The organism is Bradyrhizobium sp. 190, assembly GCF_023073415.1.
Taxonomy (GTDB): domain Bacteria; phylum Pseudomonadota; class Alphaproteobacteria; order Rhizobiales; family Xanthobacteraceae; genus Bradyrhizobium.
Genome location: NZ_JADPJL010000005.1, coordinates 56,721 through 114,255, shown reverse-complemented (window position 1 = coordinate 114,255; position 57,535 = coordinate 56,721). Strand labels below are relative to the sequence as shown.

The 57,535-nt window shown below is 62.2% G+C and carries 50 protein-coding genes and 1 tRNA gene (2 of these 51 only partly in view); 11 read left to right on the top strand and 40 right to left on the bottom strand.

Annotated features, from left to right (window positions below; genetic code table 11):
* From IVB22_RS01705 to rplJ, 7 genes are all read right to left on the bottom strand, one after another.
* A protein-coding gene (locus tag IVB22_RS01705; protein WP_247515595.1) for an ABC transporter ATP-binding protein crosses the window boundary here: on the bottom strand, nt 1-1,564 show its 5' portion. 467 nt of this gene lie to the left of the window's left edge; only the first 1,564 of its 2,031 coding nucleotides appear in the window; it begins with the start codon at nt 1,562-1,564; the stop codon falls past the left edge of the window.
* 166 nt (nt 1,565-1,730) lie between these two features.
* Nucleotides 1,731-3,785 (bottom strand): FAD-dependent oxidoreductase, encoded by a 2,055-nt coding sequence (locus IVB22_RS01700; protein ID WP_247515594.1) that lies wholly within the window; start codon nt 3,783-3,785, stop codon nt 1,731-1,733.
* A 246-nt stretch (nt 3,786-4,031) separates the two neighbouring features.
* Nucleotides 4,032-5,075 (bottom strand): helix-turn-helix transcriptional regulator, encoded by a 1,044-nt coding sequence (locus tag IVB22_RS01695; protein WP_247515593.1) that lies wholly within the window; start codon nt 5,073-5,075, stop codon nt 4,032-4,034.
* A gap of 204 nt (nt 5,076-5,279) precedes the next feature.
* A complete protein-coding gene (gene rpoC / locus IVB22_RS01690; protein ID WP_247515592.1) occupies nt 5,280-9,479 on the bottom strand; it encodes a DNA-directed RNA polymerase subunit beta' in 4,200 nt (1,399 codons plus the stop codon).
* 149 nt (nt 9,480-9,628) lie between these two features.
* Complete coding sequence (gene rpoB, locus IVB22_RS01685; RefSeq protein ID WP_247515591.1) at nt 9,629-13,747, bottom strand: DNA-directed RNA polymerase subunit beta; 4,119 nt, start codon at nt 13,745-13,747, stop codon at nt 9,629-9,631.
* Nucleotides 13,748-14,222: 475 nt separating this feature from the next.
* Nucleotides 14,223-14,594 carry a 50S ribosomal protein L7/L12 gene (gene rplL, locus IVB22_RS01680; RefSeq protein ID WP_108518057.1) on the bottom strand — a complete coding sequence of 124 codons (372 nt, stop codon included), beginning with the start codon at nt 14,592-14,594 and terminating at the stop codon, nt 14,223-14,225.
* Nucleotides 14,595-14,646: 52 nt separating this feature from the next.
* Nucleotides 14,647-15,165 (bottom strand): 50S ribosomal protein L10, encoded by a 519-nt coding sequence (gene rplJ, locus IVB22_RS01675; RefSeq protein WP_108518055.1) that lies wholly within the window; start codon nt 15,163-15,165, stop codon nt 14,647-14,649.
* Nucleotides 15,166-15,809: 644 nt separating this feature from the next.
* On the opposite strand from rplJ, the gene IVB22_RS01670 reads away from it, so the two are divergent.
* The 3 genes from IVB22_RS01670 to sigJ are packed head-to-tail and all read left to right on the top strand — an operon-like array spanning nt 15,810 to nt 17,593.
* Complete coding sequence (locus IVB22_RS01670; protein WP_247515590.1) at nt 15,810-16,187, top strand: hypothetical protein; 378 nt, start codon at nt 15,810-15,812, stop codon at nt 16,185-16,187.
* Nucleotides 16,180-16,728, top strand: a complete 549-nt coding sequence (locus IVB22_RS01665) for a hypothetical protein (RefSeq protein WP_247515589.1) — start codon at nt 16,180-16,182, stop codon at nt 16,726-16,728. Before IVB22_RS01670 ends, IVB22_RS01665 begins: the two co-directional genes overlap by 8 nt.
* Nucleotides 16,706-17,593 (top strand): RNA polymerase sigma factor SigJ, encoded by an 888-nt coding sequence (sigJ, locus tag IVB22_RS01660; RefSeq protein WP_247515588.1) that lies wholly within the window; start codon nt 16,706-16,708, stop codon nt 17,591-17,593. Before IVB22_RS01665 ends, sigJ begins: the two co-directional genes overlap by 23 nt.
* Before the next feature lie 5 nt (nt 17,594-17,598).
* Here the strand turns inward: sigJ and IVB22_RS01655 are convergent, their stop codons facing one another.
* From IVB22_RS01655 to secE, 5 genes are all read right to left on the bottom strand, one after another.
* Complete coding sequence (locus tag IVB22_RS01655; protein ID WP_247515587.1) at nt 17,599-18,552, bottom strand: 2-hydroxyacid dehydrogenase; 954 nt, start codon at nt 18,550-18,552, stop codon at nt 17,599-17,601.
* Nucleotides 18,553-18,670: 118 nt separating this feature from the next.
* Nucleotides 18,671-19,363: a 50S ribosomal protein L1 gene (rplA, locus tag IVB22_RS01650; RefSeq protein ID WP_214491118.1), complete on the bottom strand. Its 693-nt coding sequence runs from the start codon at nt 19,361-19,363 to the stop codon at nt 18,671-18,673.
* Between the two features lie 6 nt (nt 19,364-19,369).
* On the bottom strand, nt 19,370-19,798 hold the full coding sequence (gene rplK, locus IVB22_RS01645; RefSeq protein WP_025588714.1) for a 50S ribosomal protein L11: 429 nt from the start codon (nt 19,796-19,798) through the stop codon (nt 19,370-19,372).
* Between the two features lie 131 nt (nt 19,799-19,929).
* Nucleotides 19,930-20,460, bottom strand: a complete 531-nt coding sequence (gene nusG / locus IVB22_RS01640) for a transcription termination/antitermination protein NusG (RefSeq protein ID WP_247515950.1) — start codon at nt 20,458-20,460, stop codon at nt 19,930-19,932.
* A 20-nt stretch (nt 20,461-20,480) separates the two neighbouring features.
* Complete coding sequence (gene secE / locus IVB22_RS01635; RefSeq protein WP_247515586.1) at nt 20,481-20,672, bottom strand: preprotein translocase subunit SecE; 192 nt, start codon at nt 20,670-20,672, stop codon at nt 20,481-20,483.
* 380 nt (nt 20,673-21,052) lie between these two features.
* Between secE and IVB22_RS01630 the strand changes: the two genes are divergently transcribed.
* Nucleotides 21,053-21,238 carry a hypothetical protein gene (locus tag IVB22_RS01630; RefSeq protein ID WP_247515585.1) on the top strand — a complete coding sequence of 62 codons (186 nt, stop codon included), beginning with the start codon at nt 21,053-21,055 and terminating at the stop codon, nt 21,236-21,238.
* A 64-nt stretch (nt 21,239-21,302) separates the two neighbouring features.
* Here the strand turns inward: IVB22_RS01630 and IVB22_RS01625 are convergent, their stop codons facing one another.
* From IVB22_RS01625 to IVB22_RS01600, 7 genes are all read right to left on the bottom strand, one after another.
* Nucleotides 21,303-22,040, bottom strand: a complete 738-nt coding sequence (locus tag IVB22_RS01625; RefSeq protein WP_247515584.1) for a hypothetical protein — start codon at nt 22,038-22,040, stop codon at nt 21,303-21,305.
* Complete coding sequence (locus IVB22_RS01620) at nt 22,037-22,432, bottom strand: phage holin family protein (RefSeq protein WP_247515583.1); 396 nt, start codon at nt 22,430-22,432, stop codon at nt 22,037-22,039. The genes IVB22_RS01625 and IVB22_RS01620 overlap by 4 nt, the downstream gene beginning before the upstream one ends.
* Complete coding sequence (locus tag IVB22_RS01615) at nt 22,429-23,028, bottom strand: hypothetical protein (RefSeq protein WP_247515582.1); 600 nt, start codon at nt 23,026-23,028, stop codon at nt 22,429-22,431. Before IVB22_RS01615 ends, IVB22_RS01620 begins: the two co-directional genes overlap by 4 nt.
* A gap of 12 nt (nt 23,029-23,040) precedes the next feature.
* Nucleotides 23,041-24,069 (bottom strand): DUF3618 domain-containing protein, encoded by a 1,029-nt coding sequence (locus IVB22_RS01610; protein WP_247515581.1) that lies wholly within the window; start codon nt 24,067-24,069, stop codon nt 23,041-23,043.
* Between the two features lie 61 nt (nt 24,070-24,130).
* Nucleotides 24,131-24,526, bottom strand: a complete 396-nt coding sequence (locus IVB22_RS41815; protein WP_374207430.1) for a YihY/virulence factor BrkB family protein — start codon at nt 24,524-24,526, stop codon at nt 24,131-24,133.
* Nucleotides 24,520-24,960 carry a YihY/virulence factor BrkB family protein gene (locus IVB22_RS41810; protein ID WP_374207429.1) on the bottom strand — a complete coding sequence of 147 codons (441 nt, stop codon included), beginning with the start codon at nt 24,958-24,960 and terminating at the stop codon, nt 24,520-24,522. The genes IVB22_RS41815 and IVB22_RS41810 overlap by 7 nt, the downstream gene beginning before the upstream one ends.
* 346 nt (nt 24,961-25,306) lie before the next feature.
* Nucleotides 25,307-25,382, bottom strand: a tRNA-Trp gene (locus IVB22_RS01600).
* 153 nt (nt 25,383-25,535) lie between these two features.
* Here IVB22_RS01600 and IVB22_RS01595 point away from each other — a divergent pair.
* Entirely contained in the window at nt 25,536-26,759 is a 1,224-nt protein-coding gene (locus IVB22_RS01595) for a serine hydrolase (RefSeq protein WP_247515580.1), read from the top strand.
* A gap of 134 nt (nt 26,760-26,893) precedes the next feature.
* Here the strand turns inward: IVB22_RS01595 and IVB22_RS01590 are convergent, their stop codons facing one another.
* Together IVB22_RS01590 and IVB22_RS01585 are read right to left on the bottom strand one after the other, a co-directional pair.
* On the bottom strand, nt 26,894-27,661 hold the full coding sequence (locus IVB22_RS01590; protein ID WP_247515579.1) for an SDR family NAD(P)-dependent oxidoreductase: 768 nt from the start codon (nt 27,659-27,661) through the stop codon (nt 26,894-26,896).
* Nucleotides 27,662-27,750: 89 nt separating this feature from the next.
* Nucleotides 27,751-28,461, bottom strand: coding sequence for a histidine phosphatase family protein (locus IVB22_RS01585; RefSeq protein ID WP_247515949.1), 711 nt, complete (start codon nt 28,459-28,461; stop codon nt 27,751-27,753).
* Between the two features lie 156 nt (nt 28,462-28,617).
* Between IVB22_RS01585 and IVB22_RS01580 the strand changes: the two genes are divergently transcribed.
* Complete coding sequence (locus tag IVB22_RS01580) at nt 28,618-29,403, top strand: SDR family NAD(P)-dependent oxidoreductase (protein ID WP_247515578.1); 786 nt, start codon at nt 28,618-28,620, stop codon at nt 29,401-29,403.
* Nucleotides 29,404-29,545: 142 nt separating this feature from the next.
* Here the strand turns inward: IVB22_RS01580 and IVB22_RS01575 are convergent, their stop codons facing one another.
* Genes IVB22_RS01575 through IVB22_RS01560 form a run of 4 tightly spaced genes read right to left on the bottom strand, consistent with a single transcriptional unit; the run spans nt 29,546 to nt 33,224 of the window.
* Nucleotides 29,546-29,908, bottom strand: coding sequence for an NIPSNAP family protein (locus IVB22_RS01575; RefSeq protein WP_247515948.1), 363 nt, complete (start codon nt 29,906-29,908; stop codon nt 29,546-29,548).
* Between the two features lie 39 nt (nt 29,909-29,947).
* Entirely contained in the window at nt 29,948-30,859 is a 912-nt protein-coding gene (locus tag IVB22_RS01570) for a DMT family transporter (RefSeq protein ID WP_247515577.1), read from the bottom strand.
* An 18-nt stretch (nt 30,860-30,877) separates the two neighbouring features.
* On the bottom strand, nt 30,878-31,936 hold the full coding sequence (locus IVB22_RS01565; protein ID WP_247515576.1) for a phosphotransferase family protein: 1,059 nt from the start codon (nt 31,934-31,936) through the stop codon (nt 30,878-30,880).
* A 55-nt stretch (nt 31,937-31,991) separates the two neighbouring features.
* A complete protein-coding gene (locus tag IVB22_RS01560) occupies nt 31,992-33,224 on the bottom strand; it encodes an acyl-CoA dehydrogenase family protein (protein ID WP_247515575.1) in 1,233 nt (410 codons plus the stop codon).
* Nucleotides 33,225-33,401: 177 nt separating this feature from the next.
* On the opposite strand from IVB22_RS01560, the gene IVB22_RS01555 reads away from it, so the two are divergent.
* Nucleotides 33,402-34,094: a TetR/AcrR family transcriptional regulator gene (locus IVB22_RS01555; RefSeq protein ID WP_247515574.1), complete on the top strand. Its 693-nt coding sequence runs from the start codon at nt 33,402-33,404 to the stop codon at nt 34,092-34,094.
* A 784-nt stretch (nt 34,095-34,878) separates the two neighbouring features.
* On the opposite strand, the gene IVB22_RS01550 is transcribed toward IVB22_RS01555, so the two are convergent.
* A complete protein-coding gene (locus tag IVB22_RS01550) occupies nt 34,879-35,271 on the bottom strand; it encodes a RidA family protein (RefSeq protein ID WP_247515573.1) in 393 nt (130 codons plus the stop codon).
* Between the two features lie 211 nt (nt 35,272-35,482).
* On the opposite strand from IVB22_RS01550, the gene IVB22_RS01545 reads away from it, so the two are divergent.
* Nucleotides 35,483-35,809 (top strand): antibiotic biosynthesis monooxygenase, encoded by a 327-nt coding sequence (locus tag IVB22_RS01545; RefSeq protein WP_247515572.1) that lies wholly within the window; start codon nt 35,483-35,485, stop codon nt 35,807-35,809.
* A gap of 69 nt (nt 35,810-35,878) precedes the next feature.
* Here IVB22_RS01545 and IVB22_RS01540 read toward each other — a convergent pair whose 3' ends face one another.
* The 12 genes from IVB22_RS01540 to IVB22_RS01485 all read right to left on the bottom strand — a co-directional run bounded on the left by IVB22_RS01540 (nt 35,879) and on the right by IVB22_RS01485 (nt 52,724).
* Nucleotides 35,879-37,105 carry a CaiB/BaiF CoA-transferase family protein gene (locus IVB22_RS01540; RefSeq protein ID WP_247515571.1) on the bottom strand — a complete coding sequence of 409 codons (1,227 nt, stop codon included), beginning with the start codon at nt 37,103-37,105 and terminating at the stop codon, nt 35,879-35,881.
* Nucleotides 37,106-37,397: 292 nt separating this feature from the next.
* Nucleotides 37,398-39,764, bottom strand: coding sequence for an ABC transporter substrate-binding protein (locus IVB22_RS01535; protein ID WP_308200342.1), 2,367 nt, complete (start codon nt 39,762-39,764; stop codon nt 37,398-37,400).
* Between the two features lie 333 nt (nt 39,765-40,097).
* The gene (locus IVB22_RS01530) at nt 40,098-42,344 is read right to left on the bottom strand and encodes an ABC transporter substrate-binding protein (protein WP_374207453.1); all 2,247 of its coding nucleotides are present in this window, start codon (nt 42,342-42,344) and stop codon (nt 40,098-40,100) included.
* A gap of 404 nt (nt 42,345-42,748) precedes the next feature.
* On the bottom strand, nt 42,749-44,098 hold the full coding sequence (locus IVB22_RS01525; RefSeq protein WP_247515570.1) for an MBL fold metallo-hydrolase: 1,350 nt from the start codon (nt 44,096-44,098) through the stop codon (nt 42,749-42,751).
* A complete protein-coding gene (locus IVB22_RS01520; protein ID WP_247515569.1) occupies nt 44,095-46,095 on the bottom strand; it encodes a S8 family serine peptidase in 2,001 nt (666 codons plus the stop codon). The genes IVB22_RS01525 and IVB22_RS01520 overlap by 4 nt, the downstream gene beginning before the upstream one ends.
* A 400-nt stretch (nt 46,096-46,495) precedes the next feature.
* The gene (locus tag IVB22_RS01515; RefSeq protein WP_247515568.1) at nt 46,496-47,959 is read right to left on the bottom strand and encodes a GntP family permease; all 1,464 of its coding nucleotides are present in this window, start codon (nt 47,957-47,959) and stop codon (nt 46,496-46,498) included.
* Nucleotides 47,960-47,962: 3 nt separating this feature from the next.
* Entirely contained in the window at nt 47,963-48,991 is a 1,029-nt protein-coding gene (locus IVB22_RS01510) for a patatin-like phospholipase family protein (protein WP_247515567.1), read from the bottom strand.
* A 39-nt stretch (nt 48,992-49,030) separates the two neighbouring features.
* Nucleotides 49,031-49,264: a hypothetical protein gene (locus IVB22_RS01505; protein ID WP_247515566.1), complete on the bottom strand. Its 234-nt coding sequence runs from the start codon at nt 49,262-49,264 to the stop codon at nt 49,031-49,033.
* Nucleotides 49,265-49,322: 58 nt separating this feature from the next.
* The gene (locus IVB22_RS01500; RefSeq protein ID WP_247515565.1) at nt 49,323-49,898 is read right to left on the bottom strand and encodes an HdeD family acid-resistance protein; all 576 of its coding nucleotides are present in this window, start codon (nt 49,896-49,898) and stop codon (nt 49,323-49,325) included.
* A 279-nt stretch (nt 49,899-50,177) separates the two neighbouring features.
* Complete coding sequence (locus IVB22_RS01495) at nt 50,178-51,371, bottom strand: M20/M25/M40 family metallo-hydrolase (RefSeq protein WP_247515564.1); 1,194 nt, start codon at nt 51,369-51,371, stop codon at nt 50,178-50,180.
* A 128-nt stretch (nt 51,372-51,499) separates the two neighbouring features.
* On the bottom strand, nt 51,500-51,877 hold the full coding sequence (locus IVB22_RS01490; protein WP_247515563.1) for a YbaN family protein: 378 nt from the start codon (nt 51,875-51,877) through the stop codon (nt 51,500-51,502).
* Nucleotides 51,878-52,292: 415 nt separating this feature from the next.
* Nucleotides 52,293-52,724: a hypothetical protein gene (locus IVB22_RS01485; RefSeq protein ID WP_247515562.1), complete on the bottom strand. Its 432-nt coding sequence runs from the start codon at nt 52,722-52,724 to the stop codon at nt 52,293-52,295.
* A gap of 277 nt (nt 52,725-53,001) precedes the next feature.
* Between IVB22_RS01485 and IVB22_RS01480 the strand changes: the two genes are divergently transcribed.
* From IVB22_RS01480 to IVB22_RS01470, 3 genes are all read left to right on the top strand, one after another.
* A complete protein-coding gene (locus tag IVB22_RS01480; protein WP_247515561.1) occupies nt 53,002-53,730 on the top strand; it encodes a DUF4908 domain-containing protein in 729 nt (242 codons plus the stop codon).
* Nucleotides 53,731-53,886: 156 nt separating this feature from the next.
* Nucleotides 53,887-54,321, top strand: a complete 435-nt coding sequence (locus IVB22_RS01475) for a hypothetical protein (RefSeq protein ID WP_247515560.1) — start codon at nt 53,887-53,889, stop codon at nt 54,319-54,321.
* Between the two features lie 416 nt (nt 54,322-54,737).
* Entirely contained in the window at nt 54,738-56,369 is a 1,632-nt protein-coding gene (locus tag IVB22_RS01470) for a caspase family protein (protein WP_247515559.1), read from the top strand.
* Nucleotides 56,370-56,718: 349 nt separating this feature from the next.
* Here IVB22_RS01470 and IVB22_RS01465 read toward each other — a convergent pair whose 3' ends face one another.
* Nucleotides 56,719-57,075 (bottom strand): hypothetical protein, encoded by a 357-nt coding sequence (locus IVB22_RS01465; RefSeq protein ID WP_247515558.1) that lies wholly within the window; start codon nt 57,073-57,075, stop codon nt 56,719-56,721.
* A gap of 181 nt (nt 57,076-57,256) precedes the next feature.
* Nucleotides 57,257-57,535 carry the end of an anti-sigma factor gene (locus IVB22_RS01460; protein ID WP_247515557.1) on the bottom strand. Its footprint extends 522 nt past the window's final position, so 279 of the gene's 801 nt are visible here — the last part of the coding sequence; its start codon lies off the right edge, out of view — the gene reads right to left on this strand; it ends in the stop codon at nt 57,257-57,259.

The window sequence follows — 57,535 nt, the reverse complement described above, 5'->3', positions numbered from 1 at the left end:
CCTCGACCTCCTCGTCGCTGGCGCCTTCCTTGCCGAGCCGGATGTTTTCACGGAGCGACATGTTGAACAGCATGTTCTCCTGGAACACGACCGCCATGCCGCCGCGCAGGGATTCGCGGGTCACGCGGCGGATATCGACGCCGTCGATGGCCACCCGCCCCTCGTCCGGCGTGTAAAGGCGCAGGATCAGATTGAGCAGCGTGCTCTTGCCCGAGCCGCTGGGACCGACGATCGCGATACGCTTGCCGACATTGAGCTTGAGGCTGAAATTGTCGAGCACCGGCGTCTCGCTGCCTTCGTAGGCGAAGGTGACGCGGTCGAAGCTGATGTCGTTGGTGATCCGCGGTAAATCGGGCGCGCCCGGGCGATCGGCGCCGCGCGTCGGCTCATCCAGCAGCTCCTGCATATGCCGCACCGCCGCCGCCGACTGGATCGACACCGGAATGAAATGCATCAGATGGGCGATGTTGTAGGACACCTCCCAGAACGCGCTCTCGAAGGTGACGAAAGTACCGATGGTGATCTGGCCCTTGGTGGCGAGATAGGCGCCGATCGCCAGCACCACGAGGTGCAGCAGCAATACTGAAATGGTGACGGTGCGCTCCACCATCGTGGAAAGGAAGACAGCCGATGCCGTCTTGATCCGCACCTCCTGGTTGCGCATGGTGAACCAGCCGAGCGTGCGGCGCTGCAGGCTGAACGCCTTGATCACCGCTTGGGCAGCCACGTTTTCCTGCACCGTGCCGAGCAGCGCCGATTCGTTGAGCTTCTGCTCGTAATTCGCCTGCACCGCCTTCGGCGTCAGGATCCGCGGCCCGATCAGCGTGATCGGGAATATCAGCAAGGCAACCGCCGCAAGCTGCCAGTTCAAAAACAGCATCAGGATGATGCCGGCGATCAGTTCCAGGAACGGCAGCGCCGCGCTGTTGGCGAAGGTCTTGACCGAGCTTTCATAGGCCGCGAGATCGATCGAGAATCGCGAGAGAATCTCGCCGCGCTTGGTCCGGGCGAAATACGACGCCGGCAGGTTCTGGACGTGCTCGAACAGCCGCGTCCGCACGTCGGCGATGACGCCCGCGGCCAGCCGCGCGTCCCATTTCTCGTACCAGACCGCAATGATCGACGTGATGATGCCGGCGACCGCGAGCACGCCGAGGATCTTGTACAGCGCCTGGAAATCCTCCTCGCCGAGCGCGTCGTCGATCAGGAATTTCAGGCTGAGCGGCATGATGACGTTGAACAGCGTCTCGACCAGGACGCCGAAGGTCACGAAGGCCAGCAGTTTTCTGTAATTGCCGAGATACGGCTTGGTGAAGCCGTAGATCGTCGCCATCGCGCCGGCGGCTTCCTTGGCGGTGAAAACGACGAGATCCTCGTCGTCATCATCGTCGTCGTGGTCCAGCTCCCCGTCCTTATCGTCCTTGTCGGCGTCACCAGCAGGTGCACCGGCGGCCTTGCCACCGGTCAGCGGCGCAACCGCCTCCAGCACAAGCTTCTTGGTCAGCTCAGGATCGTCCGCTGGCGCGGGATTCTGATCATCCGAGGAAGGAGGCTTGGGCGCCATGAAACCAACCGATGCTGCACGGCCGGCCTGACCGCAATCGAACGCGGCAGCGGCGAGCGCTACCCGCCAAGGATTCTATGCGATCGGGATGAATTCGGCAAACATTTGGCGCGACGGACTCTGATCCATCAGTCCCCGTCGCGCCTCAATACAACCGGTCGGACCTTCAATCGTCCGCTTCGACCTTGTCGAAGAACGAATAGCGCAGGCTGTCGGCGTCGGCGTACCACTGCCCCGGCCCCTTATTGGCAGCCAGCGTCGCCGCCCACACCGCATCGGTGCAGTCGCGGCGGTGCATCGAGAGGTCGAATCCGTTGCCGAAGAACCATTCAGACCATTCCCACCAGGTGCCGAGCTTCTTCACGCCGCGCAACAGGTCGTAACGGTCGATCAGTGCGGGAGCCATGTCCGACGTCACAGACCCGAACACCAGTCCGGTCTTCACGACGCGGTTGAGTTCGCGCACCGCCCGCAGGACCTGCTTTTCGGCGACATGACACAGGCTCGTCTCGAACACGAAATCGAATTCGTCGTCCTTGAACGGCATATCGGCGATGGAGCCGAGCTTGTTGTACTTTTTCAGCGCCTTCGGCGTTTTGGCGTGGATCGCCTTGTTGTTTTCGATACCCCAGGCATCGATGCCGCGCTCGCGCAGCGCGCCGACCAGTTCGCCGCTGGCGGAGCCGGCGACGAGCAGCTTGTAGCCCCTGGCCCTGTTCCAGACGATCTTGATCAGGTCCATCAGATAGGTCGGATCGGTAAACCGGCTCCAAGCCTCGCTGTAGGGCCCGACGCCACGGTAATTCTCGAAATAGCTGCGGTCGATCTTGTCGGACGATACCGTGCCCTGTTGTGCACGGGCGCGGCGCAGCCGCATCATCTCGGTCAGAATGATATCGGTGGCGGCGTCGGAGGAATCGAGCAGACCGTTCAGCGTCGAATCGAACAGATAGTCGCCGACCACGACGATCCCCGGATGCTGCTTCGGCTCCGGCCGGTGGTTGGTCATGACGTCACGCACCGGCAGGCCGCCTGGCAGCGCATTCACCGATGACAGCCAGCGGTGGATCTTGCCTTCCAGGAAATGATCGCGGGCGTTGCCGAGCGAAGCCGGCAGCGACTTGAGCGCGGCGTCGATCAGTTCCTGATCGCTAAGATTGGCAAACGCCAGCGCGTCCGAGCCGGCGATCAGCCAGTTGAGCACGCCGTGCTTGCCGACGTCGTGGCGGGCGCCCTCGTTGTAAACGCAGCAGCCGCCGAACGCTTCCGACATGAACCAGGCACCGGAGATCTTCTCGCCCCAGAACGGCTCGTCGAACAGGATCGAAACCCGAAGATAATGCGCCGGACGGTCGAAATAGGCGACGTGCTTGACCATCGACTTGCGCAGTTCTTCGCCATCCCAGCGCATGGTGCCGAGCCAGGAATGCGGCAGGCACATCAGCACCAGATCGAAATCCCGTGTCTCCGGCCCCTTTCCGTTCATCATATTGAGCTGATAGCGGCCAGAGTCGGTCTTGCCGACCTTGAGCACGCGATGGCTGAGCTGGATGTCGGCATCGACTTCCGAGCGCAGGCACTCGATCAACTGTTCGTTGCCGTTCTGGATCGAGTACAGGCCGATATAGCCGTCGACGTCCATCACGAAGTTCTTCAGCGCATTCAGGCCATTGGTACTGTGGCTTTCGGTCGCGATATCAGAGCGCGCCATCACCTTGAAAAAGCGCTTGGCGATGGGATCGTCGACTTCCTCGTCGAGCACTTCCTCGCAGGTCATGTAGGCCCAGGGGTGCTCGTTATCGTGGGCGCCGACGCCTTCGTAATATTCGATCGGCGACACCAGGTCGGAACAACGCTTGCGGAACGCTTCGATCGCGGCGGCGGTCTTCTCACCATACCTGCGGCGCATGCCCGGCACGTCGTTGAGCAGTTCACCGTCGAGGTGCACCTGCTCGGCATCCATCGGTATCGTCTGCAGGCCGAAATGCTGGATCAGTTCCCGCAGCGGATCCGGGCCGGTCATCGAATAATCGTAGATTTCGGCGACGCCTGCCTCGTACATCGCCGGCGCGGAATCGAATTTGCGCGAGACGATCTTGCCCCCGACTCTGTCGGATGCCTCGTAGATCGTGACGCGGCAGAGATCGCCGAGCTTTTTCTTCAAATACCAGGCGCTCATCAGCCCGCCCGGGCCGCCGCCTACGATTGCCAGATCCAACATGTCTTTTCCGTCGCCCTCCGGCCCCCCTGCCTTCTGGAAGCAGCCGGTCTAAACCGCAAGCAAAAGCGCTTTTCACCCTGAAGGGAAGATGAACAAAGCAAGTCCTCGCAACGCAGCAATGAAAGAAAGCAGCAAAATGGCCGGCTTGTGCCGGCCATTTGTCTTCGCACCGTATTCTTGCGGAAGCCCTATTCCGCCGGCAAGTAGGCCCAGAGAGTCCGCCTCCGCAACCGTGGGCGCGGTTGTCTAATCGCGATGGAACGCCTTGCCGGCGAGCAGGCTGACCAGCTCCTGCTGGCGTGAAAGGCCGGTCTTGGACAGCACGGCCTTGAGCTGGCTGCGCACCGTCTCTCGATTGACGCCTGTCGCGTCGGCAAGCGTATCAACGGTTTCGGCCTGGCCGATGCCCCGCGCCACGCGCGCTTCCGCCGGTGTCAGGTCGAACAGGCCTTGCAGGACCTCCGCGGTCGGCACCGCGGCGCGATCGACCGGCGTCACCACCAGCAGCGCGGTGGCCTGCGTGAAGATATCGCGCGCGGAACCGCGTACGGGGATGACATGCAGCACCATCGGCACGTGGCCGACCGTCGCGGCGACCGGTATGGATTTCACGATCCGGCTACCGGCAAGAGGCAGCGCGCCGAGCGCTTCGGCGAGCAGCGCATCCGCCGCAACGTCCGTCATCATCACGCGCTGGGCGCGATCCTGAAACAGCGAAGGCATCAGCGCATCGAACAGGCCGTTTGTCGCGAACACCTGGCCGGGCCCGCGCAGCACCGCGCCCGGCAGACCCAGCGCCTGCAATGCATCCACCTGGGCAAGTGCGCGCTCGAAGCCAAGGCGGTTTGCCGCAAGGGAGGCCCGGGCCAGATGCGGCCGCAGTCCATCCAGCAGATTGACGACCTCTTGCGGCACCGGGCCGTGATCCTGATGCCGTGGCAGGACGATTGCGATTGAATCGCCGATCGGCATCGGGATGAGCGTTCCGGCCCGGTAGCCGATGCCGTGCTTGCGGTAAAAATTGCAATAGACTTCGTTGGTCGCAATCTCCTCCTCCGAGAGGAGGTCGTGGTCGGTGACGAAGCCTGCACGATTCAGGGCGATGGCGCGCGGCAGATTTGGATCGCGTTCGCTCCATCCGTCTCTCAAGAAAACAGGCATCAGCTGGTCATATTCGACAGAATTGACCGCGCTTACGTAGCCGTCCCGCACACCGAACAGAAAGCCGCCGTTGCCGCCGACCGCTGCACCGAGTTCACCAAGCAGAGCTGGCCAAAGCGAAGGGACCAAGCCAGCTTCATAAATGCGGTCGATCAGACGTTCTGAATCAATTGATGCGTTCATGTGAATCGAGGGGACCGCCAACATAGACATCACGTCGTGACTGGGTAGCACGTATCACCCTTATGGGTGAAGCAGGGGGCACGCCGTTGAAAAAAAGCAAAAGCCGGCTTCACAGCCGGCTTTCTTATTGGTCGGGACCTGACGGAACCCTTACTCCGCCGGCGGCAATGCCAGCGGTTCCGCTTCCGGGGCCGTCGGCACGATCGTCGCCTGCTTCTCGCGCTCGTCGAGGATCAGCTTGTCGCGCTTGACCGCGACTTCGCGGATCTTGGCCATTGAAGCGCCGGTGCCCGCCGGGATCAGCCGGCCGACAATGACGTTCTCCTTGAGGCCTTCCAGCGGATCCACCTTGCCGTTGACGGCGGCTTCGGTGAGCACGCGGGTGGTCTCCTGGAACGAGGCCGCCGAGAAGAACGAGCGGGTCTGCAGGCTCGCCTTGGTGATGCCGAGCAGAACCGGCGTTCCCGTGGCGGGCTTCTTGCCCTCTTCCTTGGCCTTGACGTTGAGCGCGTCGAACTCGATCTTGTCGACCTGCTCGCCCGAGATCATGTCGGTGTCGCCCTGGTCAGTGACCTCGACCTTCTGCAGCATCTGACGGACAATCACCTCGATGTGCTTGTCGTTGATGAGCACGCCCTGCAGCCGGTAGACTTCCTGGATTTCGTTGACCAGATAGGCAGCGAGTTCCTCGATGCCCTTGATCGCCAGGATGTCGTGCGGCGCCGGATTGCCTTCGACGATGAAATCGCCCTTTTCGACGATGTCGCCGTCCTGCAGATGGATGTGCTTGCCCTTCGGGATCAGGTACTCTCTGGTCTCCTCGGTCTTGTCCATCGGCTCGATCGAGATGCGGCGCTTGTTCTTGTAGTCGCGGCCGAAACGGATCGTGCCCGCGATTTCCGCGATGATCGCCGCGTCCTTTGGCTTGCGGGCCTCGAACAGTTCGGCCACCCGCGGCAGACCGCCGGTGATGTCGCGCGTCTTGGCGCTTTCGGTGGAGATACGCGCCAGGATGTCGCCGGCCTTGACCTTGGCACCGACGTCGACCGACAGAATGCCGTCGACCGACAGCATGTAGCGGGCATCGCCGCCACGTGCGAGCTTCAGCACCTTGCCGTCCTTGCCCTTGACGACGATGGCCGGGCGCAGATCCGCCCCGCCCCGCGACGCACGCCAGTCGATGACGACGCGCTTGGCGATACCGGTGGATTCGTCCAGCGTTTCCGAGATCGACTGGCCTTCGACCAGATCCTCGAACCCGATGGTGCCTTCGACTTCGGTGAGAACCGGCCGCGAGTACGGATCCCACTCCGCGATGCGCTGGCCGCGCTTGACCATATCGCCTTCATCGACGTGCACGCGCGCGCCGTACTGAATGCGGTGGGTCGCACGCTCGGTGCCGTCGGCATCGGTGATCGCAAACACCATGTTGCGAACCATCGCGACCAAATGACCTTCGCTGTTCCTGGCGATGGCCTTGTTCTTGATGGTCACCTTGCCGTCGAAGTTCGACTCCACGAACGACTGCTCGTTGATCTGCGCCGCGCCGCCGATGTGGAACGTGCGCATCGTCAGCTGCGTGCCGGGTTCACCGATCGACTGCGCGGCGATGACGCCGACCGCTTCGCCGTGGTTGACCGGCGTGCCGCGGGCCAAGTCGCGGCCGTAGCACTTGCCGCAGATGCCGTTGACCAGTTCGCAGGTCAGCGCCGAACGGATCTTCACTTCCTGGATGCCGGCCTGCTGGATGGCGTCGACATGCGTCTCTTCCATCAGCGTGCCGCGCTTGACCACGACCTTGTTGGTTGCGGGATCGCGCAGGTCCTCGCCCGTGGTGCGGCCGAGGATACGCGACGCCAGCGAAGCGACGACCGTTCCGGCATCGACGATGGCGCGCATCTTGATGCCGAGCTTGGTGCCGCAATCGTCCTGCGTGATGATGCAGTCCTGCGCCACGTCGACCAGACGGCGGGTCAGGTAACCGGAGTTCGCGGTCTTCAACGCGGTGTCCGCGAGGCCCTTGCGGGCGCCGTGGGTCGAGTTGAAGTATTCGAGCACCGACAGACCTTCCTTGAAGTTGGAAATGATCGGCGTCTCGATGATTTCACCCGACGGCTTCGCCATCAGGCCGCGCATACCGGCGAGCTGACGCATCTGGGCCGGCGAACCGCGCGCGCCCGAATGCGCCATCATGTAGATCGAGTTGATGTCGGCGTCGGCGCCCTTCGGCGTCTTCTTGGTCGAGGAGATTTCCTTCATCATCTCCTTGGCGATTTCTTCGGTCGCCTTCGACCAGGCGTCGACCACCTTGTTGTACTTCTCGCCATGGGTGATCAGGCCGTCATTGTACTGCTGCTCGAAGTCCTTCGCCAGCGTACGGGTGGTGTCGACGATCTTCCACTTTGAGTGCGGCACGACCATGTCGTCCTTGCCGAACGAGATGCCGGCCTTGAACGCGTTGTAGAAGCCGAGCGCCATGATGCGGTCGCAGAAGATCACCGTCTCCTTCTGACCGCAGTGACGGTAGACCTGGTCGATCACGCCGGAGATTTCGCGCTTGGTCATCAGCTTGTTGATGATGTCGTACGAGATCTTCTGGTTCTTCGGCAGCAAGGTGCCGAGCATGACGCGGCCCGCGGTGGTTTCGATCCAGCGCCTGGTGGTCTTGCCGGTTTCGTCGGTGCCCTCCCACCGGTACTTGATCTTGGTGTGGAGGTGGATGACCTTCGAATGCAGCGCGTGCTCGAGTTCGGCCATGTCGCCGAAGATCTTGCCCTCGCCGGGCAGGCCCTCGCGCATGATCGACACGTAGTAGAGGCCGAGCACGATGTCCTGCGACGGCACGATGATCGGCTGGCCGTTCGCCGGATGCAGGATGTTGTTGGTCGACATCATCAGGACGCGCGCTTCAAGCTGCGCTTCCAGCGACAGCGGAACGTGCACGGCCATCTGGTCGCCGTCGAAGTCAGCGTTGAACGCGGCGCAAACCAGCGGATGGAGCTGGATCGCCTTGCCTTCGATCAGGACCGGCTCGAACGCCTGAATGCCGAGGCGATGCAGCGTCGGCGCGCGGTTCAAGAGCACCGGATGCTCGCGGATCACCTCGTCCAGGATATCCCAGACCTCGGGACGCTCCTTTTCGACGAGCTTCTTCGCCTGCTTCACGGTGGTGGACAGACCCTTGGCGTCGAGCCGCGAATAGATGAACGGCTTGAACAGTTCGAGCGCCATCTTCTTCGGCAGGCCGCACTGATGCAGCCGCAGCTCGGGACCGACCACGATCACGGAGCGGCCCGAATAGTCGACGCGCTTGCCGAGCAGGTTCTGCCGGAAGCGGCCCTGCTTGCCCTTGAGCATGTCGGCCAGCGACTTCAGCGGACGCTTGTTGGCGCCGGTGATGACGCGGCCGCGGCGGCCGTTGTCGAACAGCGCGTCGACGGCCTCCTGCAGCATGCGCTTTTCGTTGCGGATGATGATGTCGGGCGCGCGCAGCTCCATCAGCCGCTTCAGGCGGTTGTTGCGGTTGATGACGCGGCGGTAGAGGTCGTTGAGGTCGGACGTCGCAAAGCGGCCGCCGTCGAGCGGCACCAGCGGACGCAGGTCCGGCGGAATCACCGGCACCACGGTCAGGATCATCCACTCCGGCTTGTTGCCGGAATAGCGGAAGGCCTCGACGATCTTCAGCCGCTTGGCGAGCTTCTTGTGCTTGATGTCGGATTCGGTCTCGTGCATTTCCGCGCGCAGGGACTGCTCGAGCTTTTCGAGCTCAAGCCCCTTCAACAGCTCGCGGATCGCTTCGGCGCCGATCATGGCGGTGAAGGAATCCTGGCCGTATTCGTCTTGCGCCTTCAGGTACTCGTCTTCCGAGAGCAACTGACGGTCCTTGAGCGCGGTCAGGCCGGGCTCGAGCACGACGTAATATTCGAAGTACAGGATCCGCTCGAGATCCTTCAGCGTCATGTCGAGCAGAAGGCCGATGCGGGACGGCAGCGACTTCAGGAACCAGATGTGCGCAACGGGCGCTGCCAGTTCGATATGGCCCATGCGCTCGCGCCGGACGCGCGACAGCGTCACTTCGACCGAGCACTTTTCGCAGATGATGCCCTTGTACTTCATCCGCTTGTACTTGCCGCACAAGCATTCGTAGTCCTTGATCGGCCCGAAGATGCGGGCGCAGAACAGGCCGTCGCGCTCCGGCTTGAAGGTCCGGTAGTTGATGGTCTCCGGCTTTTTGATCTCGCCGTAGGACCAGGACAGAATCTTCTCCGGGGACGCAATCGAGATCCGGATCTGGTCGAAGACCTGGGCCGGGGTCGTCGGATTGAAGAGATTCATAATTTCTTGGTTCATCGTCTTCTCCTCGCGTGCCGATCGTCACCGGCAGCAAATTCGAAATTCTTCTTTGGCCCGCGCCCGCTCAACGTCCGAGCGGAGCGCGAATGTCCGGCCCATCTGCGAAGTTGCCTTCGCGCTTTGGGTCGGACATGGAATCTTTGCCGTTACTCGGCCGCCTCGGACGTCGGCGCCGGTCCCACCTTGGAATTGTGCAGGTCGACGTTGAGGCCGAGCGAGCGCATTTCCTTGACCAGCACGTTGAACGATTCCGGAATACCTGCCTCGAACGTGTCGTCGCCGCGCACGATCGCCTCGTACACCTTGGTACGGCCGGCGACGTCGTCCGACTTCACGGTCAGCATTTCCTGCAGCGTGTAGGCTGCGCCGTAAGCTTCCAGCGCCCACACCTCCATTTCGCCGAAACGCTGGCCGCCGAACTGCGCCTTGCCGCCCAGCGGCTGCTGGGTGACGAGCGAGTACGGACCGATCGAACGCGCGTGGATCTTGTCGTCGACCAGATGGTGCAGCTTGAGCATGTAGATGTAGCCCACCGTCACCTTGCGATCGAAGGCATCGCCGGTGCGACCGTCATAGACGGTCGACTGGCCGGAGGCGTCGAAGCCCGCGAGCTTCAGCATCTCCTCGATGTCGGCTTCCTTGGCGCCGTCGAACACCGGCGTCGCGATCGGCACGCCGTGGCTCAGGTTCTTGCCAAGCTCCATCAACTCACCGTCGTTCAGCGTCTTGATGGTTTCATCGTCGCCATAGATCTTCTTCAGGGTCTCGCGCAGCGGCTTGAGATCCTGCTTCTGATAATAGCTGTCGATGGTCTGGCCGATGCGCTTGCCGAGGCCTGCACAGGCCCAGCCGAGATGCGTCTCCAGAATCTGGCCGACATTCATGCGCGAGGGCACGCCGAGCGGATTGAGCACGATGTCCGCGTGCGTACCGTCCTCGAGGAACGGCATGTCCTCGATCGGAACGATCTTGGACACCACGCCCTTGTTGCCGTGACGGCCGGCCATCTTGTCGCCGGGCTGGATCTTGCGCTTCACCGCGACGAAGACCTTGACCATCTTCATCACGCCGGGCGGCAATTCGTCACCACGCTGCAGCTTTTCGACCTTGTCGAGGAAGCGCTGTTCAAGGCCCTTCTTCGATTCGTCGTACTGCTTCCGCATCGCCTCGATTTCGCTCATCAGCTTGTCGTTCGGCGAAGCAAACATCCACCACTGCGACTTCGGGTACTCCTCGAGCACGGCGCGCGTGATCTTGGTGTCCTTCTTGAAGCCCTTGGGACCCGCGATGCCCTGGCGGTTTTCCAGCAGTTCCGCGAGGCGGCCGTAGACGTTGCGGTCGAGGATCGCCTGTTCGTCGTCGCGGTCCTTGGCCAGACGCTCGATCTCTTCCCGCTCGATCGCCAACGCACGCTCGTCCTTGTCGACGCCGTGACGGTTGAACACGCGCACTTCCACGATCGTGCCCTGCACGCCCGGGGGCACGCGGAGCGAGGTATCGCGGACGTCGGAAGCCTTTTCGCCGAAGATGGCGCGCAGGAGCTTTTCTTCCGGCGTCATCGGGCTTTCGCCCTTCGGCGTGATCTTGCCGACCAGGATGTCGCCGGCGCGGACTTCGGCGCCGATATAGACGATGCCGGCTTCGTCGAGGTTCTTCAGTGCTTCTTCCGAGACGTTCGGAATGTCGCGGGTGATTTCCTCAGGTCCGAGCTTGGTGTCGCGGGCCATCACCTCGAATTCCTCGATGTGGATCGAGGTGAAGACGTCGTCCTTCACGATTCTTTCGGAGAGCAGGATCGAGTCTTCGAAGTTGTAGCCGTTCCACGGCATGAACGCGACCAGCACGTTGCGGCCAAGCGCGAGCTCGCCGAGATCGGTCGAGGGACCGTCGGCAATGATGTCGCCCTTCCTGACAATGTCGCCGACCTTCACCAGCGGACGCTGGTTGATGCAGGTCGACTGGTTGGAGCGCTGGTACTTCATCAGCCGGTAAATATCGACGCCCGACTTGGTGGGATCGAGATCTTCGGTGGCGCGGATCACGACGCGGGTGGCGTCGATCTGGTCGATCACGCCCGAACGGCGGGCCGCGATCGCAGCCCCCGAGTCGCGGGCGACCACGCCTTCCATGCCGGTGCCGACGAACGGCGCCTCGGCGCGAACCAGCGGCACCGCCTGGCGCTGCATGTTCGAGCCCATCAGCGCGCGGTTGGCGTCGTCGTTCTCGAGGAACGGGATCAGCGCCGCGGCCACCGAAACGAGCTGCTTCGGCGACACGTCCATATAGTCGACCTTGTCGGGCGTGATCGGCAGCACTTCGCCGGCGTGACGGCAGACGATCAGGTCTTCGGTGAAGCGGCCCTTGGCGTCGAGCGGTACGTTGGCCTGCGCAACGCGATAACGGCCCTCCTCCATCGCCGAGAGATACACGACCTCGTCGGTGACGCGGCCGTCCTTTACCTTGCGATAAGGCGTTTCGACGAAGCCGTACTTGTTGACGCGCGCAAACGTCGCCAGCGAGTTGATCAGGCCGATGTTCGGACCTTCCGGCGTCTCGATCGGGCAGATGCGGCCGTAATGCGTCGGATGCACGTCGCGCACCTCGAAACCGGCACGCTCGCGGGTCAGACCGCCCGGTCCAAGCGCCGAGAGACGGCGCTTGTGGGTGATCTCCGACAGCGGGTTGGTCTGGTCCATGAACTGCGAGAGCTGCGACGAGCCGAAGAACTCGCGCACCGCGGCAGCCGCCGGCTTGGCGTTGATCAGGTCCTGCGGCATCACGGTGTCGATATCGACACTGGACATGCGCTCCTTGATCGCGCGCTCCATGCGCAGCAGGCCGATGCGGTACTGGTTCTCCATCAACTCACCGACCGAACGCACGCGGCGGTTGCCGAGATGGTCGATGTCGTCGATCTCGCCCTTGCCGTCGCGCAGGTCGACCAGCGTCTTGATGACGGCCAGGATGTCTTCCTTGCGCAGCGTGCGATGGGTGTCGGGCGCGTCGAGTTCGAGGCGCATGTTCATCTTGACGCGGCCGACCGCGGACAGGTCGTAGCGCTCAGAGTCGAAGAACAGCGACTGGAACATGGTCTGGGCCGAGTCGATGGTCGGCGGCTCACCCGGACGCATCACGCGGTAGATATCGAACAGCGCGTCTTCACGCGTCATGTTCTTGTCGGCATGCAGCGTGTTGCGGATATAGGCGCCGACATTGACGTGGTCGATGTCGAGCAGCGGCAGTTCCTTGTAGCCCTGCTCGTTGAGTGCCTTCAGCGACTTCTCGGTGAGCTCCTCGCCGGCTTCGGCGTAGATTTCACCGGTCTTCGGATTGACGAGATCCTCGGCGAGATAGTTGCCGACCAGCTCTTCATCCGACAGGCGCAGCGCCTTGAGGCCCTTCTCCTGCAACTGGCGCGCCGCGCGCACCGTCAGTTTCTTGCCGGCCTCGAGCACGACCTTGCCGGTATCGGCGTCGATCAGATCGTTGATGGTCGAGTAGCCGCGGAAGCGGGCGGCGTCGAACGGCACGCGCCAGCCTTCCTTGGCGCGCTTGAAATTGATCTTCTTGTAGAAGGTCGACAGGATCGTCTCGCCGTCGAGACCGAGCGCGTACATCAGTGAGGTCACGGGGATCTTGCGGCGGCGGTCGATGCGCGCGAACACGATGTCCTTGGCGTCGAACTCGATGTCGAGCCAGGAACCGCGATACGGAATCACGCGCGCGGCAAACAGCAGCTTGCCGGACGAATGGGTCTTGCCCTTGTCGTGGTCGAAGAACACGCCGGGCGAACGGTGCATCTGCGAGACGATGACGCGCTCGGTGCCGTTGACGACGAAGGTGCCGTTCATAGTCATGAGCGGGATATCGCCCATGTAGACGTCCTGCTCCTTGATGTCCTTCACGGACTTGGCGCCGGTTTCCTCGTCGATATCGAACACGATCAGGCGCAGCGTCACCTTGAGCGGCGCAGCATAGGTCATGCCGCGCTGGCGGCACTCATCGACGTCGTATTTCGGCGGCTCGAATTCGTAGCGGACGAATTCCAGCATCGAGGTGCCCGAGAAATCCGAGATAGGGAACACCGAGCGGAACACCGCCTGCAGTCCCTCGTCCAGCCGGCCGCCGACCGGCTCCTCGACCATCAGGAACTGGTCGTAGGACGCCTTCTGAACCTCGATAAGGTTCGGCATCTCGGCGACTTCCTTGATGTGTCCGAAAAACTTGCGAACGCGTTTGCGACCGGTAAATGTCTGCTGCGCCATCGTGGCCTCTCATTTTCGTCGCCCTTGTGGACGAACCTTCCGAAGCGCGACTGCCATCGCCCCCGGGTTGAATTTCGAATCGCTCAAAAGGAACAAAGCTCAATTTCAGGAATTAAGTCCTGAACCCGCACTTTAGACCTTCAAAACGCAAAACGACGCGCGGGGCGCATGACTGCACCCGCCCGTCTTAACTTGCCGCTTCACGGACTGAAAAAGCCCGAAATCTGACTGTCTCCCAACGGCTTACGCCGGGAACCCTGCCGTCCCCGCCGCCTTACCGCGTTTTCCTGCTGCCGCTCCGATATGGGGCGGAATCGTGGAGATTCGAGGGGCTAACCCCGCGAATCCCCACACTTTTCTGTGTACGCCGTACTCCGGGTTACCCCATCGCACAAGCTTTGCAACGATCCCGAGTCTCGCTCACGCTCGCCAAATCTGACGAAGAAAGACCCGGATTTCGCCGAAGTAACTTGCGTTACTTCAGCTCAACCTTTGCGCCAGCCTTTTCGAGCTGGGCCTTGAGCTTGTCGGCCTCTTCCTTGTTCACGCCTTCCTTGACCGGCTTGGGCGCGCCTTCGACGAGGTCCTTGGCTTCCTTGAGGCCCAGGCCGGTGATGGCGCGGACTTCCTTGATGACTTCGATCTTCTTGTCGCCGGCGGCAGCGAGAACAACCGTGAACTCGGTCTTCTCTTCAGCCGGAGCGGCGGCGGCGGCAGCGGGACCGGCGACCGCAACGGCGGCAGCGGCGGACACGCCCCACTTTTCTTCCAGGAGCTTGGCGAGTTCGGCAGCTTCGAGCACGGTCAGGCTCGAGAGGTCGTCGACGATTTTCTGTAGGTCAGCCATTGATCTATTTCCTTAAAACGTTTGGTTCGAACCAGGTTTGATTTGCGAAGGGTCAGGCCGCTTCGCTCTTTGAGGCATAGGCCTGGACGACGCGCGCGAGCTTGGCCGCGGGCGCAGTCGAGAGCTGAGCGATCTTGGTCGCCGGCGCCACCAGGAGGCCGACAAGCTTTCCGCGCAGTTCATCGAGTGACGGCAGCGAGGCAAGCGCCTTCACACCGTTCACATCCAGGACGGTTTTACCCATCGAGCCGCCGAGAATGACGAACTTTTCGTTCGCCTTGGCGAATTCGATGGCAACCTTCGGCGCCGTTACCGGATCGTTTGAAGTCGCGATCACGGTCGGTCCCTTCAGTAGGGAGCCGATGGCAACGACGTCCGTGCCTTCAAGAGCAATTTTGGCGAGACGGTTCTTCGAGACCTTCACCGACGCACCCGCCTGCTTCATCTGCATGCGCAGCTTCTGCATCTGGGCTACGGTGAGGCCGGAATAGTGGGCGACGACTGCGACGCTCGTGGTCTTGAAGACCTCGTTCAGCGCCTCAACCGCGTCCTTTTTTGCCGCTCTTTCCACAGCAAGCTCTCTCCGGTTGGCGGCCTTCGCTTAAGAGCGAGACAGCCGGGTTGCACCCATCGTCTCACCCAAAACCTGACCTCTAGACACCAGTCTCAAGGACACGCCGGGCAGGACGACATTGATAAGCCTGCCCTCCCGAACCAGATGGCGCGGGGTGTCGAGGTTCGAACCAAATCAGCCATGGCGCCGCGCGAGGCGGCGTTGAAGCGAAATCCGGTCTTCACCCGTCTATGCAGGCTGGAAGATTAAGCCGTTGGAGAAACTTGCGTTTCCGCATAAGTTTCGACTCGGGCGCCTGCAGTCTCGGACAGGATCGAGGCCATCCGGCAAGCCGAAAGACCCCTGCCGCAATCCACCGAAGCGATGAGTTTTCCTTCCTTTCGAGCAATCCATGCGGATGTCCTGAAAGGAATGATCTCCTACCGTATCGGGTTTTCGGAATGCGCGCACGGACGTGCCAGCAAGGGCCAGCACGCCCGGAAGCGGTTGTTTACCGACTCTTGGCCGGCTTGCCAAGGGCAAAATTCACACCAGTTCACCGGCCGGCCGGAGCAAAAATTTTCGCCCCGAATCGCGGAAATTCTTTGACGGGTTCTGTCACACCGGGGGCATCTGGCTCGTCTTGGCCGCAGGAGGTTCCCATGCGGCGTCAGTTGGCGGCAATTTTTGCGATACCCACGGTTCTGAACGGACTGGCCATGCTGGTGGCCGGTCCCCTCTGGTACGAAACCGTACCCGGGGTGCCGGACACCGGCCCGTTCAACCCACATTTCGTTCAGGACATCGGTGTCGCGTTCCTCGTGGCCGGTCTGGCGCTGGCCGCGCGGGCATGGCGGCCACGGTATTGGCCGGCGGCCATCGCGGGCGCCAGCTTCCTCGCCGCCCACGCCCTGCTTCACCTGGCGATGCTGGCGGGCGGCCACGTCCATCACCCCGCCTTCGACCTCCTCGCCATCGTGCTGCCGTCGGCAGCCGCCCTCTATTCCGCCTTCCCCAGCCAAGGAGAAAATCATGCGTAGTTGGATCGCGCGCCGCACGCTGCGCGCATTTGCCAAGCGGTATGGTTACGACGTCAGCTATCTCCTGATGATGCTGAACTGTTCCCCTTCCGCTTTCTTCAAGTTCGCGCCCGTCATGAAGGCGTCCGCTCATCGCGAGGCGGTCCCGATCGACGCGAGTTTCGCAGCCAAGATCGTCGGCGCGCTGGCCGAGGATTGCGGGCCTTGCACGCAACTGGTCGTCGACATGGCGCTGGAAGCCGGCATGCCCAGGGACCAGATCGAGGCGGTTCTCCGCCGCGATCCCCGGGCGATGAATGAGGCGACGACGCTTGGATTCCGTTTCGCCGACGCCGTGGTGCGCCGGGCCGCCGAGGCGGAGGACGAGTTTCGTGACGCCGTCCGGGACCAATGGGGCCAGAAAGGCGTAATAGATCTGACGCTGGCGCTGCAAATGGGCCGCATCTTCCCGATGGTGAAGGCGGGCCTCGGTTATGCCAAGGAATGCCGCCGCGTCACCGTGAGTGGACACAATGTTGATGTCGTCAAACAGGCCGCATGATGACGACCCGCTGGCGCCCCATCGCGGGCGCCTGCTCGGGCTCGCCTATCGCATGCTCGGAAGCCGCAGCGACGCGGAAGATGTGGTGCAGGACGCCTATCTCCGCTTTGCCGGAGCGCAGGACGTCCACAACGCGGAAGCCTTTCTCGTCACCGTCGTGACCCGGCTTTGTCTCGATCGCCTGAATAGCGCGAAGGTGCAGCGGGAAATTTATGTCGGCCCTTGGCTGCCCGAGCCGGTGTTCGACGCGGAGGGCCTGTCGGCCGATGCCGCCACCGAACTCGCAGACGATCTCTCGTTCGCCCTGTTGCTGGCGCTGGACCGGCTGTCGCCGCTGGAACGCGCGGCCTTCCTGCTCCACGACGTGTTCGACACGCCCTTCACCGAGATCGCCGTCATGCTCGACCGCACCGAGGCGTCCTGCCGCCAACTGGCCTCGAGGGCCCGCCGCGCGGTGCGCGACAATCGTCCCGCACCGGCGGCGACGCCGGACTGTCACGCGCGCCTGCTGCAAGCTTTCAGCGACGCGGTTGCCAGCGGCAATGTCAGGCAACTGGCCGAATTGCTGCGCGAGGATGCAGTGGCGCTCACGGATGGCGGCGGCCGCAAGTTCGCGGCGCGCAATCCGATCATCGGCGCCGACAAGGTCGCGCGCTTCTTCATCGGCCTTGCCGGCAAGATCGCCGGCCAGGACGTCCGGATCCAGCCGGCTGTGATCAACGGCGCCGTGGGCGCCCTGCTCTATCTGGACGGCGAACTCGATCTCACCCTGAGCATGGCGATCGACGGCGAGAAAATCGCCGCGATCTATATCGTCCGCAATCCCGACAAGCTGCGCCATCTGCCGGCTGCCCGGATGCACTGAAGCCGTCAGCCGAGCGGCACCGGGTAAGGCAGCGGTTTGCCGGCGAAGAACGCGTCGAGATTGGACAGCACGCAGTCCTGCATCGCCACATGCGACTCCAGCGTATGGCCGCCGATATGCGGCGAGAGTACGACGCTGGGCAGCGCGGTCAGCGCATCGGGCGCATGCGGCTCCTTCGCGTACACGTCGAGGCCCGCGCCGGCGATGGTCTGGTCGGTCAACACCGCGATCAAAGCCGGCTGGTCGATCACCGAGCCGCGCGAAATATTGACGACGTATCCATCCTTGCCGAGCTTGCGAAGGATGTTGGCGTCCACCGCATGCTCGGTGTCAGCCCCTGCCCGCACCGCGATCATCAGGACGCTGCACCACTCCGCCAACGCATCGAGCGTCGGGAAATATTGATAGGGAACGTCGCGCCGGCTGCGGCTGAAATAGCCGACCTCGGTCTCGAAGGCGGCGACGCGCGCCGCAATCTTGCGGCCGATCTCGCCCATGCCGTAGACGCCTATTCTGCGGCCGAGCATCCCGGCTTGCGGTCGCATCATCGGCGACGGCTTTGCGGCGGCCCAGCTCCCGCCCCGCACATAATCGTCGGCGACAAGTAGCCGCCGCGTGGCTGCCAGCATCAAGGTGACCGCGATGTCGGCGACCGAAGCCGCGTTCGCCCCAGGGCTGTGACCGACCGCGATCTTGCGTTTCGCCGCCGCCGCGAGATCGACGCCGTCAAACCCGGTACCATAGCAAACGATGGCGCCCAGCTTCGGCAGCAGGTCCATGGCGCCAGCGCCGAGCGGCGTGCCGCCCGCGGTGATCATCGCGCGAATGTCTGCGAGCTGCTCGGCGGAAAACACTTCATCGGGCGGCTTGCCCGCGGCATTCAGGAGTTCAAACCGTTCTCCGAACCGTTCCATCTGGGCCTTTGGAAAACGCGAATAGATCAGGACCTTCTCGGGCATTGTTGCTCCTTCTTGGCAAGTCCGGCGCTGCGACGATTACGCAAATGCCACATCAAACGCAAAGGGCGGAATCGGTCACCCGATTCCGCCCTTTTCTATTCACGTAAATCGCAACGAATTAGCCGAGCAGCGTGCCCGGCTCGACCTTGACGCCCGGGCCCATGGTGGAGGAAACCGCCACGCGCTGGATATAAGTGCCCTTGGCGCCCGCGGGCTTTGCCTTCGACACCGCGTCCGCAAGCGCTTTCACGTTCTGCACGAGCTTTTCCTCGGAGAACGACGCCTTGCCGACGCCGGCCTGCACGATGCCGGCCTTCTCGACGCGGAATTCGACCGAGCCGCCCTTGGCGCCCTTCACGGCGGTGGCGACGTCCATCGTTACGGTGCCGATCTTCGGGTTCGGCATCATGCCGCGCGGGCCGAGCACCTTACCGAGGCGGCCGACCAGCGGCATCATGTCGGGGGTTGCAATACAACGATCGAAATCGATGTTGCCGCCCTGCACCTTCTCGACCAGGTCTTCGGCACCGACGACGTCAGCACCTGCCGCCTTGGCTTCATCCGCCTTGGCGCCGCGGGCGAACACGCCGACGCGCAGCGTGCGGCCGGTGCCGTTCGGCAGGTTGACGACGCCGCGAACCATCTGGTCGGCGTGACGCGGGTCGACGCCGAGATTGATCGCGATCTCGATCGTCTCGTCGAACTTCGACTTGGCGCGTTCCTTGACCATCTTGATGGCATCCGCGAGCGGATAGAGCTTCTCGCGGTCGACACCCTCGCGGGCCTTCTTCAAACGTTTTCCGATTGCCATGGCCCGTTACCCCGCAACTTCCAGACCCATCGAACGGGCGGAGCCCTCGACCATCTTCATGGCCGATTCGATGGAATCACAATTGAGATCCTTCATCTTCTTCTCGGCGATCTCGCGCACCTGCGCGCGTGTCACCTGGCCGGCCTTGTCGCGGCCCGGAGCTTTCGAACCGGACTGGATCTTGGCGGCCTGCTTGAGGAAGTGGGACATCGGCGGCGTCTTCATCTCGAAGGTGAAGGAACGGTCCGCATAGATGGTGATGATCACCGGGATCGGGGTGTTCTTTTCTTCCTTCTGCGTCTGTGCGTTGAACGCCTTGCAGAATTCCATGATGTTGAGACCGCGCTGACCGAGCGCGGGACCGATCGGGGGCGAAGGATTCGCCGCACCGGCCGGCACCTGCAATTTCAGGTATCCGGTCACTTTCTTTGCCATGTATCGCTCCTGTTGTGCCGGCCGGGGCCGGCTGTTTCAGGGTCCGTGGTCCGGTTGAAGAGCAGTTGGCGACCGCCCTCTCCCTCCCACAGCCTCATATTACGCGGAGACGCGCTCCGCGCTTTTGCCGATCAGACCTTCTCGACCTGACCGAACTCCAGTTCGACGGGCGTGGCGCGGCCGAAGATCGACACCGCGACCTTCACGCGCGAACGCGCCTCGTCAATTTCTTCAACCACGCCGGAGAACGACGCGAACGGGCCATCGGCCACGCGGACGTTCTCGCCGATTTCGAACGACACCGACGCCTTCGGACGTTCGACGCCTTCCTGCACCTGATGCAGGATCCGCATCGCCTCGGATTCGGAGATCGGCATCGGCTTGTTTTCGGCGCCGAGGAAGCCGGTGACCTTCGGCGTATTCTTGATGAGATGAAACGCCTCGTCGGTCAGCTTCATCTTCACCAGCACGTAGCCAGGGAAGAACTTGCGTTCGGCGTCGATCTTGCGGCCGCGGCGCACTTCCGTAACCTTTTCGACTGGCACCAGCACCTGCTCGAACAGATCCTCAAGCCCGCGCTGCTTCGCCTGTTCCCGGATCGATTCCGAGACCTTCTTCTCGAAGTTCGAATAGGCGTGAACGATATACCAGCGCTTGTCCATGGTTTGGGTTCCGGTGCTCATCAGCGAACGCCCAGCAGGAAAGTGACAACGTAGCGGATGACCAGATCCGACATGAAAAAGAAGATCGAAGCCAGCGCAACCATTACGAACACCATGATCGTGGTGATCGTCGTCTCGCGGCGCGTCGGCCAGGTGACCTTGGCGGTCTCCGAGCGCACTTCCTGCAGGAATTTGAACGGGCTGAAAGCCATCGTTGGTTACCGCGTCCTTCGTGAGACGATTGTGATTTAAAGCGAATCCGAACAGCCCTCTCGCGCCCAGCCCTCTCTCGAAGGATGAGCCGCCAAGCGGGCTCGATTGTTCGGGGGAATTCAAAGCCGCGCCGGATATCCGCACTAGGCGGGCCGGCTGCAGGTGGCGGGTATCTACTGCCGGACGAGCAAAAGGTCAAGGTACGGGGTGCCGCGGCCCCGATCCGCCCGCCCCCGGTCTCATGAAACCAGGGGCCAAAGCCCCATTGGTTAACCGTCGGTACCGCCTCCCTTCAAATGCCTGCGAGACCGCGATCTGGTTCTTAAAAGCTTGCGGCTATGCTGCAGGCTCCATTGACGTGGAAATGGGGAACGAAACCATGGCTATGCTAGGCCTAGAACAGGAAAGACCCTCGGGCGAGACGGCTTGGACCGTTCTCGACGCAGCGAACGACCTCGGCGATATCATCACGGTCGATGCGTGCCGGCGGGTAATCGATGCAGATTTGCGGGGCGAGGCGCCTGACAGGTCGGACGTGGCAATGCTCTCCGCATTCTTCAGCTAGTTTCGGGCTGGCGGCAAAAAATACCGCCAAGCCTCTGATCGTAGATGGATTTTTGCCCGAGCGGCTACTGTCGTAAATTCTCCCGGCCCGCATCCAGCGCATCCCGGCCAGCCTGTTGAACCCGGTCGGCATATTCGGCGCCGGCGTCGGCGAACTCGGCTTTGAGCGTGTCGGCCCCCTCTCGCACGCTTTGCGACACGGCCCCGGCACGCTCCTTCAGGTCTGCCTTCAGGCCGTCACTCAGGCCCCCGACCCACTCGTCCTCGAGACTGGACTTGGCCAGGGCGCCCGCCACCGTGGCGCCGATCGCAAGGCCTACGGCGCCGAGCACCAGCGGTTGCCTTTCCAGCAGATCGGACAGCGACGATTGCGCCTGCCGCAGAGTTTCCTTCCTCGGCAACGCCCGGCCCACCCGGTCAAACATTTCCCGGGCGCCGGCCATGCCTTCGTCGAACCGCTCGCTCATCGTTTCCGCCGCGCCTGACATCGCATCGGAAGCGGCCGTTCTGGTGTTGCGGACCGTTTCATTGATACCGCGCGAGGCTTCGTCCTGCATTCGGGAGGCGTTTTTCCGCATGGAACCGTAAGCGTCCTCCCAGCCGGAGGCGGCCGACCTCTGTGTACGTGCGCCGAGATCGGCGAGCGGCTCGGCCGCTGAGGTGACCGAACTGGCGGCGTTCTTCAGCCTGTTACTGCCGATAAGCAGCCACAGTGCGCCACCTCCGATCAGAGCCGCGGCAAGCGGATTCTCCCGGGCAGCAGCGGTCAGACCATCCATGAAACTTCCTTGTGAACCGCTCATCGCACCATTCCCTTCACGGTGTCCTTGTCCTTTTCGAGCTGGCGCAACGTTTCACGCGGCGCCAGGTGACGTGCGTCGAGCCGGTTCATGCCCACTGCAAACAAGATGCCTGCGAGCACTGCGGCCACAATCGCGGAGATCAGATAGGAGACCGGCTGCGACCATCCGCCCGCGATCAAGGTCGCGGATAGCGCAAACAGCGCCATGACGATGGCGGGAATGACCAGCACTGCGCCAGCCGCAATGAGGCCGACGGCGCCACCGATTTGCTGAACCTTCTCACCCAGTTCGGCCTTGGCAAGATCAACTTCGTTCTGGAACAGTTTTGCGAATTGCGACAGCGCATCGCCGAGAAGATGCGAGATCGCCTGGAGATCCGTCTTGGTGGTCATGACGCCTCACCTTTGTAGGATCCCGAGCTGTAGGATGATGACGGCTCGTAGGACGATGATGACGAGTCCTGATTTGAAGAGCTCGCGCTTCCCGACGCCTTCAGGAAGCGGACAGCGGCGAAACCGGCCAGCACCGACAGACCCAGAAAGGCCGCAGGCTGCCGCTTGGCAAAATCCGTCGCGCCATCGACCAGATCACGGAAGCTTCCGTTACGGATTTTCTCTGCGGCTTCGTCGACATATTCGGCCGCCGAATTGATGCCGCGGGCTGCGAACGGCACGTCGTTTTCGAATGCGCGTGCCGCGTCCCTGATGTTGCCGGCGAAGCGGCCGACGAAATCGGCGCCCGAGCGCTGTTGTTCGCGAGCCTGATCCTGGAATCGATCCGCAGCTCCGGCTGCAGCGTCCTTTGCCGCATCTGCTGCCTCCTTGAATTTGTCGCGTGCGGTGTCCGTCGACGCCCTCAGCACATCACCGGCGCGCTGTTTGATCTCAGCGCCGGCATCCGCCACCTGGTCCTTCAGGTTCTGGGACGAGCCGGTATTCTGGTTCTGGGAAGAATTCTTATCGCGGGTGTTAAGATCCATATCGCTCATGGCGGCCTCAATTTAGCTGTGCGGGTTTCGGGAAGGATCGAAGGCCGTCGTCACGACGTCGTCGGCCACCTCTTTGAGTCTTTCGGTCACGCCCTCGGTGATGCGGCTGGCGTGTCCACCCAGGTCGGCCTCGGAAACGCTTCTTGCTGCGGCGTCTGCCGCCGACAGCATCGTGTCCTTGGCCGCCTCAAATCCGGATTGAGCCGCACTGCCGGCGGCGCGCTTGACGCGGTCGCTCGCTTTACCGGCCACGCTCGCCTCGACCCTGGTGCTCGGAAGGGAGGCGGCAAGGATCGCACCGATTGCTATGCCGAGACCGCCGATCAACGCAGCGTTGTCCCGAATCACCTTGCTTGCAGTCGCAGGAGCAGCCGTCGCCGCGTTCGTCGCAGTCGAGCGAGCCCGCTCCATCCGCTCCTTTGCCATCTCCGAAGCGGCATCCACGCCGGATCTGACCTTGTTTGCGACGGCATCGGCGGCCTGCGTCGCGCGGTCTCTCAGGTCACCAGCCATTCCGCTCGCCGCATCTGCCATTCCGTCCGCGGATTCCCGAGCTTCACCGGCCACACCGGCTGCCTCACGCTCCGCATGGGACATCGCTTTCCGCATACCGTCACCCAGGGACTGCGCGCGTTCCGACGCCTCGTCGATGACCTCCCTCGCCTTGTCAATTCCCGGTGCTGCCGCTTCCGCGGCGCGATCGCGAACGGTCTTCGAACTTAAGGCAAGGCCGGCGCCGATCATCAAGAGCGGCAGCGGGAAGCCGCGGGCCAGGCGCAGCACGGGCACGGCGACCGCGGTGCCGGCGGCGACTGCCTGCATTGGATTTTCCATGGCCTGCTGCTTCAGCGCGTCCAACCAACCATGGGTCTTGTGGCTGATGAAGCCGCTCACCTCGGCCTTGAGGTTTTCCGGCGAGACCTTGTAGCGAATATCTTCTGCGGTGTCGGCGATCTGCTCCCTCAACCGGTCGACGGTTGCCGCAAGCTGCGCGCGGCTTTGCTCGGAGTCCCGTCGTAGCTCCTCCACGGATCGTGTCATGTCGTCACCGCCTGTGCGTTCGTGTTATTTGAGAACGAACTCAGGCACTATTGAATGGTTCCTAACGCTCCTTGCGCGCCGCGGGATTGCGCGCGTCATCGATCGCCTTTGTCAGTTCGGCGCCGAGCAGGAAAATCTGCGCGGAGTAGTAGACCCAGAACATCAGGACGATCAGCGCACCCGCGGCGCCATAGGTCGAGTTCGGGGCGGCCTGACCGAGGTACCATCCGATCAGCGATTTTCCGACGGTGAACAGCAAGGCTGTAACAAAAGCGCCCAGCAGAAGATGACGCCAGTAGATCGTCGTGTCCGGCAGCACCCTGTAGATCGCTGCGAACAGTAGCGTGAAGATGCCAAGTGACACGACCGTGTTAAGCGCGCTGAGCACGACCTTGTCGGCAGACCACTGTTCCAGGGCTGATAGCCCGGCGCTCGCGGCCAGCGAGACGATCAGCATGAAGCCGCGGCGACGAGGCCGAGACTGGCCGCCCGGCTCCGGATCAAGGAGAATATTGGCTCGTCCGTCGGCTTGGCCTTGAACGTTGCGTTCAATGCCGTGCGCATCTCGCCGAACACACCGGATGCCGTTACCAGCACCGTGACGATGCCGACGACGGTCGCGGTCGCGCCGGACGTCGGATCGCTTGATCGCGCCAAAATGGATTTAATGAAGTCGCCGCCGGTCGGCCCCAACAACCGACCGAGTTCGTCACTGATGGCGGCGCGAGCAGCATCCTGCCCGAATGCCAAGCCGGCGACCGCCACGACGATAAGGAGTATGGGCGCCAGGGACGTGGCGGCATAGAAGGCAATGGAAGCGCCCCGGCTCAATGCATCGTTGGCAATGAAGCCGGATACCGCACCCTTCAGGACCCGCCACAAGAGTCCCATCCCTCTTCCCTCGCCTCCCTTGAATGCGCAACAAGCTGCGCGCTGCGCCGGTAACGCGGCAGTTCATGGAAGTTTCCTCGGAGGTGCTGATGGCATCGCAACGTCCGGCGATACGGCTGCGCGTTTTGGATCTCGCCCTTCCGACGCCTGCGCATCTCGCTCAGGCGGTCTGTCCCGTGAATGACGGCGCTGACCCGTCTGCTCGTGGCACGCGTGGAGGCACGGTCGCCGGCCCATGCCATCCAGTCAACGGAAGCGCGGCCTCCCGAATCGGTCGCGCCCCTAGACGGGACTGAACGGGCAGCCGCCCGTCATCGTCAAAATTAGCCTAAGTGCTTGATTTATCTGGCAGGAGTGGCAGGGCTCGAACCTGCGACCCCCGGTTTTGGAGACCGGTGCTCTACCAATTGAGCTACACTCCTACAGGAAACCGACGCGTGCGCCGGTTCGCGCCGTTTCAAGCATAGGGCATGCCCCGATTGCAAGGGCCGAAGCGGCTTGGCGCTCTATCCAAAGCAAAACTTCTGCGCCAAACTTGGTCCTCGCCACAAATAACAAGCGCAACGGGAGAGACCATGAACGCGCAGACCGCGACCCGGCCGATATCCGCCCCCCAGACCCCTTCTCTCCCCGACGCCAAGCCGGAAACCATCGGGCTCTCGAGCACCCGCCTGCAGCGGATGTCGGACGCCTTCAGGCGCGAGGTCGACAAGGGAACCCTCCCCGGCGCCACGGTCATGGTGGCGCGGCGCGGTCAGGTCGGCTGGTTCGATGCGATCGGCCGCCAGAGCCCGGCGGCAGCCACGCCGATGGCGCATGACAGCATCTTCCGCATCTTCTCGATGACCAAGCCGATCGTTTCCGTCGGCATCATGATGCTGGTCGAGGACGGTCACTTCATCCTGGGCGATCCCGTCGCAAAATTCATTCCGGAGTTTGCCGAGCAGAAGGTCGGCGTCGAAAATAACGGCAAGCTCGAGCTGGTACCGGTGAAGCGGCAGATGACCGTTCAGGATCTGTTGCGGCATACGTCGGGCCTGACTTACGACCACACCGGCAACGGCCTCGTTCAGCAGCACTACCAGCAGTCGCGGCTGCGCAGCCGCAAGATCACCAACGCCGAGCACGCGACCATGATCGCCGGCATGCCGCTCGTCTGCCAGCCGGGCGCGGAATGGAACTACAGCCGCTCGACCGACGTGCTCGGCCGCATCATCGAGGTCGTCTCGGGCAAGTCGCTCAGCGCCTTTCTGACCGAACGCATCCTGGCGCCGCTGCAAATGGCCGAGACCGCATTCCATACCTCGGAAGCGAATGCCGGCCGCCTCGCCGAACCATTCGCGACCGATCCGTGGAATGGCGACAAGGTGCAGCTCTTCAATATGCTGGAGAAGCCCGCGATGGAATCCGGCGGCGGCGGGCTGGTCTCGACATCAATGGACTATGCGCGGTTCTGCCAGATGCTGCTCAACGGAGGCGCGCTGGACGGCAACAGGATCATCGGCCGCAAGACGCTGGAGCTGATGGCCTCAGATCATCTTACCGCCGGCGTGAAGGTCGACTCGCCGCTGATGCCGCCCGGCCACGGTTTTGGCCTTGGATTCGCGGTCCGTACGCACCGAGGCATCGCGCCGTTCCCGGGCTCGCTCGGCCAGTTCTTCTGGAGCGGCATGGCCGGCACGTTCTTCTTCATCGACCCCACGGAGGACCTGTTCACAGTGTTCATGATGCAGGGCCCCGGCCAGCGCGAATATATCCGCAACATGCTGCGGGACCTGGTGTACGCGGCCGTGGAGTGAGGTCTCGTGCCCCGGACGCGACGCAGCACGAAGTGATGCGCTGCAGAGCCGGGGCCTAGACGCCGCCGAGAGCCAGCGTGGGTCCCGGCTCTGCGGCGCAACGCTACGCATTGCACCGCGTCCGGGACACGAGATCAACTGATCGTAGCTCCACCGTCGATGACGATGGTCTGGCCAGTCATGAAATCCCCCGCCTTCGATCCCATGAACACAGCGGCGCCCGCGATCTCGTCCGGCACGCCGATGCGCAAGAGCGGCGAACGCGCGGTGGATGCCTTCAGCGTTTCCGGGTTGTCCCACAGCGCTTTCGCGAAATCGGTCTTGATCAGGCCGGGCGCGATGCAGTTCACGCGGATGTTATGCTTGCCGTACTCGCAGGCGAGGTTGCGCGCGAGCTGCATGTCGGCGGCCTTCGAGATCGCATAGGCGCCGAGCACGGTCGAACCCTTCAGGCCGCCGATCGAGGATACGATCACGATCGAGCCGTCCTTGCGCTCGATCATCTGCGGCACCACCATGTTGATCAGCCAGTTGTTGGCGACGATGTTATTGTCGAGGATTTTTCGAAACTGGTCGTCGGAAATGCCGCCGAGCGGACCGTAATAGGGATTGGACGCAGCGTTGCAGACCAGCACGTCGATCTTGCCGAACGCACGGTTGGATTCGTCGACGAGATTCTGCAGGTTTTCTTTGCTCGAGATATTCGCGGCGATTGCAACCGCCGTTCCTTTGCCGAACTTTTCGTTGATCTCCTTGGTCACCTGATCGCAGACGTCCTGCTTGCGCGAGGAGATTACCACCTTGGCACCGTGTTCGGCCATGCGCTCGGCGATGGCACGGCCGATGCCGCGCGTGGAGCCGGTGATGACGGCGACTTTTCCGGTCATATCGAACAAGCTCATGTCTCTCTCCCCGATGTTGATCCAGCGCGATGCCGGTTTGGTCTTGAATTCGAACTAAGCAGCCTTTGCGGCCTTCGACAACTTAAGGCTCAGGCGAGTTTCGTCTCCGGCGGCTTCACCTCAGGCCCTGCCGGCTGATGCATCGCGTTGTGCGAAGCGTCCGCGATCCAGGGCTGCTGGTTGACCATCGGCAGCCGCCAGCCGCTGTAATTGGCGCTTGAGAGATGATCGAGCCGCGTCACCGAACAATTGTCGACGTCAAAGGCGAGACCTTTCTCCGGCTGGCCGCCGAGTGCAAGCCCGACAGCGGCCCTGATCGTGCCGCCATGCGCGACGACGATGACGTCCCTGCCCGTCTGCTCGGCATTGATGCGTTCGATCGCGCCGCATGTGCGGTTATAAAGGTCCATGAAGCTCTCGCCGCCGGGCGCGGGTTCGTCAACTTCAGTAAGCCAGTGGCTGCCGACCGGACGGCTTGCGATGAACTCCGCACGATTCAGGCCTTGCCACTCACCTAGATGCTGTTCGGCGAACGCGTTCACGTGCGGCATGTCTGACGGCTTGGGAAAGCCCGCCGCCCAGATCGCCTGCGCGGTCTGATGCGTGCGCTTCAGATTGCTTGCATACCAGACCGCGTTGCGCGGCAGGATTTTTCCGACCGCCTCGAACACGACGCGGTCGCTGGTGTCGCAGCCGAGATCCTTCTGACCATAGATGCAACCGTTATCCTCGCGCACTGGCGCGTGGCGTACCCACCACCATCGCGTCGCTACTACCAGCGGCTTGCCTGGATTGGACATCATCAAAGCCCTTCAATACTGTTCGTTGTCGCTGTACGTCAGAGCACGCGTCGTCTCAAGTGACTTTGCTAGGCAAAGATTCTTGGACGTTTGAAATCTTGTTTGAATTCCGCAAGGCGGCAGACGCCGACACGCATAGTAATCAGGGAGAAACTCATGGGCCGCCTCGAAGGAAAATCCGTCGTCATCACAGGTGCTGGCAGCGGCATCGGGCGCGCCGCGTCGGTGCTGTTTTCCAAGGAGGGGGCGAAGCTCATCATCGTTGACCGCACCGAGGGCGTGAAGGACACCGCCAAGCTCGTCAGCGATGCCGGCGGCACCGTCGAAGCCGTGATGGCGGATGCCGGTTCGGAAGCCGACGTGAAGGCCTTCATCGACAAGGCGGTGGCGAAATACGGCAGGCTCGATGCGATCTGGGCCAATGCCGGCGTCAGCGGCGGGCTGGTACCGCTCGCCGAGCAGACCGTGGACCATTGGCAGGAAGTGCTGCGCGTCAACCTGATCGGACCATTCCTCGCGATCAAGCATTCGATGCCGCACATGATCAAGCAGAAGTCCGGCTCGATCGTCTGCACCGCCTCCGTCGCGGGCCTCAAGGCCGGCGCGAGCGGACATCCGTACGGCGCGAGCAAGGCCGGCGTCATCAGCCTGGTGCAGACCACCGCCTATTCGCTGTCCGGCACCGGCGTGCGCATCAACGCGGTGTGCCCCGGCCTGATCGAAACCGGCATGACCAAGCCGGTGTTCGATCGCGCCAAGGAGCGCGGCACCCAGGACAAGATCGGCCAGCTCAATCCGCTGAAGCGCCCCGGCCAGCCGCACGAACTCGCGGCGATGGGATTGTTCCTCGCCAGCGACGACGCCTCCTACGTCAACGGCCAGGCGATCCCGGTCGACGGCGGCCTCACGGCATCGATGCCGTATACGGGTAAGCCGGTTTAGCGTCGTTCTCGTGCCCCGGATGCTGCGCAGCGCGAAGCGGTGCGCTGCAGAGCCGGAGCCCGTTGCCCGCGACAAGTATGGGTTCCGGCTCTGCGGCGCGTCACTTCGCGCCACACCGCGTCCGGGACACGAAACTGAGTTTCTACGCCGATGCCGCAAGAAGGCTCCTGCCTTTCGCCGGCGAATATTCTGTTTGTATGAGCAAACGATCCTCGATCTCCCCCACCATCAAGCCGTGCTCCGCATGCGTTACACGCTTGATGTCGGACCACTCGGTATCAGCCATGAAGGCCGACCATGCGGCGGTCTTGGTTGCCTCGTCGGGCCATTCCAGCAGATAAACAAACTCGGTCCTGTCGCCGAACTTGGTTTCCCACATCGCGACGATCCGGAAACCGTATCTGGTTTGCATGATGCGCGCGGCGTGATCGCGAAAGCGGGCGTGGAATGCGGCCTTGTTGTTTTCGAATATTTCGTAGATGCGCAGTTGCTGAATCATCACCATCTCCAATCAGCTTCGGAGATATGGGCTCCCGCGATGCAATCACAACCCGTCGGGCGGCAGGCCGGATGATTCCGCCGCCAGAGCGCGGTGACGGATGCGCTCGCGGTAGAAGGCGTAGAGGCCGGACAGCACGATGATGGCAGCCCCCGTCACCATCATCGCATCGGGCACGTCGCCGAACACGAGATAGCCGAGCAGCATCGCCCACAGCAGCGCGGAATATCGGAACGGCGCCACCGCCGATATGTCACCCGAGCGCAGCGCCGTGATGATGCATTGATAGCCGATCAGGAGAAGCACCGCCGCCAGCGCCATGAGGCAGAGCGCGTTGGCTGACGGCGGCGTCCAGCCGCCGAGCGGAACCAGGATGGCACCGCCGGCGGTCGTCACCGTCACCGTGGTGAGCAGCGTGATGAACAGCGACGGGATCTTCGCGGGTATCCGCCGGGTCGCGAGATCGCGCAGCGCGCAGAAGGCGACCGACACCAGCGCGAACAGCGAATACTGGCTGAAGCCCGCAAGCCCCGGCCGCACGATGATGAGCACGCCGATGAAGCCTGCCACGATCGCCGACCAGCGCCGCCAGCCGACCGGCTCGCCGAATATCACGGCGGCGCCGAGCGTGATCGCCAGCGGCAACGCCTGGAAGATCGCCGACGTATTGGCAAGCGGCAGATGCGCGAGCGCCGCCATGAACGAGATCGTGCCGCCGATTTCGCCGAACACGCGCAGCGCCACCGGCTTGACCATCAGGGTGCGCAACGGACGCAGCGCGCCCTGATGCCAGGCGAACGCCGCGACCAGCAGAATCGCGAACAGCCCGCGCACCAGCATCACCTGGCCGAAGTTCATCTCGGACGACACCACCTTGGTGATGGAGTCGTTCGTGGTGAACGCCGCCATGGACACCGCCATGAGCAGGCTGCCGCGAATGTTCGGAGACAGGGCCAAGTAAACCAACGACGCGGCTTAGATCGCGCCGGCCTTCTGAGCGTATTCCCAGGAAGACTTCGACAGCGGCACCGTGCGCGCCGCCGACTCCAGCGCCTTGGCATTGGCGGCGGTGCCGTCGCGGATACGTCCGGCGATACCCTGCGTGATGCCGGCGAGGCGGAACATGTTGTAGGCGAAGTACCAGTTCAGATCGGGCACTTCCATGCCGGTGACGGCGCAATAGATCTGCGCGGCCTCATCCACGCTCGGAATGTTCAACGCCTTGATATCGGCATTGGCCAGGCCCGGCATGGTCCATTGCATCAGGAGATAAGTGAAGTCGGCCATGGGATCGCCGAGCGTCGACAATTCCCAATCGAGCACCGCCTGCACGCGCGGTTCCGTCGCGTGGAAAATCATGTTGTCGAGGCGGTAGTCACCGTGGACGATCGAGACGCGCTTCTGTTCAGGTACGGTTCGCGGCAGCCACTCGGCCACCTTCTCGAATTCCGGAATGTGCTGGGTTTCCGATGCGCGGTACTGCTTGGTCCAACGATCGATCTGGCGCGCGAAATAATTGCCGGGCTTGCCGAAATCGCCGAGGCCAATCGCTTCCGGATTGAAAACGTGGAGGTTGGCCAGCGTCTCGATCTTGCTGGTGAATATCTTGCGCCTGTTGTCCGGCGTCTGGCTCGGCAGCGTCGGATCCCAGAACACGCGGCCCTCTTCCATCGACATGATGTAGAAGGCGGCGCCGATCACGGCATCGTCGGTGCACAGCGCATAGGCCTTCGCGACCGGAAAGCCCTGCTTGCCGAGCGCTGCGATGACGCGGAACTCGCGGTCGACCGCATGTGCCGACGGCAGCAATTTGCCGAACGGCTTGCGCCGCATCACGTAGGATTGGCCTGATGTCTCGAGCTTGTAGGTAGGATTGGACTGGCCGCCCTTGAACTGCAGGACGGTCAGCGGCCCTTGATAGCCCTCGACATGCTCGCGCATCCAGCCGTCGAGGCTCGCCTCGTTGATACGATGACGCTCCTCGACTTCCTTGGTGCCCGAGAACTCTTCGTCTTTCCTGACGCCGTCCGCCACGATGACGCTCCCTCAATTTTCTTAGACTTTGGGGAGCGCCATCCTGACGTTCCCGTTAGTGCGTAGCGTTTGCATACTTCCGAAGTTCAAGTCTGGCAATGGCGCGATTGTGCACCTCGTCCGGACCATCCGCCAGACGAAGCGTACGGATATGGGCATAATCCCGCGCCAGGCCGGCTTCGTCCGAGACACCGCCGCCGCCGTAAGCCTGAATAGCGTTGTCGATGATCCTCAGCGCCATATTCGGGGCTGTGACCTTGATCATCGCGATCTCGGCCTGCGCGGTCTTGTTGCCAACCTTGTCCATCATGTCGGCGGCCTTGAGGCACAGCAAGCGATTCATCTCGATGTCGGCGCGCGCTTCGCCGATGCGCTGTTCCCACACCGAGTGCTCGATGATCTTCTTGCCGAACGCGGTGCGCGAGGCCAGCCGCTTCACCATCTTCTCCAGCGCCTCCTCGGCCTTGCCGATGGTGCGCATGCAATGATGGATACGGCCCGGACCGAGACGGCCCTGCGCAATCTCGAAGCCGCGGCCTTCGCCGAGCAGGATGTTTTCCTTCGGCACGCGAACGTTTTCCAGCAGAACCTGGGCGTGACCGTGCGGCGCGTCGTCAAAGCCGAACACCGGCAGCATCTTCTCCACCTTGATGCCGGGGGTATCGAGCGGCACCAGGATCTGCGACTGCTGCTGGTGCTTCGCCGCCTTCGGATCGGTCTTGCCCATCAGGATCGCGATCTTGCAGCGGGGATCGCCGACGCCCGACGACCACCATTTGCGGCCGTTGATGACGTAGTGGTCGCCATCTTTTTCGATACGCGTCTCAATGTTGGTCGCGTCCGACGAAGCCACCGCAGGCTCGGTCATCAGGAAGGCGGAGCGGATCTCGCCGTCCATCAGCGGCCGCAGCCACTTCCGCTTTTGCTCCTTGGTGCCGTAGCGGATGAACACTTCCATGTTGCCGGTATCGGGAGCGGAGCAGTTGAACACCTCCGAGGCCCAGGAGATGTGGCCCATCTCTTCCGACAGCAGCGCATATTCGAGGTTGGTCAATCCCGCACCGCGGAATTCATCGTCCTCATGCGCGTTCGGCGGCATGAACATGTTCCAGAGGCCTTCGGCCTTCGCCTTCTTCTTCAGTTCCTCGAGGATCGGGATCACCTTCCAGCGCGGGCCCTCCGCATCCTGCTTGTCGTAGATCGGAACCGCGGGGCGGACATGCGTCTTCATGAACGCCTGCACGCGGTTCAGCCATTCCTTTTGCTTTTCGGACATATCGAAGTTCATGGGGCGCTCCTCGGCTCTGGGCTTTTCGAATTCGCTGGGCCGCACTGTCCGCCCGCCTCCCATTCGCCGCAAGGTATTTTGCGCTTCGCAATGAGGCGACGGATTGACATTTCCGGCTCTTCAAACGATAGTTTCATACAACTGTTTGAATTGCAACTCCGCAAACGGGGACCAGATATGTCGAGCGATCGGACCCGGTCTGCCATCCTTGCCGCCGCCGAACGGCTTTACGCCGATCGCGGCTTCGGCGATGTGACGCTGCGCGACATCGTCGCCGAAGCGAATGTCAATCTCGCCGCGGTGAATTATCATTTCGGTTCCAAGGATGAGTTGATCGCGGAGCTGTTCGTCACCCGCAGCCTCGCTACCAACCGCGAGCGGCTCAACGAGTTGAAGGCTGCCGAGGAAAAGGGCGGCGGACGCGCGCCGATCGACTCCATCCTGCATGCGCTGGTCGGCCCTACCCTGCGCGGCTGCCTCGGCCCCGACCGCGAAGGCTCGACGGCGGCACGCTTCATGATCCGCGCCTCGATTGAATCGGTGCCGCCTATCCGCCGCATCAAGAACCGCGAAGTCGATCATTTGCGGAAATTCATCGCCGCGATGCGCCGTGCGATGCCCGGCCGCGACGACGCCGATCTCTATTGGGGCCTGCACTTCGCACTGGCGATGTCGCATCACACCATCCGTGAAAAAGAGCGGCTGACGAAATTGTCGGAGGGGCAATGCGACCTCAACGACGTGGATGCCATCGTCGACCGCGTGGTGTCGGTCTCGGTGATGGCGCTGGCGGGCGGCGAGATGCCGGCGAAGAAAGCGCCCGCTCGATCGGCGGTGCCGCATGGCAGGCTGACCCGCCAAGATCTCTGAGCTGAGTTCTTGTTGCCCGGATACGTCATGCGACGAACCCTCCTGTAGGATGGGTGGAGCGCAGCGATACCCATCAACGGCGGTGCATGTGGCGATGGGTATCGCTGCGCTCCACCCATCCTACAAATACGGCTTCGCATTCTCGCGGCGCTGTCCGCCCGAGGTTTGTATCTTCGTTTTGCCCTCTTCGAAATAGAGGGCGCAGGGAAAGACCGGGTGCTTGCTGCACCCGCGGTCTCGCGTGCGATTTGCGCAAACAAAAGTGCACACGAGCATACAGGGCAGCGGGAGCATTCCGGCCTTCCCTGCGCAATGGCTTTACGACTTACTTCGTGCTCTTCCCGGAGAACGGCTCTTTTGCCTCCGTCGCCACGAGAGAAGCTTCGCCTCTCCCGAACTTAGCGCCAGCACCGCGGCGCCCGAACCACACGACTTCACCGTACGCTTCCGGCGCGTACGTCTATCGCGCCCTCAGCGTCCACCGCATCTCACCGCACGTTCGTGACGATCGCGAGCGCCCCTCATCCGCCGTGAGACGGGCGGAGTTATGCCGATGATTTGCGTGAGAACGAAAGCGGAATATTTTTGCAAGAGGGGCTGGACAGGTTTTAGGTGATTTGCCCGTCGTGCCAATTGGTCGCGGTTGTGTATCGAGATTGCGCTTGCGCGCTAAGCAAATCAGTCTCGTAGGGTGGGCAAAGCGAAGCGTGCCCACCATCCAGCAGCGCAATCGATGATAGATGGTGGGCACGTCGCTAACGCTCCTTTGCCCACCCTACGCGACTTACACTACCGCGACGCAATCAATCTCGATATCGAACGGTCCAAACCATTCGGGCACGCAAACGAAGATGCGCGCCGGAGGATCTTCTGGAAAATAGCGCGCGTAGATCGCGTTGACGGCGGCGAAGTGCGCAGCCGAGATGCAGTAGACGTTGCACTTCATCACGTTGCGCAGCGATGTGCCCGCGGTCTCCAGGCACAGTTTCAATTGCTCAAGGACGAGTTCGGTCTGACGCTCGATCGGGCCGGCGAAGAGCTCGCCGGTATCGGGATCGAACGGCGGCAGCCCCGAAACGAACACCATGCCGCCGCCGCGCGTGACCGGTGAGACCGGCGCGTTCCGTTTGGCGAGCCAGGACGACATCGGTTCGACGCGAATGACTTCCCGCTTCATCGTTGCACCTCTCGAAATGACTGATCGAAGGTGCAACGCTAGCGCAATTTAGGTCAATCATGCTTCGCTAACCGTCGAAGTATCGATGTTGTCATCAAGGAGATGTGCGTTCCGGATCAGCGCAGACAGAGCGTCCGAAGAAACGTGGAACGGGCGGAACGATCCGGCCGGCTTTGTCGTTGCGGTCGAGGATCACCAAACGGAGTTGCCCATGCCGACCGAGCCGACGATTGCCCGCATCTGGCGCGGCCGCACGCGGCCTGAAATTGCCGACGACTATGAGGCCTATATCAAGGCGGAAGGAATGCCGCCGCTGGAGAAGACCGCCCTGGGTGTCCAGCTATTTCGGGAAGACCGTGAACATGAGAGCTGGTTCACGACCATTTCCTATTGGAGCGACCTAGATTCGATGACCGCCTTCACCAAGGGCGAACCGACCAAGGTTCACCATCTCGACCGCGATCCCGAATTCCTGATCGAGCTGCCCGCGTTCATCCAGATCCATCGGATCCTGATAAATCGTCAGGGCCTGCGTTGACCGCGGATGCTCTGTGGTGTCGCCGAATGAGAACCGGCGCGCGCTTTCAAACCCGCGCCGGTTTCTGGATCAGACGATCTTCTTTTCCTTCAACGCTTCCACCCTGGCGTCGTCATAACCGATCGTCGCCAGCACATCCTTCGTATCCGCGCCGAGCAGCGGCGGCGCGCGATAGTCCTTTACCGGGGTGCCGGAGAAGGTGATGGCATTGCGGATCAGCGACAGGTCATGCTGCAAGGGGTGCTCGACCTTGACCTGCATGCCGCGCGACTGCACATGGGGATCGTTGAACACCTGCGCGAAATCGTTGATCGGACCCGAGGGCACGCCGGCCTTCTCCAGCTCCTCCAGCCAGTAGGCCACGGACTTCTTCAGGAAGAGACCTGCGAAGATCGCCATGATCTCCTTGCCGTGGACGACGCGGTCGTTGTTCTTGAGGAATTTTGGATCGGTCGCGAGCTCGGGCGCGCCGAGTACGCCGCAGGTGCGCTGGAACTGGCCGTCATTGCCGACCACCAGCATCAGCTCGCCGTCGGTGCAGCGGAACACGCCCGCCGGCATGCCGCCATTGCCCCAGGTGCCGCGCCGCGGCGGGGTCTGGCCGTTGACGAGAAAGATCTGCGCGTAATGCGACAGCGAGGCGATCACGGTGTCGAACAGGCAGACGTCGACATGCTGCCCCTCCCCGCCATTGGCTTTGCGGTGATAGAGCGCCGCCAGAATGCCGATCGAGGAGTTCATGCCGGTCATGTAGTCGACGATGGAGGGACCGACCTTCATCGGTCCCGCGCCGGGCTCGCCGTCGAGATGACCGGTGACGCTCATCAGGCCGCCCATCGCCTGCAGGATTGCGTCGTAGCCGGCGCGCGGCGCGTAAGGCCCGGTCTGGCCGAAACCGGTCACCGAACAATAGATGATGCCGGGGTTGATCGCCCTGATCGTTTCATAATCGAGCTTGTAGCGCTTGAGATCGCCGACCTTGTAGTTCTCCATCATCACGTCGCAGGTTTTGGCGAGTTCGCGAATGATCTCCTGCCCTTCCGGGCTGGCGATATTGACGGTGACCGACTTCTTGTTGCGGTTGGCGCAGATGTAGAACGAGTTGTTGTTGTTCGCCTTGCCCTCGGGATCTTTCAGGTAAGGCGGGCCGAAGGCGCGGGCGTCGTCGCCGCCGCCGGGGCGTTCGACCTTGATCACCTCGGCGCCGAGATCGGCCAGCATCTGCGCCGACAGCGGGCCTGCAAGCACCCGCGTCAGATCGAGAATTTTGATGCCCGAAAGTGGCAGAGCCGACATGAACTTCCTCCGAATTTTTTGGCGTGGTGGCGCGGGAACGTGTCCGGGCGCTGCTGAGCCAAGCCGATACACTATTTTGTGCGGCTGAGCCCTGCATTAACGGCATGACGCCATCCGTTCGCCGCCCGCTTTGCACGCCAGTGGTCGGACGAAGCGAAGGTTTCAGCGGTCTCGCTGGGGCAGCGGATGCGGCATTCCGGGCAAAGGGGCTGCTGGAACATCGCCCCAAAAGCACGACGGCCCGCCGAGGCGGGCCGTCCTGTTCGTCAAACCGTGTTACCGGCTGGCCTGATTACCTGTTGGTGCTGGCCTTGGCTCGGCCGGCGCGCCATTCCAGGAATTCGCGATACAGGGGATCGCGCTCCTGCGGGGCAAGCGCTGCGGCCGGTGCAGCAGCCGGCGGCGGCAGCGGCGCCGCGCCTGATGCCGCGGCCGTGCCCGCGGGCAGCGGCATGTTGCGGTCGAGCCATTCCTGCGCGGCCTTGAAGCGGGTCCACCCCGACACCGTCGCGCGTGGCGCCATTTCCTTCCACTTCGGATGGAACGGCGGCCGCTGCAACTGCCCGACCTTGTCGAACATGGTGTCTACCAAAAGCGCCAGACGGCGGTAGCGGTCGCTGTTCGGCGCCCAGTTATACGACGCCAGCACCGCCTCGGCCGCAATCGTCTCCACCGAGCCGCCATCCGCCACCAGGTTCGGGTAATCCGCCGACGAAAGCTTGGACGGCAGGTATTCCTCCTGCAGCGGCTTGGCGTAGTCGACCGGCACCAGATGCAGATTGCGATCGTTGATCTGGTTCAGCCACTGCAACGGCTTGCCTTCGATCGCCACGATCGCGTCGACCTCGCCCTTGCGCAGCATGTCCACCGCCAGCCGCGGCTCCTGATAGATCAGATGCGGCCGGATCCCGAGCCGGTCGAACACGTTGATCGCCGTCACGAAGGTCGAGCTGTCGGGCAAGTCGACCACCACGGTCTTGCCGTCGAGATCCCGCATGCTGGTGATCGACCTCGGCGCCAGGACGTGCATTTCCTCGTTGAACATCTTGGCGACGTAGACGAACTGATTGCGGATGTCCTTGGCGAAATCCTTGCGGTCGAGATAGGACAGCGTGTCCTTGCGGACGATGCCGGCATCGACACCCCGCAGCAGCAGGATATCCGATACCGCCTGAACCGATCCACGGCCCATCACCGGCAGAATCCGCAGCGCCGTGCCGTTGTCGAGCACGGAGGCAAGATCGGCGCCGACCTGGGCGTAGGTAGAGCCGAACGAGCCGGTCATCAGGCTCACGGTATTGGCGTTGAGCTGGTTCGCCAGATCGCGCTTGGTGGCAGTGCCGTATTTGAAGATGGTCTTGAAGGACTCGCTGACGGCGCCGGCATCGACGCCGCTTCGCACCGGACCGAAGTGCTGCCATTGGCCGTTGGTGAACCGCATCATCCGCATCTGCTCGATCGGCGCATGATCGGACGGACTGGTGTTGATCTGGATGCCCTGCACCATCATGGGAAGCTGGATACCCTTGAGCAAGCGGGCCTGCCTCATGATGTTTTCGCGCGACAGGTCGTCGCCGCAGTTCTTCAGGACCTCGACGGTCAACTTGCCGACCAGATAGCCGAGGACGGCCTGACCGTTGGTCTTACTCACGCTCGGGAGATAGCGCTGCATGAAGGCGCTCCATTCGCGGAACACCGCCTCGCCGGCCGCCGCCGCGTCTTCGCCCTCCAGCCTGTACGCCGCCGACAACAGGCCCTCCGCATTTTGCGGGCCCGCCGGCTGAATCACGGCCGAGTACGAATTAGAGATCGAGGCGGCGAACTGTAGCGGCCTCCAACCGAGCTCGGCGGTTCGCTTGATCGCCATGACCGCGAATTTCGGCGTGGTGAACTCGATGAGGACGTCGGCGCCGGAGGCCTTGAGCTTGGCGATCTGGGCGTCGATGGTAGTGTCGTTCACCTTGTATGGCGCCTCGGCCACGATCGCAATCTTGCCACCCAGGCCGTCCTTCAGGCCCTTCAGGTATTCCTTGCCCATCCCGTCCTCCTGATAGAGGACGGCGATCCTGCTGCGGGGATGGTTCTCCAGCAGGTACTGCGCAAAAATTTGCGCTTCAGCCGTGTAGGTCGGCAAGAAGCCGATGGTCCAGGGAAACTCGCGCGGCTGGTCCCAGGCCGCCGCACCCGACAAGGCAAAAAGTTGCGGGACCTTTTTTGAGTTCAAATAAGGCTGGATCGCGGCGTTCGTGTTGGTGCCGATGGTCCCCAAGGTGAGGAGAACATTGTCTTCCTCGACCAACTTGCGGGTCATCGCCATGGTTTTGGTGGGTTCGTAGGCGTCGTCATAGGTGATCATACTGACCTTGCGGCCGTTGATCCCGCCTTCAGCGTTGGTCTTGTCCAGATACGCCGTGATGGTCTTGGCGATAACGCCGTAGGCGGAAGCTGGACCGGTATAGGGCGCGGTGTTGCCGATCCGGATCTCCCTGTCCCCCGGGGCCGCCATGCCCTGCCCGAAAGCCGGCCCCGCCATCGCGGCAAACACCAGTGCTGTTGCCGCGCTGCGCCGAGGCGCGGTGAAAAGCCGGCGCAGCGCGTCACGGGCCACAGACCCGGACAATTGCGCCGCCGCCCAACGAGTATCGATCAAAGCCAGCATCTGCCTGCCCCCCTCGAGCAATATACCTGTGCGATTTTTTGAAGAAGCGAGACGGATACCGTTTCAGCCCTACTCGCTGACATTGTGTCTCAATCCGATTGATTTTGTGTCAAGGCCAGTCGTTTCGCGGAGCACGGTTAGTCGAAAGTACGTCCTGCTGCAACAATGCTGGACATTATTGTTACCAAATTGGAACTCGGTTGCGCCTGCGAATGCCGATTCGTCTTATGGTTGCAAGCACGATACGTGCTGCGCCCCCTCAGTCCCCGAAAGCAAGACGGCCCGCCGAAGCGGGCCGCCCTGTTCGTCAAACCGCGTTACCGGCTGGCCTGATCACCTGTTGGTGCTGGCCTTGGCTCGGCCGGCGCGCCATTCCAGGAACTCGCGATACAGGGGATCCTGCGGGGCGAGTGCGGCGGCCGGTGCAGCGGCAACCGGCGCCGTGCCCGATGCTGACGACATGGCCGCGCCCGCCGGCAGCGGCATGTTGCGGTCGAGCCATTCCTGCGCGGCCTTGAAGCGGGTCCACCCCGACACCGTCGCGCGTGGCGCCATTTCCTTCCACTTCGGATGGAACGGCGGCCGCTGCAACTGCGCGACCTTGTCGAACATGGTGTCCACCAACAGCGACAGGCGGCGGTAGCGGTCGCTGTTCGGCGCCCAGTTATACGACGCCAGCACCGCCTCGGCCGCAATCGTCTCCACCGAGCCGCCATCCGCCACCAGGTTCGGGTAATCCGCCGACGAAAGCTTGGACGGCAGATACTCCTCGTGGAGCGGCTTGGCGTAGTCGACCGGCACCAGGTGCAGGTTGCGGTCGGTGATCTGGTTCAGCCATTGCACCGGCTTGCCCTCGATCGCCACGATCGCGTCGACCTCGCCCTTGCGCAGCATGTCCACCGCCAGCCGCGGCTCTTGATAGATCAGATGCGGCCGGATCCCGAGCCGGTCGAACACATTGATCGCCGTCACGAAGGTCGAGCTGTCGGGCAAATCGACCACCACGGTCTTGCCGTCGAGGTCCCGTATGCTGGTGATCGTCTTCGGCGCCAGGACATGCATTTCCTCGTTGAACATCTTGGCGACATAGACAAACTGGTTGCGGATGTCCTTGGCGAAGTCCTTGCGGTCGAGATAGGACAGCGTGTCCTTGCGGACGATGCCGGCATCGACACCCTTCAGCAGCAGAATATCCGCCACCGCCTGCACCGATCCGCGGCCCATCACCGGCAGGATCCGCAGCGCAGTGCCGTTGTCGAGCACGGAGGCAAGATCGGCACCGACCTGGGCGTAGGTAGAGCCGAACGAGCCGGTCATCAGGCTCACGGTATTGGCGTTGAGCTGGTTCGCCAGATCGCGCTTGGTGGCAGTGCCGTATTTGAAGATGGTCTTGAAGGAGTCGCTGACGGTGCCCGGATCGATGCCGCTTCGCACCGGCCCAAAGAACTTCCAGTGGCCGTTGGTGAAGCGCATCATCCGCATCTGCTCGATCGTCGCGTGGTCGCTCGCGCTGGTATTGATCTGGATGCCCGGCACCATCATGGGAATCTGCAGGCCCTTGATCGAGCGGGCCTGCTTCAGGATGTTTTCGCGCGAGAAGTCGTCGCCGCAGTTCTTCAGGACTTCGATAATGAGCCTGGAGTTCAGATAGCCGTAGACGGCCTGGCCGTTCGACTTGCTGACGCTCGGGACATAGCGCTCCATGAAGGCGCTCCATTCGCGGAACGCCGCGGGACCGGCGCTGGCCGCATCCTCGCCCTCCAGCCGGTACATGGCCGACATGATGCCTTCGCCGTTTTCCAGGCCCGCCGGCGCCATCACCGATGACACCGATTCAGACACCGAGGCGAGGAAATGCACCGGCTTCCAGCCAATTTCGGCATTTCGCTTGATCGCCATGGTGGCGAATTTCGGCGTGGTGAATTGCATGAAGATGTCGGCGCCCGAGGCCTTGAGCTTGGCGATCTGGGCGTCGATGCTGGTGTCCGTCACCTTGTACGGCGCCTCGGCCACGATCGGAACCTTGCCGCCGAGGCCGTCCTTCAGGCCCTTGACGTAGTCCTTGCCGAAACCGTCGTCCTGATAGAGCACCGCGATCTTGCCGCGCGGATGGTTCTCCAGGATATAGTGCGAATAGATGTGAGCTTCAGTCTGGTAGCTGGGCAGGAATCCCATGGTCCAGGGAAACTCGCGCGGCTGGTCCCACATCGAGGCGCCCGAGGCGACGAAGAGCTGCGGAATCTTCTTCGAATTCAAATAAGGGTGGACCGCCTGGCTGGTGTTGGTGCCGAGGCTCGCCAGGATAAAGAGCACGTTGTCTTCCTCGACGAGCTTGCGGGTCGCCTCCATCGTCTTGGTCGGATTGTAGGCGTCGTCATAGGAAATGAAATTGATCTTGCGGCCCCTGATGCCGCCCTCGGCATTGACCTTGTCGAAATAGGCCGCCATGACCTTGCCGATCACGCCATAGGCGGAAGCCGGACCGGTATAGGGCATGGTATTGCCGATCCGGATCTCGTTGGCGCCCGGAGCCGCCGCCTGGCCCTGCCCGAAAGCCGGCGCCGCCATCGCGGCCAGCATCAGTGCCGCTGCAGCGCTGCGCCGAGGCGCGGTGAAAAGCCGGAGTATGGCGTCTCCTGTCCGAAACCAGGACAATTGCTCCATTCGCGGACGAGTGACGTCGATCGTAGCCATTGCAGTCCCCCCTGTGAGCCCAGATTTTTTTAAAATTATTTGAACGCGTGATGCGAACGGGCAGGGTTTCAACCCTACTCGCCTACTCGCCGACATTGTGTCTGAATCCGATTGATTTTGTGGCGACTACAGGCGTTCCGTAAGGCATGGTTACCAGGCGCGCATTTCGCCCTCAGAAGCGCCCCGAAATTGACGTTAACTTTCATCGCGCAATCGAAGCGGGTTCGTGTGCGCAGCCTGCCTCGAGAAGGCTGGCTGCTTTCGTGCGGCTGCGTTTGATGCGGCACAAGTCACACCAGCTTCAGTTCGAGGGGCTTACTGTCCAGAAAATGGAGCTTGATCCGAGCGTCAGATCTTGCCGCATAGTCCTTCATATCGCTCTCGACTTCTTTGAAATGCTTCAGTGCCTTTGTGTATTCCGTCAGTCCGAGCTTATTCTTGCGGCGCTGCTCGATTTGACGTTCCAGAAATTTGACGCTGCAATTGAACCAGAAATGACACGGGCGCGAGGCTTCAGGATTCTGACTCACGACCTCCTGGCCTCCCATTCGGGACTCAGCCAGAACTTGGAGAACGCGCCGGTCAGGGTTCTCATGTCGGCCATTGCCGCAAATCACGTAGTGGTCCGCGGTGATGCGCCGAGCAAAGTCGCGGTTCGTATTGTGTTCAGAGCCGTGGTGCTGGACTTTGAGAACGTTAACGTGCACACCTCCTCCGTCCTGAATGACGCCATTGTGGCGCAAGCCTTCCAGAATCTCGTCGTAGTGCCCATCGCCAGTCAGCAGCAGACGCTTACTGTCGTGCTCGATCATTAGCATCAGCGAGGCGAGATTTTCTTCGGTGACCTCTCCTCGGTCACCAAGCTGGTCGTCGATATTCTCGGCAAGCAAGGCGGAAAAGTCGAGCCGCGCGTCTTCCTCATCGCGCCAATCGCGCGTGCGTGCGAGGTTCTTCTTGTTGTCGGCGTTTCGGAGCCATTCGTTCCACTTGGTGCGCAACTCCTTCAGATTCTCCTCAAACGGACCAAGTAGTTTGATCACCGGAGAGTTTGGGCCGTTCAGCTGTATTGCATCCGGGGGATCCCGCACCATCGCCAGGAGAGCATCAAATTCGCCATTGACTGGGATTTTCAGCTGCTTGGCGGAAACCCGGCTTGAAAGCTTGATGGCTTCCGGAATCGATGCGGCAATTGCCTGGTAAGCCGCGCCGAGATGCTGAAGGTTGGTATCTGCGCTGTTAGCCAGTTGAGCGGCCCGCGCCGCGAGCATGGAGCCGATCGCGCCCGCATTCTTACCAATCTGGTCGTGAAACGAATTGTGCCACAACCGCGCAACACTGGGCGGCTCCGGAAAATCCGGCTCGTCCCATGGTTCGCCGCTCTTCACTTTGTGATGATAAACACGCCAGTCGGCGATGTCGTTCATGAGTTGGAGAATGCCCGCAATGTGATCCTGATCGATGTGCGACAGATAAACGAGATCAAGAGGCCGGCCGCTCTTCTTGCTCCATTTTGCAAGAAACGGACGGACATGACTAACATACGAGTCGTTCATTCCACCATCGACGAGAATAGTCGTTCCGTCAGGAGATTCTAACAGCAGGCAGTCGCCCTTATCCGAGGGCAGAAGTGTGAGCTTCATAGAAAGCGTCCTTTCACGTCGGAACGCGTCTGGGCGTTGGCGGCGTGCTCGACGCACGCTTGCGGCGCGATAATGCCGAATCCACAATCGTTGACCCAATCAAAGGTGCTTCCCGGGAGCGGGCGGGCCGTCGCCTTGAGGATTCCGTTAATTTGTGCGGCGGTCAGCTTGGGTTGCGCTGAGAGCATCAGTCCGACCACGCCCGCGACATAGGGGCTGGACATGCTTGTTCCAGTCATGGAAATCCAAGGTTCGTCCTCGCGCCCAAACCCGTTTGCGGCAACGATATCAGTGCCGCGGGCGGCGACGTCTGGCTTCAAGCGGCCATCGCGGGTGGGTCCCTGGCTACTCGAAATGTTGACTCGGTGTTTAAGCTCGTCGAGGTTCGCAACGGAAACGATGCGATGCCCACACGCGAGTGAACTTACTGACGAGCTGTCGACATTGGAACGGGCCGAGAAGAACGACGGCCAGAAGTAGCGCCCCTCCTCGACATCCAAAGGGTCGTCGCGCTCGATCCAACCATGGAAACGCCCGTCGCGAATGTCGATACCATGCAGGCGCACGATCCAGGTGCCCGCATCGATGCCCACCACAACGTCCTTACCTATAAACGGCGTGAGATAGAGCGAGATATAGTTGCTACCGTTGGCCGGATGATAAAGCTCGTTGTAGATGCTGAGCATCATTCGGCCAGGGAGCTGATAGTTCTCAAGATACTCACCAGGCGCAATCGGACCGATCCATTCGCCGTTCGGCGGCTTGATACTTACCGCAATGCGATCCTGCGCCTCGTACCAGAACTCCAGTTCGTTTTCTGAGACGTCAATGACGGTGTCGCCCGCAACGGTCCATTCGACGTCATGGTCAAGGCCTTTGGCTGCGATCCGGCCCGATGTGTGAATGCGGCCCAGAATAAAGCCGATGTCACCTGGCTTCTCGGCTCGCTCCTGACCGGCATTGCCGGCGGCAACGCAGATGCATCGCCCGGGCTCGGCAGTCAGCGCATCAAGCCAGCGGTCGAGCGCACTCGAACCATCATGTGAGTTGCCGTTAGTGCCCAGGCTTATATTGATGGCCACGGGCTTCTTCAGCTGACGCCCGAGGTCTAACAGATAATTAACGGCGTCAACGAGGCGGGTCGAGTCGTAAAAGGATGTTCTCCTGTCAACCTTGCCGGCCGGCATTGCGACGAGAACTGCAGCGATGGTCGCCTTCGGACATACGCCAGAATTGCCAGCCGCGATGCTGGCGACGTGGGTGCCGTGCGAGCCCGGCAACATCTGTGACTGCGGCTCAAGGTCATGGGGCGAGACGCCGATCGTTTGGGCGTCCTTCAGCGCCTTCTTCATCGCGGCTGCGGTGATTTCCCGGCCATAGCTCATCTGCGCCGACCGCTGTCCCTTGGTCGCCCCCTGGTCCCAGATGCAATGAAACCGGCTATTGCCGGCGCCGTCGTCGAAGTCGGGATGTCTCCAGTCAAACCCTTCAACGTCGATGATCCCAATCAGCACGTTCGCGCCGTCATCATGAAGCTGAGATTTGCCGATCAACTTCGCGCGGTCCGGTGGAGCCGTGCTGCCAGCGCCAAGACGAAGCGCACCGGGCAACTTGAGGTTTTCGGCCGGCTCGACGAAGGCCACACCCGGCGTCTTGGCAAGCGTCACGACGTCGTCCAACGGTATTCGCAGGATAGACAGATTACCTTCTTGCCCCCTCTTTCCAGACAGCTTCATCTCTTCGGTGGTTCGAACGAAGACATTGACCTTGACATCATTGCGCGGCGCACGCCGGTTGAGCTTCTTCTTCGTCACATTGATTTTCGCAGGGATAGCGGTCGCCTCCTGCGCAGACTGGAGTGGCAACGCGGTGCGAGCCAGCCTCGATGTCACCACCAAAGCACCCATGGTTTCTGCGCGACAGGCATTCACGTCGGGATCGCCGTTGAGAGCCATACGCAGCTTCGGATGAATGCGCTGTTGCCAATCATCGGGCATAAAAATCTCCCCCTAAAATCCCTCTCTCAATAATTGTCTACGGTATGACGCACTCGCTTTCGTTGCAAGTCCCGAAGCAAGCCTCCGGCGGCCGGCCATCAAGGATATTGTAGCGCGAACTTTGTTTTTGGCGTTCCGGCGGCGAGCAAAAACCGTGGCCGAAAAAAATGGAGCGGGTGAAGGGAATCGACCCCTCGTATTCAGCTTGGAAGGCTCGGGATTTCCGCAATGTTTTCAGGAGCCGTTCCGACATTTCGGAGCCTTTGGGCGATTGAGATCACTACGGAATTTCTCTTTGTCGGAATGGAGATTGCGATCCGGCGAGGTTTCGCCGGGGTGGCTTCAAGTATCTGCGCGCAGTGATCACCCATCCGTTGAAGCTCGGGCCCATGCCGATGGCTCAGAACGACCCCACCACCGAGCCGAGCGCAATGACGGCGGCAAGTGCCACAAGAGCGCCGACGATGCCGACCATAACGATGTCGCGATAGCTGTCCCGGTGCGTCGATCCGCAGACGGCGAGCAATGTGACCACCGCGCCATTGTGCGGCAGGCTGTCGAGCGTGCCCGAACCGATCACCGCGACGCGATGCAGCAGCGCGGGATCGAGCCCTATCTCCGCCGCGCGCGTCATGTAGGTCGCCCCGAGCGCGTCGAGCGCGATGGTCAACCCGCCCGACGCCGAGCCGGTCAGGGCTGCGAGCACATTGGTGGCGACTGCCAGCGACACCAGCGGTCCGCCACCGATGCCGAGCACGGCGTCGCGCACCACCGTGAAGGCGGGCATCGCCGCCACCACGGCGCCAAAACCGACCAGGCTCGCCACGCTCAGCGCCGGCAATACCGAGGCGTTGGCGCCGGCGTCCATGGTCGCGCGCAGCGCCGGCAGTCGCCGATGGCTGACCGCGAGCACGGTCAGAATCGCGCAAGCAAGTGCCGTGATCACGGCCCACACGCCGCCGACGGCGGCGAGCGAGGTCCCGCCCCAGCGGGGTTCGGCGAGAAAGCGGGTGTCGAGTGCCGGCAGGATGAACAACGACATCGCCAGATTGACGATAATCACCATGATCAGGGGCAGCGCGGCGAGCATGGCCGGAGGCGGCACGTCGGTCGCCTCGCCGTGCACGATCTCCGCCGGATCGAATTCGCGCGCGGTGGTGGCGCGTTCGCGCAGCTTTTCGTCGGTGGCAAGACGGTCGGGCGGCATCGGCGCGCCGTCGCCGAAGCCTTCGCCGTTCCCGCTTGCGATCGCCTCCTGGCGATTGAGCCACCATAGCCCGAAGCCGAGCATGATCAGCGATGCCAGGATACCAAGGCCGGGCGCGGCAAAGGGCGTGGTGCCGAAGAACGGCATCGGAATTGCGTTCTGGATCGACGGCGTGCCCGGCAATGCCGACATGGTGAAGGTTGAGGTGCCGAGCACGATGGCCGCCGGCATCAGGCGCCGCGGGATGCCCGCCACACGAAACAGCTCCTGCGCCATCGGCGCCAGCACGAAGAAGGCGACGAACAGGCTGACGCCGCCATAGGTGACGAGCGCGCCGGCGAGCACGACCGCCAGCACCGCCCGCTGCGGGCCGAGCCGCCCGGTCATGAAGTTCGCGATCGCGGCGACCGATCCGCTGTCCTCCATCAGCTTGCCGAACAGCGCGCCAAGCAGAAACAGCGGAAAGAACTGCGCCAGGAAACCTGCCGCACTGGTCATGAAGGTCTGGGTCCAGTGGGCGAGCAGCGGTTCGCGGGAGAACAGCGCTGCGACCAGGGCCGCCAGCGGCGCCAGCAGCAGCACGCTCCAGCCCCGGAAGGCGAACGCGATCAAAAGGCCGAGCCCGATCAGGATGCCGAGAAGCCCTGATACCGTCATGACTCAGCATTCCGCCAGCAGCGCGTCGAGATCGGTCGTGGATTGCTTGCCGATATCCTCGCCGTGGACGGTAAGGAATGCATCGGCGCTCTTGCGGCCCTCTTCTTTCAGCAGCGAGACGAACGCCCACTCGGCGTTCATCTTCGACGACGCACCGAAGTCCGCGAGCGCGTCGGTCATGATCCGGTGCGTGCGCATTCCGGCCCAGCGCGCGCCCTCGCCGTGTCCGGGGTCCGCGACCTGGCGCAGCAGCGCCATCATGCGTAATTCCTTCATCAGCGGCGAGTTGAAGGAAATCTCGTTGAGCCTGTTCAGGATCTCGTTGGCCGTGCGCGGTGGCTCCGGCCGCTCGCGTGGATTGATCTGCACCAGAATGGTGTCACACGCGTCGCTTTCGCGAATCAGCGGCGTCAGCGTCGGATTGCCGGCATAGCCGCCATCCCAATAAGATTCGCCGTCGATCTCGACCGCATGGAACATGGTCGGCAGGCAGGCCGAGGCAAGCAGGACGTCGGCAGTGATCTCCTTGTTGCGGAAGATGTGGCCGCGGCCGGTCCGCACATTGGTCGCGGTGACGAACAGCTTGATCGGTGCGCGGGCCAGCCGGTCGAAATCGATGCACTCGTCGAGGACGGAACGCAGCGGGTTGAGGCCGAGCGGGTTGAGATCATAGGGCGAAACCACGCGGGCCATCAGGTCCATGGCGACATAGGCAGGCGAGGTGTCGAGGGTCCAGCGGCCCATCAGGCGGTCAAGCGGCGAACGCTGCAGCGGGCTGAACGCCGCAGCCTGAGACACCCGCCGCCAATAGGTATCGAGCGCCGCCCGCGCGCCTTCGGCCCCGCCTTGCGTCCATCCGTCCGCCACCAGGGCCGCGTTCATCGCGCCCGCCGACGTGCCGGAGATCGCCTCGATCCGCAGCCACGGCTCCTCGATCAGCCGATCGAGCACGCCCCAGGTGAACGCGCCGTGAGAGCCGCCGCCTTGCAAGGCGAGATCCACCAGGACCGGTTCGCGCGCGGTTTTTTCCATCTTCATCCTCCTCGGCCGGAGATGAAACGACGCCTTAGGTCAGTGCGAGCCCACAATGCTTCGTCTCGATCCTTCGTAGGATCGACGCAGCAGCGCATACAGGCTGCCGCCCGTCGCCGCGCCAAGGAGGTAGGCGATAGCGACCAGCAGTGCGAGCGGCACACGGGCATTGAAGCCGAGAAAGGTCATGGTGACGATCTCGAAGTTCTGCACTGCGAAGATGACCGTCGCGGCGGCGAACAGAATGATGACGGCGAGGTAGATCCAGCGCATGGGCGCCTCCTTTTCGTCGATCGAGAGACTGCGCCGCGCGCAGTCCGCCAAGCATACCTCAGCGAGCGCGGCGCAAGCCGAGGCCTACTCCGATCCAGCCTGCGCCGGCCATGATGAGATCGATGCCGAGGAACAGGCCGAGGATATAGAGGCTCGAGACCGGCCAGCGCACAAGGATCAACACGCCGAGCAGCAGCGTGATCACGCCTGATAGCGCCACCCAGATCCACGGCGTTTCCCGCTTCATGCTGAAGGCCAGGAAGATCCGCATGATGCCCGAGGCCACCAGCGATGCGCCGAGAATGAGGGTCAGCAGCACGGCCGCGAGCAGCGGATTCTGGAACGTGACGAAGCCGGCAATGACATAGAGCACACCGAGCAGGACCCAGAGCAGGAACTTGCCCCAGGTCTTGATCTGGAAGGCGCTGATTACTTCGGCGACGCCGGCGATGATCATCATCACGCCGACGACGAGGACGCTCGCGACAGTGGCCATCGCAACGCTGCCAAGCGCGATGAATCCGGCGACGAGATAGACGACGCCGAGTGCAACGATCCAGCCCCACTTGGCGCGTAGCGGCGCCGTATCCGAGCCGACCTGGGGATCTCTCATCGTGTCTGAAGTATTGGTCATGACGGTCCTCCAATGCGGAAACCTATCCGACGTTCGTCTGCAAGAGACGGTAGATGAGCGGGATAAGGATATCGAAAAAGTGGTGTCGGCTACAATCGTAATTGTTGCCATTTTTGGCTTTTGTGACCTCGTCACGAGGTGGCACTTGCTGACGATTTTAACGAGCGATTCGCGCTCTCGCCGGGGTTGTCATGCCATTGTCATGCCATTTGCTGCCGCCCTAAGCACCAGGCAGCCTGTTGCGGCGCTCTCGATGGGTCGGGAGCTGAACCACGATGCTCATCGCATCGTCGCGAGTTGGACTGCGAGAGCACAGGCCCGGTCGTACTCGTCGAGATTGATCCATTCGTCGATCGTGTGCGGCTCGTTCTGCCCCGCGCCGAAGGTCACCGTCGGAACGCCGTGGCGGACCATCCAGTTTGCATCTAACCCGCCACTCGCGGAGCGGATGTTCGGTGTTGCGCCGATGCCGGACACTGCCGCGACCGCGCGTTTGACCACGGGCAGGCTCTCCTTCATGCGGAACGGATAATAGTCGGTCTCGGCCTTGAACTTGACGCGGCCCGACTTGCCACCGCTGTTCTTCACGCGCTTTGCGGCCTTCTCGAACGCCGTCTTGTAGGCCTTCGTAATCTCCTTGAAGAACTTGCTGTCGTGGCTGCGGCTTTCGCCGCGCACGTGCACATAGTCGGTGACAACATTGGTGGCGTCCCCGGCCGGCCGGCCGTCGCCGCCGGTGACCGGGCCGACATTGCTCGTACCCTGCCGCTTGCGCTTCACCACCTTGCCGAACCAGCCACCAGCCTTCACATCGGCGAGCGCCAGCGCCAGGATCATGGTCGAACTGATCCCGCGCTCGGGTGCGACACCCGCGTGCGAGGCACGGCCGAAAATCTCGACCTGCCAGCGATCCGCGCCAACGGCGCCGATCGTGACATTGGAGGCAGAGCCGCCGTCGTAGTTGAAGGCCATGGCAGGCGAGCCGAGGTCGGCGGTCCTGACGTGTCGCGCCCCCCAAAGCCCGCTCTCCTCGCGCACGCAGAACAGAAGCGTGATCGGCGGATGATCGAGCTTCTGTTTCGCAAGCTCGGCCGCCAGCGTGACAAGAACGCCACAGCCGGCGCGGTTGTCGCCGCCGAGCGCGGTCTTCGCCTCATTGACGATCTTGCGCCCCGTTAGCTTCGGCTTCGCTCCGGCGCACAGCGGCACGGTGTCCATGTGGGTCATGAACATGATCCGCGGCTGATTGTGCATTGCGCCTCGGCCGGGCAGATCGACAATGAGATTGCCGGTCTCTGTCGGCACGGGAATGCGTGTGTTGGCGTCGTCGAGGCGGATCGCGGTCGCCGGCACGCCACTTTCCTGCAGCGCCGCGCTGATCTCGCGTCCTATCGCTGCCTCCTTTCCGGTCACTCCCTCGACAGCGAGGAAGCGCATGAGACGATCGGTGGCTGTTTTGACGTCGACGGGCATGACGATCCCTTGATGTGACCAGCGGAGCTTGTAAGCATCGTTCGAGACGCGTTACTTCGCAAGACTCATAAGAGTCGGGCTGTTTGGCTTGCCGAGCCGTAGCTCGCGGCCGAAAGGCATCTGCAGCACTAGATGGAGGTATCCTGATCGACGATCGCCGGACGCGATACGACGTAGGCAGCACAGGCCAGGAACAGCACCGCCACACCCACAGCAAGCGGCATTGACGGATTGACGCTATACCAGAATACGACGAACCCGATCGCCATCCCCGCGCAAGCCATGGCCTTGGCCGAACGCGGGATAGCCCGGGCGGCGCGCCAATCCCGCAGCGGTTTGCCAAATGTCGGATGATCGAGCAGCCATGCCTCCAGCCGGGGCGAGGACCGCGCGAAACACGCCACTGCCGCGATCAGGAAAACCACTCCCGGCATCAGCGGCATCACCAAGCCGATCACACCGAGCGCGACCATCACCCAACCCAAACAGAAGTAGATGATCCGCATCAGACCTGCCGCCTGTCTGCCTCTTCAAGCAAGGGTCGCTCGCTCCCGGCTGACGCCATGCCTGGCATCTGCTCCTTCACGGCACGAAATGAAATGGAATGGGTGAAGCGAATCGAACTCGTATTCAGCTTGGAAGTCTCCGGAATTTCGCAATGTTTTCAAGAGCTGCTCCGACATTTCGCAGCTTTTTGGGCGATTGAGATCACTATGGAGTTTCTCTTTGTCGGAATGGCGACTACCATCTAAGCGTTCCTCCCTTGCTGCTCGACTCTGTTAGATCACGAGCCGAACCGGGGCAACCGATCAGCACAAATCTTGACATATCGCTCTACCGAGCCGGTTAGTCGTCATGGGCGGCACGGGAGGGAGTTGCCCGCAGCGGGGCCGAGCCAGGCCCCGAACCACTCCAGGATGCTCACAAATTGTTCTGCAAATATTCGAACACGTAGTCGACGTCGTTGCTCGAATTGAAATTGACCTCGTAGTCGATCGTGCCATCCTTGAGCACAACCGTGCGCTGCGGTCCAAAACTGCAAGTCAGGCTTTTGATCTTCTGTTTGACGGCTTCCTTGCCGGCCTGGGAGTCACAGACGCGCCGCATCGCCTCGAGAGCTACGCCGCAGTAACCGTAGGCGCTGTAGGTCTTCCGCTCTTCCGGCGCCGGCGGCTTCAACCAGTCAAACTTTGCCGTGAGACTGTTGCCGCACCGCTCATTGGTGGTGGTAACTTCTCCCGCGAGATACTTTTCTTGGTCCGCGAAATACTCCTTGTCCTTGAGCGATTGCGCAAGCGCGACCGAGGAGAAGATCGAGAGCGCGACGACGGCGACACCGGCACGGATATTCATAGCGGATAACTCCAATTTAGATGTTCATGCGCGCATCCCCTGCGGGCACGGCGTCCGGCCACTGCGGCGGACTTAGGGATAGACGGACAGTGGCGGTGATTTTCCCGCGTCATCGCAGCACCGAGCGGTGCATCTTGATTGAAACATTCTGAATAATGAATGCGCCGCGTTCAACATGGGTGTCGGCCGCAAAAACTCCGCATTTGCTTCTCACTTCTCCCTGCGCTCATCAGCGATACCGCATCCCGCGGATTATCGTGATGCTGTGAGGCCTACCATGTCCGGACGTTTCCGAATGATCGCCGTCGGCGCCGCCCTCACCTTGATCATCGGCCATGGCGCCCTCGCCGCGGAAAGCGACCCGCGGCTTCGCATCGGGCATTACAGCACCGGCAGCGGATTGATCGGCTTTGTGATCGACCGCCTGGGAACGCCGATCAAGCTGCGCTTCGACGGCTCCGACGAAATCCTGGCCCTGACCGCCGAGCAGGCCGCATACAATTCGATGACGCTCAAGCGCGACGACGGCGTCTCGGTTCTTCGGATCTACGAAACGGGTCGCATCCTGGTATTCAGCGACAAATTGTCGGGCGGTTCGGCTGACGCGTATCGTGACCAGGAAGCCGAGCCACTCGTCGTCAAGAAGGCAACGAAAGAGCAGGCCGAGACCGAGGCTGAGTCTCTCGGGCGCAGGCTCAGGCGCACGGGCGCCCCGGCGCTCGCGATCTCGCTCGACGCGCCGCGCCTTTCCACTGACGCCGCTGCATGGTCCGCGATGGCGGATGCAATCGCCGTCACCGGAGCAACCCTGGCTGAGATGCTTACCTCACCGATCGCGCGCGAGATCATCGCGGCGAAACTGCGACGCGTCGTCATCCGCGACGCCGACCGGGTCGACGTCAGGCTGGCGGACGACACCCTGATCGTAGAGGTCGAAGCCAGGGAAGCGATCACAGGCCGGCCGTCCTCGGCGCGCCTCAAGTCTGCGATCGGTGATCTCCTGTAGCTGGATCTTTACCTGGGGCGCGAATTTACATCAGCCGGCGCGGAGAAAAATGCTCACCGGTCCGTCTCTCTATCTTGATGTGGTGGCGACGGCCTCGGGCCGTCTCGAAATGTCACCGCAATATGGTGCACTGTTGTCAAGAAAGAGAGGAATCCAATGTCGGGTCTTATAACTGGGCTGATTTTGCTCGCGCTCGGGGCCCTGGCGGCCGCTTCGAGCATCGTTGCGAGGCGTCCGGACGCGAAGGCGTATATCGAACTGATGGTACCTTACCAGGGATGGTTCGGATTCATAACCTGCCTGTGGGGCGCCTGGACCATCATCAATGCGATCATCAACCTGAACTGGTTCGGCTACGTGCCGGTTTGGTGGCTGACCTACCTCGCGACCGGCGTGCTAATTGCATCGCTCGGCCTGCTGCTCGGATATGCGTTGCTGACGAAGTTCATTTTCAGCCACAGCGCTCAAGCGGCGCAACGCGGCGAGCAGATTCGCGCTGCCATTGTCCCCTATCAGACCGTGCTCGGTTATGCCGCGATTGTTCTCGGCCTATGGACGATCGTCGCCACGTTTCTCTATCGTATCGCCTAGAGCATGATCCGAAAGATCATGCCCTCGGGTCACGATCCGATCGGGGGGCATCGATTTTCCGAAAAGAACATGCTCAACGACAAGCTGAAGCGCGATGACGATTCATCTCGAACTCATCGCGCCCCAGCAGGTTGCTGAAAACTCATCTTTGCCTACTGCTGGGGCGTCTGGATCGTCATCAGCGTGATCATCAGCAATCTGGACTATTTTCATTACTTGCTGGCCCGCTCATCGTCGGCTGCGCGCCCATGATGAAGTTCGCAGCCAGCCTGCCGACCCACAGCATGCACATCATCCGGCCACAGAGCTGACAAACAATGAGTTGACGGATAATGGCGCTCAACCGCCGAACAGTTTTGGCCGACCGGATGAGACAGCCGCTCCATGAGCCCGCTAGAGCATCGACGAGAGCATCCATGTTGAAAACAAACTCGTGCCTCGCGATCCTCGCGCTGAGTGTCGCGATAGGCTTCGCCACGACCGCACGCGCGGAGAAGCGCGTCGCCCTGCTGGTCGGCAATAACGCCTATGAGAACGTTCCACGGCTGCAGACCGCCGTCAACGACGCGCGCGCGGTCGGCACCGCCCTGCGCCGGCTCGGCTTCTCGGTGATGGTCGTCGAGAACCAGCCGCGCCGTGCCATGAGCGAGGCCATGCTCGCTTTCGACAAAATGATCGAGCCGGGCGACATCGCGCTGTTCTTCTTCGCTGGACACGGCTTCGAGATCCGCGGCCAGAACTACCTGTTGCCGACAGACATCCCGGAGGTCCGCGAAGGACAGGAAGAGCTGATCCGCGATTCCGCGTTTCCAGCCGACCGGATCATCGACCGGCTGCAGGCGCGCGGCGCCCGCACCGCGGTGCTCATGCTCGACGCCTGCCGTAACAATCCGTTCGAACGGCCGGGCGGGCGCGGGCTCAAGGGCCGCGGCGGGCTCGCCGCAATGACGCCTGCCGAGGGCGTATTCATCATGTTCTCCGCTGGCGCCAAGCAGACCGCGCTCGACCGGCTGTCCAGCACCGAGCGCGCTTCGAACTCCGTGTTCACGCGAAACCTCGTCCGCCGGCTGGCGGAGCCTGACCTGACGCTGGTGCAAATTGCCAAGCGCTTGCAAATCGAGGTTCGGCAGTTGGCGGCGAGCGTCGGCCTCGAGCAAACGCCGGCCTACTACGACCAGGTCGTCGGCGAGATCGTGCTCAACTCAAGCGGACGCACCACGCCCGCCGACCCGCCGCCACCACAAACCGCGGCCCTGCTCTCCGACGTCGACAAGCGCGCCGCCGAGGCCGTGCCGGCTGCTTCGACCGATCCTGTGATCGCCGAGCTCGACGCGCTGGCGGCCGCGAAGAGCTGGAGCGAGCTGCGCGGCCACCTGGCAACGGTGAGGCCGACGGCGCGCGACGCACACTGGGCTTCGTTGGCCGAACAAGCCGCGATCGGCGAATTAACTCCACTTGCAACGTCGCCGCATCCGTTTGGCGATCGGCTTGCGGCACTCGAGCGCTATGCCACGACCTTTCCGATCCTGAACGACAACTCGAAATTCCTGGCCCTGCGCGCGTCGATCGGCCTGTCCGCGTTCGGCGACTGCCTTGAGCAGGCTTACGGGACAGTCATCGCCGATTGCCGCCGCGGACTGGAGAGCTTCGTGCGCACAACGCCCAAGAGCGTCGGTACGGCGCGCGCCGAACTCGCGCGTGACGCCGCCCGTCTCGTCGGACGCAAGCTCAACCGCTCGGCCGCTGCGCCATTTTTCGCCATCGCGATCGAGGCGCCGCCCGAAACGAATGCGGCAGTCTGTACCGATCCAGATCTCACGGACGCCGTCATTGCCGCACTCAGCCGGCCTCCCGACTGGGATGAAGCCAAGGCGTCGAAGGCGCTCACCGAAGCCTGCTGGAGCACACTCGGCCCTGCGGTAGTGGCCCAGGTCGCGCGCGAGACTGGCGGCAGCTACTACCTTGGCAATGCCTGCCCGACACTGCTGCGGCGCGACGCTTTAACGGGACTGCGCGAGGCTCGCTGCCGGGAGATTAAATCGCGATAGGCGAGATAGTTACATCGCTTTCGAGACCCCCACGACAAGCAGCAGTCTCATCTTGAACCCAGAGCGCGATGAGTTCAGGAAAAATCGTCATCGGCGCTGTATTGTTTGAGCATGATCCTTTCGGAAAACCAGATCATGCTCTGGCTCATTGCTTGAGCATGATCTCCGCGCAAAACGCGTCGCCTTTGTTAGGCTCAAGGGAAAACCGCTGTTCCACCATCGGCCTGAGGGCATGTTTCTCTAGATCACGCTCTGGCGGGGTGGACTCCAGGTTCTTCGCCTGGACGCGCCGTACTCAGAAGGCTGGGGCGCAGATGAGCACCCCAGCCTTCCTGCCCGCGCGGCTACATCAGAACGAGCAGCCCAAGCTTTGCAGCGAGGCCTTGATCGCGTCCATCGTCTGCTTACACGTCCCTTCCATGGTTGACTTCGCTGATGGATCCTTGGCCATATCAAGCCACACCTTGCGCGTCTGGTCGAGCTGCGCCTTGTAGGTCGCACGCTGCGCCTCCGGAAGCTTCGACGTAACGCAACTATCATATTTCTTCAGAAAGTCGTCGCAAGCGACGATACCGGTGCTCTGCGCACGTGCAGGCCCGGCTACGGCAATCGCGAACAAAGCGGTAGCCGCCAAATGCAGGAGAAGTAACGCTCTGCCCATGCTCAAGCGTGATCCGATCGCAGCCTTCGTCGTTGTATAACGCATTATCTCTTGCTCCTTTGCAGCGTGAGAGTTTGGATGGCAACATTGGAGCAGACGGACAGGCTCTCACTTTTGGTCTGTCGCCAGCCATCGCGATGTCTGGTTAGGCCCGTCCTCGTGACAGAACACAACGCACCTCCCGCAACCGAGATGTGACCCGGACGACTTAAGCGTCGAGTTTAGGTCAGTTCTGTCCTGCGGAGGCGGGGCGCTCATGCTTACGCCCCCCTGCCGGCCTTGGGCCGCATGGATCGTTGTCATCGGTGGGCGCCGCCTTGCCTGGATGTTCGGCCACCTCCGCGGTCGCCCCCGGTCCAGTACCGCGATTGCTTCCCATGTTGTCGGGTGTCGATTTCCTGGCTTGTTCGTTCGCGTCACTGCACGAGTGAGCATCTTTCTTCGTCGTTGGACTGGACGGGGTCGCCACGATTCCGCGGCCGATCGCATCACCTGCGTCGTCCTG

Bases quoted from the DNA above. Each gene is read 5' to 3' on its own strand.
- sigJ (WP_247515588.1), top strand. From the start codon at position 16,706: ATGTCGTCAAACAGGCCGCATGATGACGACCCGCTGGCGCCCCATCGC.
- IVB22_RS41815 (WP_374207430.1), bottom strand. From the start codon at position 24,526: ATGCTGATCGTCTCGCTGGCCGCGAGCGCCGGGCTATCAGCCCTGGAA.
- IVB22_RS01615 (WP_247515582.1), bottom strand. From the start codon at position 23,028: ATGAGCGATATGGATCTTAACACCCGCGATAAGAATTCTTCCCAGAAC.
- IVB22_RS01485 (WP_247515562.1), bottom strand. From the start codon at position 52,724: ATGAATATCCGTGCCGGTGTCGCCGTCGTCGCGCTCTCGATCTTCTCC.
- IVB22_RS01535 (WP_308200342.1), bottom strand. From the start codon at position 39,764: ATGCTGGCTTTGATCGATACTCGTTGGGCGGCGGCGCAATTGTCCGGG.
- IVB22_RS01595 (WP_247515580.1), top strand. From the start codon at position 25,536: ATGAACGCGCAGACCGCGACCCGGCCGATATCCGCCCCCCAGACCCCT.
- IVB22_RS01465 (WP_247515558.1), bottom strand. From the start codon at position 57,075: ATGCGTTATACAACGACGAAGGCTGCGATCGGATCACGCTTGAGCATG.
- IVB22_RS01545 (WP_247515572.1), top strand. From the start codon at position 35,483: ATGCCGACCGAGCCGACGATTGCCCGCATCTGGCGCGGCCGCACGCGG.
- IVB22_RS01550 (WP_247515573.1), bottom strand. From the start codon at position 35,271: ATGAAGCGGGAAGTCATTCGCGTCGAACCGATGTCGTCCTGGCTCGCC.
- IVB22_RS01620 (WP_247515583.1), bottom strand. From the start codon at position 22,432: ATGACCACCAAGACGGATCTCCAGGCGATCTCGCATCTTCTCGGCGAT.
- IVB22_RS01480 (WP_247515561.1), top strand. From the start codon at position 53,002: ATGTCCGGACGTTTCCGAATGATCGCCGTCGGCGCCGCCCTCACCTTG.
- IVB22_RS01590 (WP_247515579.1), bottom strand. From the start codon at position 27,661: ATGAGCTTGTTCGATATGACCGGAAAAGTCGCCGTCATCACCGGCTCC.
- IVB22_RS01540 (WP_247515571.1), bottom strand. From the start codon at position 37,105: ATGTCGGCTCTGCCACTTTCGGGCATCAAAATTCTCGATCTGACGCGG.
- IVB22_RS01555 (WP_247515574.1), top strand. From the start codon at position 33,402: ATGTCGAGCGATCGGACCCGGTCTGCCATCCTTGCCGCCGCCGAACGG.
- IVB22_RS01505 (WP_247515566.1), bottom strand. From the start codon at position 49,264: ATGCGCTGGATCTACCTCGCCGTCATCATTCTGTTCGCCGCCGCGACG.
- rplK (WP_025588714.1), bottom strand. From the start codon at position 19,798: ATGGCAAAGAAAGTGACCGGATACCTGAAATTGCAGGTGCCGGCCGGT.
- IVB22_RS01495 (WP_247515564.1), bottom strand. From the start codon at position 51,371: ATGCCCGTCGACGTCAAAACAGCCACCGATCGTCTCATGCGCTTCCTC.
- rplL (WP_108518057.1), bottom strand. From the start codon at position 14,594: ATGGCTGACCTACAGAAAATCGTCGACGACCTCTCGAGCCTGACCGTG.
- IVB22_RS01655 (WP_247515587.1), bottom strand. From the start codon at position 18,552: ATGCCCGAGAAGGTCCTGATCTATTCGCGTTTTCCAAAGGCCCAGATG.
- rpoC (WP_247515592.1), bottom strand. From the start codon at position 9,479: ATGAACCAAGAAATTATGAATCTCTTCAATCCGACGACCCCGGCCCAG.
- IVB22_RS01670 (WP_247515590.1), top strand. From the start codon at position 15,810: ATGCGGCGTCAGTTGGCGGCAATTTTTGCGATACCCACGGTTCTGAAC.
- IVB22_RS01470 (WP_247515559.1), top strand. From the start codon at position 54,738: ATGTTGAAAACAAACTCGTGCCTCGCGATCCTCGCGCTGAGTGTCGCG.
- IVB22_RS01520 (WP_247515569.1), bottom strand. From the start codon at position 46,095: ATGCCCGATGATTGGCAACAGCGCATTCATCCGAAGCTGCGTATGGCT.
- IVB22_RS01510 (WP_247515567.1), bottom strand. From the start codon at position 48,991: ATGGAAAAAACCGCGCGCGAACCGGTCCTGGTGGATCTCGCCTTGCAA.
- IVB22_RS01530 (WP_374207453.1), bottom strand. From the start codon at position 42,344: ATGCTGGCCGCGATGGCGGCGCCGGCTTTCGGGCAGGGCCAGGCGGCG.
- IVB22_RS01525 (WP_247515570.1), bottom strand. From the start codon at position 44,098: ATGAAGCTCACACTTCTGCCCTCGGATAAGGGCGACTGCCTGCTGTTA.
- secE (WP_247515586.1), bottom strand. From the start codon at position 20,672: ATGGCTTTCAGCCCGTTCAAATTCCTGCAGGAAGTGCGCTCGGAGACC.
- IVB22_RS01700 (WP_247515594.1), bottom strand. From the start codon at position 3,785: ATGTTGGATCTGGCAATCGTAGGCGGCGGCCCGGGCGGGCTGATGAGC.
- rpoB (WP_247515591.1), bottom strand. From the start codon at position 13,747: ATGGCGCAGCAGACATTTACCGGTCGCAAACGCGTTCGCAAGTTTTTC.
- rplA (WP_214491118.1), bottom strand. From the start codon at position 19,363: ATGGCAATCGGAAAACGTTTGAAGAAGGCCCGCGAGGGTGTCGACCGC.
- IVB22_RS01500 (WP_247515565.1), bottom strand. From the start codon at position 49,898: ATGACCAATACTTCAGACACGATGAGAGATCCCCAGGTCGGCTCGGAT.
- IVB22_RS01665 (WP_247515589.1), top strand. From the start codon at position 16,180: ATGCGTAGTTGGATCGCGCGCCGCACGCTGCGCGCATTTGCCAAGCGG.
- IVB22_RS01490 (WP_247515563.1), bottom strand. From the start codon at position 51,877: ATGCGGATCATCTACTTCTGTTTGGGTTGGGTGATGGTCGCGCTCGGT.
- nusG (WP_247515950.1), bottom strand. From the start codon at position 20,460: ATGGACAAGCGCTGGTATATCGTTCACGCCTATTCGAACTTCGAGAAG.
- IVB22_RS01515 (WP_247515568.1), bottom strand. From the start codon at position 47,959: ATGACGGTATCAGGGCTTCTCGGCATCCTGATCGGGCTCGGCCTTTTG.
- IVB22_RS01610 (WP_247515581.1), bottom strand. From the start codon at position 24,069: ATGACACGATCCGTGGAGGAGCTACGACGGGACTCCGAGCAAAGCCGC.
- IVB22_RS01585 (WP_247515949.1), bottom strand. From the start codon at position 28,461: ATGTCCAATCCAGGCAAGCCGCTGGTAGTAGCGACGCGATGGTGGTGG.
- IVB22_RS01575 (WP_247515948.1), bottom strand. From the start codon at position 29,908: ATGGTGATGATTCAGCAACTGCGCATCTACGAAATATTCGAAAACAAC.
- IVB22_RS41810 (WP_374207429.1), bottom strand. From the start codon at position 24,960: ATGGGACTCTTGTGGCGGGTCCTGAAGGGTGCGGTATCCGGCTTCATT.
- IVB22_RS01560 (WP_247515575.1), bottom strand. From the start codon at position 33,224: ATGAACTTCGATATGTCCGAAAAGCAAAAGGAATGGCTGAACCGCGTG.
- IVB22_RS01630 (WP_247515585.1), top strand. From the start codon at position 21,053: ATGGCTATGCTAGGCCTAGAACAGGAAAGACCCTCGGGCGAGACGGCT.
- IVB22_RS01625 (WP_247515584.1), bottom strand. From the start codon at position 22,040: ATGAGCGGTTCACAAGGAAGTTTCATGGATGGTCTGACCGCTGCTGCC.
- IVB22_RS01580 (WP_247515578.1), top strand. From the start codon at position 28,618: ATGGGCCGCCTCGAAGGAAAATCCGTCGTCATCACAGGTGCTGGCAGC.
- IVB22_RS01475 (WP_247515560.1), top strand. From the start codon at position 53,887: ATGTCGGGTCTTATAACTGGGCTGATTTTGCTCGCGCTCGGGGCCCTG.